57 protein-coding genes and 1 pseudogene (2 of these 58 running past the window's edge) are annotated in these 54930 nt (G+C 69.3%); 27 read left to right on the top strand and 31 right to left on the bottom strand.

The genetic code is table 11. The annotated features are described in order from the left end of the window. A protein-coding gene (locus tag ACZ432_RS10680; protein ID WP_426964438.1) for a sodium:calcium antiporter crosses the window boundary here: on the top strand, positions 1-169 show its 3' portion. It extends 866 nt beyond the left edge of the window; the window shows 169 of its 1035 coding nt (coding positions 867-1035); its start codon lies beyond the left edge, outside the window; it ends in the stop codon at positions 167-169. 33 nt (positions 170-202) lie between these two features. Here the strand turns inward: ACZ432_RS10680 and ACZ432_RS10675 are convergent, their stop codons facing one another. Further along, entirely contained in the window at positions 203-1174 is a 972-nt protein-coding gene (locus tag ACZ432_RS10675) for a phosphoadenosine phosphosulfate reductase family protein (RefSeq protein WP_426964439.1), read from the bottom strand. A gap of 120 nt (positions 1175-1294) precedes the next feature. Between ACZ432_RS10675 and ACZ432_RS10670 the strand changes: the two genes are divergently transcribed. Together ACZ432_RS10670 and ACZ432_RS10665 are read left to right on the top strand one after the other, a co-directional pair. After that, complete coding sequence (locus tag ACZ432_RS10670; protein ID WP_426964440.1) at positions 1295-2641, top strand: alkaline phosphatase family protein; 1347 nt, start codon at positions 1295-1297, stop codon at positions 2639-2641. Positions 2642-2683: 42 nt separating this feature from the next. Beyond that, positions 2684-4516, top strand: coding sequence for a glycosyltransferase family 39 protein (locus ACZ432_RS10665; RefSeq protein ID WP_426964441.1), 1833 nt, complete (start codon positions 2684-2686; stop codon positions 4514-4516). Positions 4517-5285: 769 nt separating this feature from the next. Here ACZ432_RS10665 and artA read toward each other — a convergent pair. The 8 genes and pseudogenes from artA to ACZ432_RS10625 all read right to left on the bottom strand — a co-directional run bounded on the left by artA (position 5286) and on the right by ACZ432_RS10625 (position 11806). After that, on the bottom strand, positions 5286-6254 hold the full coding sequence (gene artA, locus ACZ432_RS10660; protein WP_426964442.1) for an archaeosortase A: 969 nt from the start codon (positions 6252-6254) through the stop codon (positions 5286-5288). A gap of 210 nt (positions 6255-6464) precedes the next feature. Continuing rightward, the gene (locus ACZ432_RS10655) at positions 6465-6677 is read right to left on the bottom strand and encodes a type II toxin-antitoxin system HicA family toxin (RefSeq protein WP_426964443.1); all 213 of its coding nucleotides are present in this window, start codon (positions 6675-6677) and stop codon (positions 6465-6467) included. Next, a complete protein-coding gene (locus tag ACZ432_RS10650) occupies positions 6674-6973 on the bottom strand; it encodes a type II toxin-antitoxin system HicB family antitoxin (protein WP_426964444.1) in 300 nt (99 codons plus the stop codon). Before ACZ432_RS10650 ends, ACZ432_RS10655 begins: the two co-directional genes overlap by 4 nt. A 183-nt stretch (positions 6974-7156) precedes the next feature. Further along, positions 7157-7435: pseudogene (locus tag ACZ432_RS10645) on the bottom strand (type II toxin-antitoxin system RelE family toxin); the annotation flags it as partial. Between the two features lie 11 nt (positions 7436-7446). Continuing rightward, on the bottom strand, positions 7447-7743 hold the full coding sequence (locus ACZ432_RS10640; protein WP_426964445.1) for a ribbon-helix-helix domain-containing protein: 297 nt from the start codon (positions 7741-7743) through the stop codon (positions 7447-7449). A gap of 145 nt (positions 7744-7888) precedes the next feature. Further along, positions 7889-8350 (bottom strand): hypothetical protein, encoded by a 462-nt coding sequence (locus ACZ432_RS10635; RefSeq protein WP_426964446.1) that lies wholly within the window; start codon positions 8348-8350, stop codon positions 7889-7891. After that, a complete protein-coding gene (locus ACZ432_RS10630) occupies positions 8350-8955 on the bottom strand; it encodes a DUF7342 family protein (protein WP_426964447.1) in 606 nt (201 codons plus the stop codon). Before ACZ432_RS10630 ends, ACZ432_RS10635 begins: the two co-directional genes overlap by 1 nt. 166 nt (positions 8956-9121) lie before the next feature. Beyond that, the gene (locus ACZ432_RS10625; RefSeq protein WP_464378853.1) at positions 9122-11806 is read right to left on the bottom strand and encodes a DUF7827 domain-containing protein; all 2685 of its coding nucleotides are present in this window, start codon (positions 11804-11806) and stop codon (positions 9122-9124) included. Positions 11807-12545: 739 nt separating this feature from the next. Here ACZ432_RS10625 and ACZ432_RS10620 point away from each other — a divergent pair. After that, complete coding sequence (locus ACZ432_RS10620; RefSeq protein WP_058366417.1) at positions 12546-12776, top strand: hypothetical protein; 231 nt, start codon at positions 12546-12548, stop codon at positions 12774-12776. Positions 12777-12809: 33 nt separating this feature from the next. Here the strand turns inward: ACZ432_RS10620 and ACZ432_RS10615 are convergent, their stop codons facing one another. The 4 genes from ACZ432_RS10615 to ACZ432_RS10600 form a co-directional block, all read right to left on the bottom strand. Continuing rightward, entirely contained in the window at positions 12810-13073 is a 264-nt protein-coding gene (locus ACZ432_RS10615) for a type II toxin-antitoxin system RelE family toxin (protein ID WP_426964535.1), read from the bottom strand. Beyond that, a complete protein-coding gene (locus ACZ432_RS10610; protein ID WP_058366418.1) occupies positions 13070-13351 on the bottom strand; it encodes a ribbon-helix-helix domain-containing protein in 282 nt (93 codons plus the stop codon). The genes ACZ432_RS10615 and ACZ432_RS10610 overlap by 4 nt, the downstream gene beginning before the upstream one ends. A gap of 213 nt (positions 13352-13564) precedes the next feature. Continuing rightward, entirely contained in the window at positions 13565-13999 is a 435-nt protein-coding gene (locus ACZ432_RS10605) for a type II toxin-antitoxin system VapC family toxin (protein ID WP_426964449.1), read from the bottom strand. Continuing rightward, positions 13996-14271 (bottom strand): hypothetical protein, encoded by a 276-nt coding sequence (locus tag ACZ432_RS10600; protein ID WP_426964450.1) that lies wholly within the window; start codon positions 14269-14271, stop codon positions 13996-13998. Before ACZ432_RS10600 ends, ACZ432_RS10605 begins: the two co-directional genes overlap by 4 nt. A gap of 211 nt (positions 14272-14482) precedes the next feature. On the opposite strand from ACZ432_RS10600, the gene ACZ432_RS10595 reads away from it, so the two are divergent. Together ACZ432_RS10595 and ACZ432_RS10590 are read left to right on the top strand one after the other, a co-directional pair. Next, positions 14483-15478: a UbiA family prenyltransferase gene (locus ACZ432_RS10595; protein ID WP_426964451.1), complete on the top strand. Its 996-nt coding sequence runs from the start codon at positions 14483-14485 to the stop codon at positions 15476-15478. Between the two features lie 167 nt (positions 15479-15645). Continuing rightward, positions 15646-17427: a histidine kinase N-terminal 7TM domain-containing protein gene (locus tag ACZ432_RS10590; RefSeq protein WP_426964452.1), complete on the top strand. Its 1782-nt coding sequence runs from the start codon at positions 15646-15648 to the stop codon at positions 17425-17427. A 303-nt stretch (positions 17428-17730) separates the two neighbouring features. On the opposite strand, the gene ACZ432_RS10585 is transcribed toward ACZ432_RS10590, so the two are convergent. Then, a complete protein-coding gene (locus tag ACZ432_RS10585; RefSeq protein WP_426964453.1) occupies positions 17731-18495 on the bottom strand; it encodes a VOC family protein in 765 nt (254 codons plus the stop codon). A 112-nt stretch (positions 18496-18607) separates the two neighbouring features. On the opposite strand from ACZ432_RS10585, the gene ACZ432_RS10580 reads away from it, so the two are divergent. The 3 genes from ACZ432_RS10580 (at position 18608) to gatB (ending at position 22813) form a co-directional block, all read left to right on the top strand. Then, on the top strand, positions 18608-19195 hold the full coding sequence (locus ACZ432_RS10580) for a cupin domain-containing protein (RefSeq protein ID WP_426964454.1): 588 nt from the start codon (positions 18608-18610) through the stop codon (positions 19193-19195). A 243-nt stretch (positions 19196-19438) separates the two neighbouring features. Then, complete coding sequence (locus ACZ432_RS10575) at positions 19439-20956, top strand: MATE family efflux transporter (protein ID WP_426964455.1); 1518 nt, start codon at positions 19439-19441, stop codon at positions 20954-20956. 369 nt (positions 20957-21325) lie between these two features. Next, positions 21326-22813, top strand: coding sequence for an Asp-tRNA(Asn)/Glu-tRNA(Gln) amidotransferase subunit GatB (gene gatB, locus ACZ432_RS10570; protein WP_426964456.1), 1488 nt, complete (start codon positions 21326-21328; stop codon positions 22811-22813). A gap of 696 nt (positions 22814-23509) precedes the next feature. Here the strand turns inward: gatB and ACZ432_RS10565 are convergent. Further along, complete coding sequence (locus ACZ432_RS10565; protein WP_426964457.1) at positions 23510-24961, bottom strand: M20/M25/M40 family metallo-hydrolase; 1452 nt, start codon at positions 24959-24961, stop codon at positions 23510-23512. Between the two features lie 169 nt (positions 24962-25130). Between ACZ432_RS10565 and ACZ432_RS10560 the strand changes: the two genes are divergently transcribed. Continuing rightward, positions 25131-26546: an MATE family efflux transporter gene (locus tag ACZ432_RS10560; protein WP_426964536.1), complete on the top strand. Its 1416-nt coding sequence runs from the start codon at positions 25131-25133 to the stop codon at positions 26544-26546. Between the two features lie 33 nt (positions 26547-26579). On the opposite strand, the gene rad50 is transcribed toward ACZ432_RS10560, so the two are convergent. From rad50 to ACZ432_RS10540, 4 genes are all read right to left on the bottom strand, one after another. Further along, on the bottom strand, positions 26580-29264 hold the full coding sequence (rad50, locus tag ACZ432_RS10555; RefSeq protein ID WP_426964458.1) for a DNA double-strand break repair ATPase Rad50: 2685 nt from the start codon (positions 29262-29264) through the stop codon (positions 26580-26582). Continuing rightward, positions 29261-30670, bottom strand: a complete 1410-nt coding sequence (gene mre11, locus ACZ432_RS10550) for a DNA double-strand break repair protein Mre11 (RefSeq protein WP_426964459.1) — start codon at positions 30668-30670, stop codon at positions 29261-29263. The genes rad50 and mre11 overlap by 4 nt, the downstream gene beginning before the upstream one ends. Then, on the bottom strand, positions 30667-31044 hold the full coding sequence (locus tag ACZ432_RS10545; protein WP_426964460.1) for a hypothetical protein: 378 nt from the start codon (positions 31042-31044) through the stop codon (positions 30667-30669). The genes mre11 and ACZ432_RS10545 overlap by 4 nt, the downstream gene beginning before the upstream one ends. 114 nt (positions 31045-31158) lie before the next feature. After that, the gene (locus tag ACZ432_RS10540; protein ID WP_426964461.1) at positions 31159-31446 is read right to left on the bottom strand and encodes a MarR family transcriptional regulator; all 288 of its coding nucleotides are present in this window, start codon (positions 31444-31446) and stop codon (positions 31159-31161) included. 204 nt (positions 31447-31650) lie between these two features. Between ACZ432_RS10540 and pan1 the strand changes: the two genes are divergently transcribed. After that, positions 31651-32868 (top strand): proteasome-activating nucleotidase Pan1, encoded by a 1218-nt coding sequence (gene pan1, locus ACZ432_RS10535; protein WP_426964462.1) that lies wholly within the window; start codon positions 31651-31653, stop codon positions 32866-32868. Positions 32869-32997: 129 nt separating this feature from the next. Here the strand turns inward: pan1 and ACZ432_RS10530 are convergent, their stop codons facing one another. Together ACZ432_RS10530 and ACZ432_RS10525 are read right to left on the bottom strand one after the other, a co-directional pair. After that, complete coding sequence (locus ACZ432_RS10530; protein WP_426964463.1) at positions 32998-33495, bottom strand: TIGR04206 family protein; 498 nt, start codon at positions 33493-33495, stop codon at positions 32998-33000. Further along, positions 33496-34605, bottom strand: a complete 1110-nt coding sequence (locus ACZ432_RS10525) for an OBG GTPase family GTP-binding protein (protein ID WP_426964464.1) — start codon at positions 34603-34605, stop codon at positions 33496-33498. It abuts the gene before it with no gap. A gap of 169 nt (positions 34606-34774) precedes the next feature. Here ACZ432_RS10525 and ACZ432_RS10520 point away from each other — a divergent pair, with 169 nt between their 5' ends. Further along, complete coding sequence (locus ACZ432_RS10520; RefSeq protein WP_426964465.1) at positions 34775-34975, top strand: VNG_1110C family protein; 201 nt, start codon at positions 34775-34777, stop codon at positions 34973-34975. 117 nt (positions 34976-35092) lie between these two features. Here ACZ432_RS10520 and ACZ432_RS10515 read toward each other — a convergent pair whose 3' ends face one another. Continuing rightward, complete coding sequence (locus tag ACZ432_RS10515; protein WP_426964466.1) at positions 35093-35548, bottom strand: hypothetical protein; 456 nt, start codon at positions 35546-35548, stop codon at positions 35093-35095. Between the two features lie 170 nt (positions 35549-35718). Between ACZ432_RS10515 and coxB the strand changes: the two genes are divergently transcribed. From coxB to ACZ432_RS10480, 7 genes are all read left to right on the top strand, one after another. Continuing rightward, entirely contained in the window at positions 35719-36471 is a 753-nt protein-coding gene (gene coxB / locus ACZ432_RS10510) for a cytochrome c oxidase subunit II (RefSeq protein WP_426964467.1), read from the top strand. Then, positions 36471-38930: a cbb3-type cytochrome c oxidase subunit I gene (locus tag ACZ432_RS10505; RefSeq protein ID WP_426964468.1), complete on the top strand. Its 2460-nt coding sequence runs from the start codon at positions 36471-36473 to the stop codon at positions 38928-38930. Before coxB ends, ACZ432_RS10505 begins: the two co-directional genes overlap by 1 nt. A gap of 117 nt (positions 38931-39047) precedes the next feature. Next, positions 39048-39539 carry a hypothetical protein gene (locus tag ACZ432_RS10500; protein ID WP_426964469.1) on the top strand — a complete coding sequence of 164 codons (492 nt, stop codon included), beginning with the start codon at positions 39048-39050 and terminating at the stop codon, positions 39537-39539. Positions 39540-39547: 8 nt separating this feature from the next. Beyond that, positions 39548-39691, top strand: a complete 144-nt coding sequence (locus ACZ432_RS10495; RefSeq protein ID WP_426964470.1) for a hypothetical protein — start codon at positions 39548-39550, stop codon at positions 39689-39691. Positions 39692-39730: 39 nt separating this feature from the next. Next, the gene (locus ACZ432_RS10490; protein WP_426964471.1) at positions 39731-40003 is read left to right on the top strand and encodes a cytochrome C oxidase subunit IV family protein; all 273 of its coding nucleotides are present in this window, start codon (positions 39731-39733) and stop codon (positions 40001-40003) included. 127 nt (positions 40004-40130) lie between these two features. Then, on the top strand, positions 40131-40541 hold the full coding sequence (locus ACZ432_RS10485) for a universal stress protein (protein WP_426964472.1): 411 nt from the start codon (positions 40131-40133) through the stop codon (positions 40539-40541). Positions 40542-40599: 58 nt separating this feature from the next. Then, positions 40600-41355, top strand: coding sequence for a GNAT family N-acetyltransferase (locus tag ACZ432_RS10480; RefSeq protein WP_426964473.1), 756 nt, complete (start codon positions 40600-40602; stop codon positions 41353-41355). 36 nt (positions 41356-41391) lie between these two features. Here ACZ432_RS10480 and ACZ432_RS10475 read toward each other — a convergent pair whose 3' ends face one another. Then, positions 41392-42453 carry a DUF3179 domain-containing protein gene (locus tag ACZ432_RS10475; RefSeq protein ID WP_426964474.1) on the bottom strand — a complete coding sequence of 354 codons (1062 nt, stop codon included), beginning with the start codon at positions 42451-42453 and terminating at the stop codon, positions 41392-41394. Then, positions 42450-43301, bottom strand: coding sequence for an alanyl-tRNA editing protein (locus ACZ432_RS10470; protein ID WP_426964475.1), 852 nt, complete (start codon positions 43299-43301; stop codon positions 42450-42452). Before ACZ432_RS10470 ends, ACZ432_RS10475 begins: the two co-directional genes overlap by 4 nt. A gap of 203 nt (positions 43302-43504) precedes the next feature. Here ACZ432_RS10470 and ACZ432_RS10465 point away from each other — a divergent pair, with 203 nt between their 5' ends. Both ACZ432_RS10465 and dph5 read left to right on the top strand, forming a co-directional pair. Further along, complete coding sequence (locus ACZ432_RS10465; protein WP_426964476.1) at positions 43505-44197, top strand: HD domain-containing protein; 693 nt, start codon at positions 43505-43507, stop codon at positions 44195-44197. A 76-nt stretch (positions 44198-44273) separates the two neighbouring features. Continuing rightward, entirely contained in the window at positions 44274-45065 is a 792-nt protein-coding gene (dph5, locus tag ACZ432_RS10460; protein WP_426964477.1) for a diphthine synthase, read from the top strand. Between the two features lie 73 nt (positions 45066-45138). On the opposite strand, the gene ACZ432_RS10455 is transcribed toward dph5, so the two are convergent. From ACZ432_RS10455 to ACZ432_RS10445, 3 genes are read right to left on the bottom strand one after another with little or no spacing between them, the layout of a single operon-like run. Further along, on the bottom strand, positions 45139-45390 hold the full coding sequence (locus ACZ432_RS10455) for a KEOPS complex subunit Pcc1 (protein WP_426964478.1): 252 nt from the start codon (positions 45388-45390) through the stop codon (positions 45139-45141). A gap of 11 nt (positions 45391-45401) precedes the next feature. Next, on the bottom strand, positions 45402-45536 hold the full coding sequence (locus ACZ432_RS10450) for a DNA-directed RNA polymerase subunit P (protein WP_058366444.1): 135 nt from the start codon (positions 45534-45536) through the stop codon (positions 45402-45404). Beyond that, positions 45536-45802 carry an eL43 family ribosomal protein gene (locus tag ACZ432_RS10445; RefSeq protein WP_058366445.1) on the bottom strand — a complete coding sequence of 89 codons (267 nt, stop codon included), beginning with the start codon at positions 45800-45802 and terminating at the stop codon, positions 45536-45538. Before ACZ432_RS10445 ends, ACZ432_RS10450 begins: the two co-directional genes overlap by 1 nt. Before the next feature lie 137 nt (positions 45803-45939). Here ACZ432_RS10445 and ACZ432_RS10440 point away from each other — a divergent pair, with 137 nt between their 5' ends. Continuing rightward, positions 45940-46680 carry a DUF2103 domain-containing protein gene (locus tag ACZ432_RS10440; RefSeq protein WP_426964479.1) on the top strand — a complete coding sequence of 247 codons (741 nt, stop codon included), beginning with the start codon at positions 45940-45942 and terminating at the stop codon, positions 46678-46680. 24 nt (positions 46681-46704) lie between these two features. Here ACZ432_RS10440 and ACZ432_RS10435 read toward each other — a convergent pair whose 3' ends face one another. After that, positions 46705-47208, bottom strand: coding sequence for a DUF4442 domain-containing protein (locus ACZ432_RS10435; protein ID WP_426964480.1), 504 nt, complete (start codon positions 47206-47208; stop codon positions 46705-46707). Positions 47209-47312: 104 nt separating this feature from the next. On the opposite strand from ACZ432_RS10435, the gene ACZ432_RS10430 reads away from it, so the two are divergent. Together ACZ432_RS10430 and ncsA are read left to right on the top strand one after the other, a co-directional pair. Further along, positions 47313-48026: an alpha/beta fold hydrolase gene (locus tag ACZ432_RS10430; RefSeq protein WP_426964481.1), complete on the top strand. Its 714-nt coding sequence runs from the start codon at positions 47313-47315 to the stop codon at positions 48024-48026. Positions 48027-48104: 78 nt separating this feature from the next. Continuing rightward, on the top strand, positions 48105-49106 hold the full coding sequence (gene ncsA / locus ACZ432_RS10425) for a tRNA 2-thiolation protein NcsA (protein WP_426964482.1): 1002 nt from the start codon (positions 48105-48107) through the stop codon (positions 49104-49106). 93 nt (positions 49107-49199) lie between these two features. Here ncsA and ftsZ read toward each other — a convergent pair whose 3' ends face one another. The 3 genes from ftsZ to ACZ432_RS10410 form a co-directional block, all read right to left on the bottom strand. Then, a complete protein-coding gene (gene ftsZ / locus ACZ432_RS10420; protein ID WP_426964483.1) occupies positions 49200-50408 on the bottom strand; it encodes a cell division protein FtsZ in 1209 nt (402 codons plus the stop codon). Between the two features lie 2 nt (positions 50409-50410). After that, a complete protein-coding gene (locus ACZ432_RS10415; protein ID WP_058366451.1) occupies positions 50411-50593 on the bottom strand; it encodes a ribbon-helix-helix domain-containing protein in 183 nt (60 codons plus the stop codon). 217 nt (positions 50594-50810) lie between these two features. Beyond that, positions 50811-51485: a ribbon-helix-helix protein, CopG family gene (locus tag ACZ432_RS10410; RefSeq protein WP_426964484.1), complete on the bottom strand. Its 675-nt coding sequence runs from the start codon at positions 51483-51485 to the stop codon at positions 50811-50813. Between the two features lie 184 nt (positions 51486-51669). Between ACZ432_RS10410 and ACZ432_RS10405 the strand changes: the two genes are divergently transcribed. The 3 genes from ACZ432_RS10405 to ACZ432_RS10395 form a co-directional block, all read left to right on the top strand. Next, positions 51670-52458, top strand: a complete 789-nt coding sequence (locus ACZ432_RS10405; RefSeq protein WP_426964485.1) for a PAS domain S-box protein — start codon at positions 51670-51672, stop codon at positions 52456-52458. 108 nt (positions 52459-52566) lie between these two features. Beyond that, a complete protein-coding gene (locus ACZ432_RS10400) occupies positions 52567-53181 on the top strand; it encodes a translation initiation factor IF-2 subunit beta (RefSeq protein WP_426964486.1) in 615 nt (204 codons plus the stop codon). Between the two features lie 1026 nt (positions 53182-54207). Then, positions 54208-54930 carry the 5' portion of a M24 family metallopeptidase gene (locus ACZ432_RS10395; protein ID WP_426964534.1) on the top strand. Its footprint extends 453 nt past the window's final position, so 723 of the gene's 1176 nt are visible here — the first part of the coding sequence; it begins with the start codon at positions 54208-54210; its stop codon lies beyond the right edge, outside the window.

Below are 54930 nucleotides of genomic sequence, written 5' to 3'. Positions count from 1 at the left end.
GATGCTGGCCGTGCTGACGCTGGCGACGGTGCTTCTGTTCACCGTGTTGCGGACCGACCTGTCGCTGTCGGGCGGCGAGTCGTGGGCGCTGATCGGCGCCTACGGACTGTTCGTCGCGTGGGTGGTCGCGGAGACCGTCGGCGCGACGAACACGATACCGGGGGTCTAGAAGAACGCGGGACCGCGGTCGGCTCGCCGAGCGTTACATGTAGCCGAGGTCGCGCAGGCGCTCCATCAGGTCCTCCTTGTCCTGGGCGCGGCCGGCGCGCTCGGTCGTGTTCTCGAGGTCCTGAAGCCACGCGGGCTCCTCCTCGGTCTTCTCGGTGGAGACCTCGCTGCCGAGCGAGCGGAACCCGGCGAAGTACTTCGGCGAGATGGGCACGTCTTCCTGGTCGACGCCCTCGGGGAGGTCCGCGGCGGACTCGGGGACGTAGCCGTCCTCGGGGAACGCCTCGACGGTGTCCGGGACGACGTAGTTCCAGAAGACGTCCCACACGTCCGCCTCCGCGAACTGCAGGATGGGCTGGATGCGGTCGTGGGGCGGGAACAGGTCGGGGTCGTGCCGCGGCGAGAAGAACGTCTCGTCGGCGCGGGCCTCCTGTTCGTCCCAGCGGACGCCGGAGATGACGCCGTCGATGTCGTACTCCTCAAGGGCGTCGTTGAGCGCCACCGTCTTCAGGAGGTGGTTGCCGACGTAGGTGTCGAGCAGGAACGGGAAGGTGTCCTCCTCGTACTCGAGGATGTTCCGGACGTGGTGCTGGTTGTGCTCGGAGAGGGCGTCGACGGGGATGTCGTCGCCCGGTTCGAGGCCGTGCTCGTCCACGTACGCGCCCACGTCGTCGTTGCGGGCGTACACGAGGTCGATGTCCCACTCGTCGGCCCAGCGCTCGACGAAGTCGGTGATGTCGTCGAAGTGCTGGAAGTGGTCGATGAACACGGCGGTCGGCTTCTCGTAGCCGAACTCCTCGGCCACCTGGTTGATGAAGTAGAGCGTGAGCGTCGAGTCCTTCCCGCCGGTCCACATGACGGCGGGGTTCTCGTACTGCTCGAGCCCCTCGCGGGTCACCTCGATCGCCTTCTCGATCTTGTGCTGGAGTGACGGGTAGTCCGCGGGGGTCTCCCCCTCGCCGTCGGTGTAGTCGACGTCGACGTACGCCGGGAAGTCGTCGCTCATGTGGCTCCGAGAAACCGCGCGACGTTGATAGCTTTTCTGTCTCGCGCCGAGCACGCCGGTATCCCGGAGCGGGGCCGCAACGGAAAGGGTTTCAAGCGCCGCGAGCGGACTCCGGCCCATATGGGACTGTTCGACCGGCTGCGCGGCGACGACGAGGGACGCGTGGTCTTCCTCGGCATCGACGGCGTACCGTACGAGCTCGTTCAGGAGCACCCGGACGTGTTCGAGAACCTGACCGCCATCGCCGAGGCGGGAACCGGCGACCGGCTGGAGAGCATCGTCCCCCCCGAGTCGAGCGCCTGCTGGCCCTCGCTGACGACGGGCGTGAACCCGGGCGCAACCGGCGTCTACGGCTTCCAGGACCGCGAGGTCGGCTCCGACGAGACGTACGTCCCGATGGGCAAGCACGTCCGCGCGACGCGCCTGTGGGACCGGGTCACCGACGCCGGCCGCGACGCGACGGTCATGAACGTCCCCGTCACGTTCCCGCCCTCCTCGCGGGTCCAGCGGATGGTCTCCGGCTTCCTCTCGCCGTCGCTGGACGCGGCCGCGAGCGACGACGACCTGAAGGAGACGCTCTCCGGGTTCGACTACCGGATCGACGTGAACGCGAAGCTCGGCCACGAGGCGGACAAGACCGAGTTCGTCGAGAACGCACACGCCACGCTCGACGCGCGCCACGAGGCGTTCACCCACTACCTCGAGGCGGACGACTGGGACCTGTTCTTCGGCGTCTACATGAGCACCGACCGCGTCAACCACTTCCTGTTCGGTGACTACGTCGACGACGGCCCCCACGCCGACGACTTCCTCGCCTTCTACGACACGCTCGACGACTACATCGGCGAGATTCGTGACTCGCTCGACGAGGACACCGAACTCGTGGTCGCCTCGGACCACGGCTTCACCGAGCTCCACCACGAGGTGAACTGCAACGAGTGGCTCGCCGAGGAGGGGTGGCTCTCCTACGAGGACGACGATCACGACTCGCTCGCGGACGTACACGAGGAGTCGCGCGCCTACTCGCTGATCCCGGGTCGGTTCTACGTCAACCTGGAAGGCCGCGAGGCGAACGGCTCCGTCCCCGAGTCGGAGTACGAGGCGGTCCGCGACGAGCTGATCGCCGACCTGGAGGAGCTGACCGGCCCGGACGGCCGGCAGGTCTGCAAGCGCATCGTGAAGGGCGAGGAAGTGTTCGACGGCGCGGGCGACGACATCGCGCCCGACGTGGTCGTCGTCCCCGCGGACGGCTTCGACCTCAAGTCCGCCTTCTCGGAGAAGGAGGCCGTCTTCACGACCGGACCGCGCAACGGGATGCACAAGTTCGAGAACGCCGTCCTCTACTCGACCGCGGATCTGGACGCCGACGGCGCGAACCTCTACGACCTGACGCCGACGATCCTCGACCTGCTGGACGTCGACGCAGAGGGCGCGACCTTCGACGGCGAGAGCCTGCTCGCGGACTGACGACTGGACGGCTTTTTCAGTCGGGACCCCGACGCCGGATCCATGACGCGTTTCTCGCCCGGCGATTACCTCCACCGGGCCAGACGGCAGGTCCTGACCGACCTCCGCGAGGACGCCTACCTCCCCTACGTCCTGCTGCTCGCGGCCGGACTCTGCACCTTCTGGATCTGGCACCGCGTCCCGAACTTCGCCACGCGCGACGAGAAGAGCCGCATCCTCGACGTGCTGGTGGCGTACGGTCGGGTCATCGACGAGCCCAGCCTCGCCTCGCTGCGGGAGGGCGTCGCCTGGAGCCGCGTCCCCTTCGGCGCGACGTTCCACCTGTACGCGCTCGTGCTGCTGCCCGTGGTGCTCGCGGCCGCGCTGCTCGGCGAGTGGGAGGCGTTCGCCGCGCTCGGGTTCCCGGCGTGGGAGTTCGGCTTCTACGGCGCGTGGCAGACGCTGCCCGAATGGGTCTGGACCGCCTCCATCCTGTTGGTCCGGCTGACCAACGTCGCGTTCGCGCTCGGGTGCGTCTACCTCACCTACCGGATCGGCGCGGCCGCGTACGACCGCACGACCGGCGACCTCGCCGCCCTCCTCCTGACGCTCACGTTCGGCTTCCTCACCATCGCCCACGAGGGCGGCGAGGACATGCCGGCGCTGTTCTTCGTCCTGCTGGCGCTGTACCTCGGGCTGCGCTACGTGCAGACGGACGACGGCGGACTGTTCGTGCTCGCGGGCGCGGCCGGCGGGGTCGCCATCGCCTTCAAGCTCACCGCGGCGCCGGTCGTGCTCGTCGTCGGCGCCGCGTACGTCCTCCGGGCGCGGCGGGTCCGCGAGGAGGCCCGCCAGGGCGCCGCGGGCGACACCGACGGACCGACCGCCGGCCCGCGTGCGGCGCTGTGGCGGCCGAAGCTGTTCCTCGGAGCCGCGTTCGCGGGCTTTCTCGGCATCGTCCTCGGGTTTCCGACGGCGCTGGTCGGCGAGGTCGGTGAGGTCGTCACCCGGATCTTCGGCGGCTCGACCGCGCGGGCGACCCACACGACCGGCCCCGACGCCCCGATCTGGTGGTGGTTCCTCCGCGGCTACTTCAGCGGGCTCTCGCTCCCGCTGTTCGCCGCGGGGCTCGTGGGGACCCTCGCGAGCGTCGCCTCGCTCCGACGCCGCGACGCCGGCGTCGACGGCACCGCGCTGGTGTTGACCGCCCTGTTCGCGTACCTGCTGCTGTTCTCGGCGTGGCACGACTTCCGGGTCCACCACCTGCTGCCGACGTTCCCCCTGATCGCGCTCGTGGTCGGCGAGCGACTGCTCGCGCTCAGGGAGTCCCGGCCCGCGGTCGTCCGACCCCTCATCGCGGCGCTGCTGATCACGAGCGGCGCGTACGCCGCGGTCGGCGTCGGCGGCTACGCGGACATGCCCCGCGACAACGCGGAGGCGTGGCTGGAGGCGGAGGCCGGTCCGAACGACGCGATCGAGGTGTACCGCGTCGACTTCCAGGACACCGCGGTCCCGTACGACGCCCGCGTCAACCACGTCGCGCAGCCGGGCGACGCGGAGATGGTCCACTGCCCCGAGTACGTGCAGGTGGGCTACCGCGACCTGCTGTACCTGAAGGAGGACTCCTACTACCGAACCGGCCCGATCCAGCGGTGGTTCATCGAGGACCTGGTCCACGAGGAGACGAACTACGAGATCGTCGCCGAGTTCGGCCCCCGACCGCCGGAGTTCGTCCCCCAGCGCGCGACGCCCGGCTCCGTGACGGACCTTCTCCCCTACGGCGTCGTCCCGCAGACGGACCAGTACGCCGACGAGCAGGAGCTCCGCCCGAACCAGTACACCCTGATCCTGGAACGGACCGGCGAGTGCGAGGCGGACCGCGACCCGCCGTTCTGACCGGCGCTGATGAGCGGTCCGGGCGACGCTGCGGACGTTTCTGTCGACGCTCTGTACGGCGTTTCTGGAACTGCTGTCGATCCTGCTGATCGAGACGGTACCACCCGGAAAGACCCAGCCGGCTCTCCGTACGACGCGTTTTTTGTTTCTGTCGCAGATCCTGCTGCTCCTGACAGCAACACCCAGAAAGCCCCAGCCTGCTCGACCGGCCGCGGCACGCTCTGCGCTCCTCGCTCTCCGCACCGCCCGCTGCGGTGCTTGAGGCGCCGGGGCCGGATCGAGCCGGCTGCCCCTTTCAGTCCCACCCACCGCGACCGCACCGCAGCCTCACGCCTCCCCAACCTCGGCCGCGGGCCGGGCGCGGAACCGTAGCGCGCCCGGCCCGCGACCTCCACCGAAAATCGGAGATTTTCGAGCAGCCGGCGTGCAGTAGCGCGCCGGCGACCTCGCGCGCGTTGCTCGCGCGCGCCGACCGCACGGCCGGCCGAGCGTTTTTCGCGGATGGGGCAGAACTCCCGCCGTGAGTGCAGCCTGATCGTCCCGGCCGCGGCGCATCGCCCCGCCGGTTGTCCCGTGCCCAGCGCGCGTGGGGTTGCCAGCGCGCTACCGCACGCTGGCTGCTCGGAAATCTCCGATTTCCGGTGGAACCCGCCCGCGGTCGGAGCAGCGCGGAAGCCGCGAGCGCGGTCGAGGGCGTTCAGCGTGTGCACGATGAGCGCAGCAGTACGCTCGACCGGTGAGGAAAAAGCGACGTACAGCGCCGTCTTCTCTACGACCGCCGGTTGGTCGGCTCGCGGGGCAGGTCCAGCGACTCGGTCAGGTCGTGCTCCTCGCCGGTGAGGATGTAGAGCACGTCCTCCAGGACGACCACGAGCTCGGGCAGCTCTCGGGCGACGAGGTAGGTGATCCCGACCAGCGCGACGACCGCGAGCAGCTGGCTGATGATCCGGTCGGAGACGAAGAAGGACACCCGGTAGGGGTCCGAGGCGCCGAACATCGCCAACACGAGCTCGGGGTACCAGTGCATGTACTGGTTGCCCGCGACGACCGTGATGAACGTCGTGCGGAGGATGTTCAGCACGTAGATGATCGGCAGCGACACCGCGAGCGCGCGGAGCTTGCGGTTCAGGGGCGCGCTCACCGCGCCCACGAGCCCGCCGAAGATGGCCATGCTCCCGATGCCGGTACACGCCAGCACGACGGAGATGCGGACGACGTGCCCGTCCGGAAGCACCCACCTGAAGGCGGCGTCGTACCCCTCGGTGCTGGTCACGCGCTCGGGGTCGTAGCCGAGCAGGTCGATCAGGAAGCCGGTCTGGTCGGCGACGATCTCGATGAGCACCTGCCGCGGCGCGGGCAGCGTCGCGCCCGCGACCGTGACCGCGGGGATCGTCTCGAACGGCAGGTAGATGAACAGCATCAGCCCGACCGCGCGGGTGAGCACGAACAGCGAGCTGCGGCCGCGGTACAGCAACAGGCCCGCGTACGCACACGCGGGCGCGCCGACGAGCGCGAGGATGCTCTCGACGTAGCTCTGGTGCTCGAACGCGAAGTAGGGGACCATGTACAGCCAGAAGAGGCCGAACAGTCCCCACGCCGCGGCCGCCAGATCGCGGCCGCGGTCGCTCCCGCGATAGTCCAAAAGCGCCGCGATCCCGAACAGGACCGCGACGATCCACGCGAACGTGAACGTGTCCGGAACCGCGGTGAAGACCGCCTCCGTGACGCCGCTCTGCATCACGCGAATCGAGGGCCGGCGCGCGTAAAGCCCTTATCGTTGCGTGCGTCGGAGGCGCTCAGTAGCGAAGGGGCCACGGGCTCGGGCCACCCGCTACCAACGCCTCCGTTTCAGTGCGGGACTTCAATAGTGGGTCGTGTGCCGGTCCAACGACCGGTTCCGAGGAGACGGAGCGCTCGAACGGAGCGGTTCGGCGGCGAAAGACTGCGATCAGCTATTTCGATCGATCCACACACAGAACGCATCGAAGTCGAGTGCCCCACACTGGTCCGCAATGTTCCGAAGTGTCCCGGTTCGGATCTCGCCGGTCTCGGGGTGTCCGTACCGGAGCTTGCAGTGGCTCCCCGTTCGGTCCACCGGACGGTATCCGTTGTCGATGAGGACGGCAGCGACCTCTTGTCCCGTGAACTGCCGCCGAGTCATTCCTCGTCCGCGTCGAACCACGGAACGTCCGGAACGCCGGCCTCGTCGGGGACCGACTCGGGGTCGAGACCCCACTCCCGGAGGTCCTCGTCAGTGACCGGCTCGCCGGCCGCACCGGTGTGGAGCGCGACCGCCTCGTCGATCATCTCCAGGGCGTGCTCGCGGGTCTCGCCCTGCGTCGTCACGCCCGTCTCCCGGTCGGTGACGATCCACGCCTCGCCGTCCGCGGAGCGTTCCAGCGTGATGTGGGACGGGGGGGACGGTTTCTCGCCGTCATCGCCCGTGTCGGTGCTCATGGCTCTCGATAGTTCGTTCCCGGGCAAAAGGGTTCGGGCGCGACCGCGGGCGCGCGCCGCGCTGAGGTACGTAGCGCTGAAAATTGGCTGCAAGCGTTCGCCTTCGCAGGGGATCAGCGTATCGCCTTCGCAGGGGATCAGCGTATCTAAACACTCCCGGATCGGCCACCATCGCGCTCGGTGTCAGTCGTCCGCGGTGTAGGCGCCGCTCCGATGTTCGATCCGATGCACTTCCAGAACACCGCCCTCGCGGTTCAGCGTACAGGCGAGCCGGTACTGCCCCACGCGCAGTTTCGAGAACGGACCGCCCGTCAGTGGCTCCAAGAACTCCGAAGGCTCGCGCCACGGTGACGACACGATCTCGTCGAGTTTGCTGACGAGTCGATCCTGTACGTGCGCGTCGAGGGTCGCGAACTGGTCGGCAGCGCGGGGCGAGAACGATCAGGTCCAGTCACCATCACTCGCCCTCCAGGCTACTCGTCGTCCTCGTTTCGGTCCATCAGTTCGACGACCTCCTCACGAGTGACGAGTTCCGCGCCGGAGCGCAGCTCGTGCTCACTGGTCGCGATGGACTTCCATCCCTCCCGGGAGAACTCGGGGTGTTTCACCGCGTCCCGGGCGACGTATCGGAGGAACTCGCTGCGCGAGTTGAACCCCTCCTCGCGCCACGTCGCGTCGATGTCCTCGAGGAACGCCTCGCTCAGCCGGAGGTTGATCTGTACCATCTCGGGCCCGCTGCCGTCGCCACCGCCTGATTCGGCGTTCGACATATGCTCATGCTTTACGTGCGTGTATGCATAAGCGTTCGTCCGCGGTGGCTTCCGGGCGATGGGGACCGCGAAATCCGGCACGAACCGGTGTCGCGCGCAGGTGACGGCTCAGTAGTACCGCGTGCGCTTCGTTCCGATTCTCGGTTCAGGGCGGGTTCTCTGCCGTATTCAGCTCCGCGAGCGACCCCGTTTCGTACGCTCGACGCCAGAGCTGCAGGACTGCACGGGCGACGAGTACCGGTTCCTCGACGGTGATACACGAGGCGACAGCAGTCTCCGAGTCCGCGTCCGGTGGCTCGTGGAAATGCTTCTCGGGAGAATGCGGGTTCGGGTGACGGTCGAACCGCCAGTTGATCGCTTCGTCGACGTAGTGAAACCGATACGCGCCGCCCGCGTACCACGTCACGTCCAGTCGTGCGGTGTCGGCACCGTCGAAGCCGTCTACGAACCGCACCTGCAGTTCGCGAGGCGAAATCGGGTCGTCGAAGGAAACGTCGTCGACGAGTGGGTCCCGAGCGAAACACCGGTCACGAATCAGCTCCATCGCGCCGTAATCGGGGCCGCCGACGGCCGCCGAGAGCTCCGTCGGATCGATTCCGGACGCCATCAGGCCGTCGCGCCGCGGTCGCGGTCGTCAGCGAGCGCACCGCGTGAGTCGCGGTCCTCGTCCGCGTGCGATCCGCGGTCGGTCGGCCTGTCGTCGGGGTCGAAGTCGTACAGCGCCAGCGCGGCTTGTGCGACCGCGAGGTCGCGCTCGAGCGCGCGCCAGTCGCTCACCGCGGTCCATCCGGCCTCGTCGTCGCCCGACAGCCGGAGCGCGAGGTCGTCCGGGCCGGCGGCGTCGTGCCGGTCGGCGTACGCCGCGAGGCGGTCGCGAACGTCGCGGATGCCCGCGGTCAGCTCCTCTCGCGAGAGTCGCTCGTGGAGGTCGCGGACGCGCTCCATCGCGAGGCTCTCCCGTGATCGGACGTACTTCGTCCCGCGACCGGTCGGGACCGCGGTCGCGACGCCGGTGTCGGCCAGCGTCTCGAGGTGCGTCCGAGCGGTCGGCTCGCTCACGCGGGCGCGGTCCGCGAACGCACTCGCGTACGCGGGCTCGGTCGTCGAGCGAAGGACCTCGTGCACGCGCTCGAAGGGCGTCGTCTCCGCGCACCACTCCTCGACGACCGCCTCGTTCACGGACCCGGACCACGGCTCCTCGTGCTCGACCATATCCGTGATCCAAGCTCCAGGAAGAAATATCTACTCCCGAAAACGCATAGTTGTCCCAACCAGGTCCAGATCGCGAGCGTCGCCGCTACGCGGTCGGTGAGCGCGGTGCGAAAAATGGGCTGCAAATCGGGACCGACCCTCGCGGGTCAGTGGTTAGGCGTCCGTGTTAGGGACGGCGGCGAGTCGCGAGCAGCGCGGCGGCGACGAGCGCGACGAGCGCGACGACGGCGCCGAAGCCGGGCGTGTCGTCGGACGTCGTGGTCGTCTCCTCAGGCTCCTCGGTCGTCTCCTCGGTGGTTTCCTCGGTGGTCTCCTCGGTGGTTTCCTCGGTGGTCTCCTCCGTGGTTTCCTCCGTGGTTTCCTCTTCCGTAGTGTCCTCGGAGACGGACTCAACGACGACACCGTCGACGGTCACACGCGGCACGGCGCCGCTAATGCGAGCCTCGAAGGTGTCCTCGGCAGCCTGTTCACTGAAGTCCATCGTGGTGCTCCACGTACGGTCCTCAGCAACAGTCACAGTCTGCGTCTTGACGAAGCGCGGCTCAGTATCCTCCGTCGCGCTTGCGCGGACGGTGATCTCGGAGCCAGGCGCGACGGTCGTCGTGCCCGTGATCTGCTGGTCGGAGGCAGCCTCGACCTCGACGGGGTCGCTATCGAAGCTACCCTCGCGGTCGTTCAGCGTGAAGGTTCCAGTAACGGCTTCCTGGTCCTCTTCGTCCGGAGCCGTGTCGCGGTCGTCCAGACCGAGCAGGGCGGAGTCGTTCACCGTGAAGGTGGCGTCGAAGGACGCACCGTCACGCATGTTGAGATCGCTCGAACTGATGCCCTGGTCCGTGGTACTGCTTCCACGGTCCCACTGGGCATTATTCGTGTTCAGAACCAGGTAGTAGCTGTCGTTCTCACTGTCGGCGATAACCGAGATGGCGTTCTCCGACTGCGAGAGGTTCAGCGTGATCGGCTGGCGGTTCTGACGCGGGTTGTTCTGCTCGATTGCGAGCTCGAAGTTGTCGTTGTCAACCGCAGCGAGGAAGTCCTCAGTGACAACACCGCTCTCTTCAGCGCCAAGGGCGCCGGCAAGACCGGTCGCGTCGATCTGGTGAACCACGAGGTCCTCCTTCGCAACGTCGGAGGTCTCTGTGAGGTCACCCTCTTCGACGGCCGTCGTGATGTCCTCAAGCTCCTCGTAGTCACCCGCGGTGCCCTTCGGGGCAGTCCAGATAGTCATGCCGTCCGTGGACCGCTCGGACAACGTGACCAGCATGACATCGTCCGAATTGTCGATGACATCGGAGTAGTCGTTGTTACTTCCTGCAAGCACGTAGGTGTCGTAGTCACCAGCACTGATGAGACCGGAGATCTCGACATCGCCGTGCTCGTTCTGGGAAGTTACCTCGTCGTCATCGTGAACAGCAGTGAGCAGATCGTCACCAGTGCCATCGCCCGCCTTGTACGTGTTGAAGCGGAGCGTCACTTCACCGTCGTCGTTGCCGTCCTCGACGGTGGCGTTGTACTGGTAGCCGTCCTCCTCAAGGTTGCCAAGGACAACCTGTGCCGTGTCGGAAGCACCAGTAACTTCGATAGTGTACTCAACGTAGTCACCGCGTTCCTCAGTCACCGTGTTCTGCGCGAAGGATGTCTCGCCTTCCGAGACTTCCTCAACAGTGATGGAGTTCGAATCTTCCGCAGTCGTGTCGATCACGGTATATTCGAGGTCGTAGTCCGCAGCCTCGATACCGGAGAAGTTCGTCGTGTACGTACTGCCACCCGAGACGCCCTCGATCGTGACACGGTCGTTCTCAGTGTCGTTGGACACCGTCAGACCCGTGTCGTCGAAGATCATCTCGAGTTCCTCAGCGGAGAGGTCACCGTCGGCCTCAGTCACGTTGACGGTGAACTCGCCACGGTTGGACTCCAGATCAAGGTCGACCTCGGAGCCGCTGCCCTCGTTGTCGACCGTGTCCGAGCCGAAGTCAGCAGTCAGATCCTGCACGACGATGTCGAAGTCGTCGCTCGCCTCCGCAGCGTCAGGATCACGGACCTGGAAGACTGCCTCGTTACGGTTCGCGGAGTTGAAAACCACGACACCGTTGCCGTCACTCGTTCGCTGGACGCGGGTCGAGTAGCTGTCCGTCCCCGTACGCTCACGGAGCTGGATCTGACGGTTCTCAGTGACGTTGTAGACCGCGAACGACTGGCCCTGCCAGACGATCTCGTCACCGATTTCCGTGTAGTCGTAGGCAGCGTCAACGCCGTACTGGTTGGCGATGTCCTCGTCGGACTCGCTACCGTCCAGAGTCTGGCCGATTGCGAGTTCGAGCGTCGCACTATCGTCGGCACCGCTTGCCAGACCAGTTGCAGCACTGGATTCACCAGTATTCAGAGCGACATCAACATCGTACGTACCGTCGCTCTGATGGTTGGTGATCATGTCACCAGCACTGTTAGCGTCACCAGGGTCGGCGTTGTCGTTGAGCGTCACCTCGATGTTCGATGCACTCGACCCGTTGAGATCGTACTCATCGGTGAGAGTGATCAGAATGGCATTGTCCTGAGCATCAACGTCGAAATCGGTGATCTCTGAACCGTCAACGAATACAGAGACATCGTTGGAAGAGATCGACGTATCGACGTTTGGCTCAGCACTTCCAGCGGAGTAATCGACGTAAATGTCAGAGACATTCCCGTCGGTTAGTACCTGGGAACTGTTGTTAATGCCGAACGTAACATTGTGCTGTGCGTCTGCGCCTGCATCGTTGGGTGTAGCAACGATGCTGCTGGAAGAGTCTTCGATCTGCCATGCTGCAGCACCGCCCGCGAAAGAGAGCGGGACTGCGAACACGGACAGAACCATAATCGCAGCCAGGAACACTGCGCGTCCCTTCGTGCGATAGTTTGTGTTTTCGCTTGTCATGTTTAGTTAGTTGTTGCATCCGGCGACAGGACCTTTCTCCCAACCTTGACCGAACGCCCGCCATCGGCACCAACATCGTCGTCGCGTTCCGGCCGGACTCGGTCAGGGATACTCGCTGCTGCCACCATGGGTAGGGGTACGGACGGAACAAACGCACCTCGTTATAAATACTTTGTGTTGAATGACCTATCGTGTGACGCCTTCACACGCCCGAATCCGGGGGGTAGAGCCGTTTCGGCGGGATTTCCCATAAGTACTTTGTGGCCCGTCCGACGCGTGGCCGACTGAAGACGGCGCGAATCAGGCAGCTCGGGGGTGAGAATCGCGGCCGCGGGCTGGGACGCGGGCGTCGCGGCGCCGGACGCGGTCGCGGGGATGTGCGGCAGCCTCCCGGACATCGGCGTCGCGGACCTCGCGTGTTTGCGGACAGGGATTCAGCTCGCGCGATCCCGGACGGCGTCAGCGGCGTCCGCTACTGCGGAGCGGACTGCGGAGGGGCCGACACACGTCTAGACGCTCGCGCACGCGAGCGACGCGTCCGCGAAGAGTCATCGGCATGACTCCGCGAGTTCGAGGAACGGACGCGACGCATCGCTCCGAGACGGTCGCCGAACGGCTTCCCTTCCCACGGAGCGACCCGACCGATACGTCGACCGATTCGGCGTGAAACGGGACGACGATGAACGCCGAGGAACGTGACGAGCTGGTCGCGGACAACGCCCGCGAACGTCGAGCGTTCGTCATCTCCTGGGCCGCGTCCGTCCGGACCCACGACGACGCGGAGTGGTCACGCCAGGGGAACGTCCTCATCGACTCGCAGCTGCAGTCCGCCCGCGAGACGGAGCTCTCTCCCGAGGAGTACGCCGCCCGCGAGCGCTCGACTCGAGGCTCGCGGTCGGGCGAGGAGTGACGACCGCGGTCGCGACCGCCGAAAGCGGACTCCTCAGGGCGGGAGATAGCGGTCGTACACGTTCCGGCGATGCCCCACCGCTTCGACAATGAGACGATCGTTCGACCGGTCCCAGGTGATGATCGCCCGGTAGTCCCCGGCCCGGAGTTTGTAGTAGGGGTAGCCCGCGAGTGGTTCGAGACGGTGGTCGGTCCACTCGGTCGCCTCGTCGACCTTGTTCATCACGCGGTCGGCGACCTGTTGGTCGTGTTTTTCGAGGTGCTCGACCGCCTGCTCCGTGTACTCGACCCGCGTCAGTCCTCGTCCGCGAGCCCGAGTCGCTCCCGCACCTCGTCCGCGTCGTGCGTCGCGCCGCGTTCGACCTGCTCGCGGCTCCGCTCCAAGTCGTCGAGCGTCTCCTCCGAGAGCCGCGTCGACGGCTCCACCCAACTGCGAAGGGCGTCGCGGATCGCCTCCGACTTCGAGGAATACCCGCGCCGCTCCCACTCCTCATCGATCCGAGCCAGAAGCCCCTCCGGCACTCGGACGTTGATCTTCTCCATTCGGTTGTCCCCCGCGTCCGTGTCGGTGCTCATGGGCTGTGATACAACGGTGATACACAAAAGAATTCCTCTCAACGGTCCAACCACGGTCACGGTCGTGTCAAGGGAACGTTCGTACGCACTCGGGGATCCAGTCCGCCCGCGAGACGGCGCTTTCTCCGAGGAGTACGCCGCCCACGAGCGCGCGACGCGAGTTCCGGTTTCCGTCGAGGACTGACGACCGCGACAGCCGACTCCGATGAGACGCTATCCCTCAGCGGTCGGTTCGACCCGGTCGACGATCCCGTCGAAGTCGTCGTCGAAGCTCACGACCGCGTCCGCGTCGCCGCGCTCGCAGTGCGCGATCAGGTTCGCGTCGGTGAAACTCAGGTCGTGATCCCGATAGCGCTCGAACGCCTCGACAGTCCGGTCGAAGGCCGGCGGATCCGAGATCAGGAGCTCGACGACATCGGGAAACCGCCCCGCACCGCGGATCCGGTCCCCGACCGTCTTCGCCGCATCGAACGACCCCGTCCGCGACCGCGTCAGCGTGACCGTCTCGTCGTACACGTACTCGGTCGCGTACACGCGCCCGTACGCGCCATCAAGCAGTTCGTCCATCATCGCGACCGCGGCGTCGTGTCGGGCGGCGTCACGGTCGTGATGCGCGTAGAACACGCCCGTGTCGACGAGGACGCTCACCCGTACAGCTCCTCGTCGATGTCCGACTCCCGCGTCCGCTTCCCCGAGGCGATCTGGCCGTCGTGAAACGCCTCGCGCTCCGCCGCGGACGCGTCCGGCTCGGACTCGCGGAACGAGTCGATCAGCTCCGCCCGCGAATCGTACGCCTCCCCGACGATACGCGCGAGCAACTCCTGTTGCGTGACACGAACGCCGGCCTCCAGACGGATTTCCGCCTGCAGCTCCTCCAACCGGGACTTCGTCGACTCGTCCATCTTGACGGACGTGCTCATAACGGTAGAACGTTCTACTGAGTCATAAATCCTCCAACCGGCCCTGTGACCCGTCGGACCATCGAGCATGGTCACACGGAGTCGACGGACGCGACCGTGCCCTCCTCGGACCGGACCGCCAGACCGGACCACCTCCCTCGGCGTTTATTCCGAACCGGGCACAGCATGATCGTAGCGTCCGAGCGTCGAAACCGCTCGGTCGCATACGACCATGGCTACGCAACCGAACCCGCCGTCGCCCGACAGCGACGGTCCGACAGCCGCGCATCGTCCGTCGATCACCACGCTCGCCGCAGCGAGGGCGCGCCGCCTCGCGGCCGCGTTCCTCGAGGGCCCCGTCTTCGTCGCGCTCGTCGCCGTCGTGGAGACGCTGGTCGCCACCGCGCTGCTGGGCGTCCCGCTCTCGCCCGCGCCCGCGGTGGTGGGCCTCGTCGCCTTCGCGGTGTACGCCACCGACCACGTTGCCGACGCCGAGGCCGACGCCGCCTCCACGCCCGCGCGGGCCGCCGCCGCCCGCAGACACGCCGACCTGTTCACGGCCGCGGCCGCGCTCGCGTACGGGCTCGCCGTCGCCGTCGCGCTGTTCGGCGGCCCGCTCGCGCTCGCGATCACCCTCCTGCCCGGCGTCTGCTGGGTCTGTTACGCCTCCGACTGGCTGCCGACGGTCGGAGACGCGCTCCCGGGCGTCGCCGAGCGCGTCCCCCGGCTGAAGGACGTGCTCCTCGTCAACTCGCTCGTCGTCGCGCTCGCGTGGGCGACCGCGCTCACCCTCCTCCCGCTGGCGTTCGCCGCGCCCGCGGTCGAGGGATCCCCGACTTTCGCCGGTCTCGGCACCGCGGTCGCGCCCGTCGCGGCGGTCGTCTTCGCCTACTTCCTCCTGCGCTCGTTCGTCGACGTGGAGGTGCCCAACGTCCGCGACGTGCGCGCCGACCGCGAGGCGGGCGTCGCCACCCTGCCGACCGCGCTGGGCGTCCGCCGCACGCGCCGAACGCTGTACCTCGTCGACGGGACCGTCGTCGCGCTGATCGCGGCCGCCGGAGCCGCGGACCTGCTCGCCCCGGTCCACGTCGCCGCGCTGCTCGCGGGCGTGACCGTCTCGCTCGCGACCACCGGGCTCGTCGGCCGCGTCAGGGAACGCCGCCTCCTCGGAGTCGCCCCCGAGTGCAGCTACCTCGTGGCCGCGGCCGCGCTCCTCCTGCTCGGCTGAGCGGCGGCGGCAGGAGCGGCGACGGCAGCGGTGGCGGTCGACCGCCGGGGAAGGAACGGCCGCCCCCTGACTTCGATCCGCGGCCGCGAAAGAACACGCCGCTCGTCTGGTACGTTTTTCTCGGTGACAAGAGAATTAAACCCCTTCGCGACGAGGGGACGGATGTCGTGTTTCCGATCGCACCGCTCCGGGCCGTCGTGACGGTCGCCGTGATCGTCGGCGTGGCCGCTGCCATCGTCGCGTGGCGCGAGCGGCCGGAGCCCGGAGCGGCCCCGCTGGCCGTGCTGCTTTCGGGGCAGGCGTGGTGGGCCGTGTTCCTGGTCTTCGAGCTCCAGGCGGAGACGCTCGCCGCGAAGGCCTTCTGGTACGACGTGCAGTGGGTCGGCGTCGTCGCCATCCCGGTGGCGTGGCTGGTGTTCGCGCTGGAGTACACCGGTCGCGACCGCCTCGTCACGCGGAAGACCGTGGCCGCGCTCTGTGTCGTCCCGGCGGTCACCGTGCTGCTCGCCGCGAGCGGCGACCCCTACGGCCTCCTCCTCCGTGACCGGTGGATCGAGTCGACCGCGTTCGGCGACTTCGTCGGCACCGCACCCGGCGTCTGGTACTACGTCACGGCCGGGTACACCTACCTGCTGGGACTGTTCGGCACGATCCCCCTGCTGCAGCTCGTCCGCGACGAAGCGCGGGCGTTCAAGGCGCAAAGCGCCGCGCTCATCGTCGGCACGCTGGCGCCGTGGACGACGAACGCCCTCCACCTGGTGGGCGCCGCCCCGGACGCGCTGGCGGGGTTCGACCCGACGCCGCTCAGCTTCGCGGTCACGGGCGTCGCGTACCTCGGCGCGCTCACGCGCTTCCGGCTGCTCCGGACGAGCCCCTCCGCGATGCCGCGCGCGCGTCGCTACGTCTTCGACCAGGTCCACGAGGCGGCCGTGGTGATCGACAACCACGGCTACGTCGTCGACTACAACCGGGACGCGGAAACGGCGCTGGGGCTCGACCCGACCGACGCGCTCGGCCGCCCCGCGGCCGCGGTGGTCCCGGCCTACGACCGCTTACCGGAGGCGGACGACGACACCGAGCGACTCACCATCGAGGGGACCGACGGCTGGCGCCCCTACGACGTGACCGTGACGCCGCTTTCCGACTCGCGGAACCGGCAGGTGGGACGCGTCGTCACCTATCACGACGTGGGCGCCTACCTCCGGCAGCAGCAGCGGCTCGACGTGTTGGACCGCGTGCTCAGACACAACATCCGGACGGAGACGAACCTCATCCACGGCTACGCGAGCGTGGTCGGGGAAGACCCAGAACACGCCGAATCCGCCGGGGTGATCCAGGAGAGCGCGAGCCGGATCCTCCAGCTCAGCGAGCGGACGCGGTCGATCGCGTCGATGTTCTCCGAGGAGGCCGACCCCCTCGATCCGACGCCGGTCGGGCCGCTGCTCGCGAACGCGACCGATCGGACCCGGGACCGGTACCCCGACGCGACGGTCGAACTCGGCCCGACCCCGGAGGGCGTCCACGTCGCCGCCTCGCTCGACGTGGTCGTCGAGCAACTGCTGACAAACGCGATCAGCCACAACGACGAGCCGAACCCGACCGCGTGGGTGACGACCGCGGTCGTCGACGGCTGGGTCCACGTTGCGGTCGCGGACGACGGTCCGGGGATCGACGCGGAGGAGTGGGCCGTCATCGACCGGGGGCGCGAGTCGCCCCTCGAACACGGGAGCGGTCTCGGCCTCTGGCTGGTGAAGTGGGGCACCGACCTGGCGGGCGGCCGCATGGAGATGGCGGACCGCCCGGGCGGCGACGGCGCGGTCGTCACCGTCGAGGTCCCGACGCTTCCCGGGCCGACGGACGACGAGGACGGCGGAGACGGTCAAGACAGCGAGGACGGCGACAGCGACGAGACTGCGGAGGCCGGCACCCCCGACCAGTCGGACGGCTGATCCCCGTCCGTCGGCGTGCGGCGCATGCCGAGCGTGCACGCGAACCGCCGAGCCCCTTTCAGCGGCCGCGACCGGGGCTGGGGAGGTACGAGGACGCGGTGCGGTCGAGCCGGCTAGGTCGTTCCGGGTGGTGCCGTCCAGCGTAGCAGGATCTGCCACGGACCCGGTTCTGTCTGCGGGAGAGCCAGCGGGTGCGTTCTGGACGGCACTCTCCCGAGCAACGGACACGACAGCAGACAGAAAGCCGATCCGGGAACTCGTCCGACCGAACCCCGTGGCCCGTCCTGACGCCCGATATCGCGCTCAGTCGCGCGTCAGGATCTCGATCTCGTGGCCGTCCTGGTCCTTCGTGAACGCGTAGTTGTGGTCACAGGACTCGGGGTCGCGGTAGTCCGCCGCCTCGCGGGTCATCAGGTCGTCCCACGCCTCCTCGAGGTCGTCGACGCGGACGCAGAGGTGGCCCCACGCGTCGCCCATCGTGTACTCGCGGCCGTCGTAGTTGTAGGTGAGCTCCACCGTCATCGCCTCCTCGGGCGCGTCCGGGGGCGCCATGAAGTAGTTCGAGAAGGTGTCCGCCTCCCAGCGACCGGCGTGCTCGTACTCGAACTTGCGGGTCCAGAAACCGAGCGCCTCGTCGGCGTCCTCGACGCGGATCATCGTGTGGTCGAGGCTCCACTTCACGCCGTGGTCGCGCTTGACGATCTCGATCTCGTGACCGTCGGGGTCCTTCACGAACGCGTAGCGGTTGTCGCACGACTCGGGGTCGCGGTAGTCGTCGACGCCGTTGGCCATCAGCTCGTCGTAGGCGTCCTGTAGGCCGTCCTCGGGGACGCGGACGGCGATGTGGCCCCACGCGTCGCCCAGCTCGTAGGAGTGGTCGCCGTGGTTGTAGGTGAGTTCCAGCAGCGCGCCGTCCTCGTGGACGTCCTCGGGGCCGAGGTAGACGTTGGTGAACGTGTCCGCCTCCCAGCGGCCCTTCTCCTCGTAGCCGAAGTTGGTCTGGTACCACTCGAGGCTCTCCTCTAAGTCCTCCACGCGGATCATCACGTGGTCGAGAATGCCGCTCATACGGGCCACGATTCGGCGCTCGGGTCGAAAAGCGTACCGGACCCGGAAGCGGCCGCGGGCGTAACGATGAAGACGCGGCCGCGTCACCGGCACACGAGACACGCCCCCGGGAATGACGACCTATCCACTCATCGAGGCCCCGCGGAGCGGCAAGCGGGTCCGGTATCTCGAAACGCCCGACGCCACCGGCGAGGACGCCGCCACGTTCGAGATGTGGCTGGCCCCGCCCCCCGAGTCGCACGGCCCGATGCGGCACGTCCACCCGGAGCAGGACGAGACGCTCGAGGTCCGGACCGGCCGCCTCGGCGTCTGGCACGACGGCGAGACGCGACGGCTCTCCCCCGGCGAGCGGGCGACGATCCCGGCCGGAGACCCCCACCGGTTCTGGAACGCGGGCGAGGGCGAACTCCACATGGTCGGGTCGGTCGCGCCGGCGCTGGCCACGGAGCCGTTCATGTACGTCACCTACGGGCTCGCGGCCGACCATCCGGCGACGCCTTCGGGGATGCCGCTCAACCCGCTCCGACTCGCGCCGGTCCTCGAAACGTACGACGACCTGCTCTACCTCGCACGCGCTCCCGTCCCGATCCAGAAACGCGCGATCCGGGCGACCGCACGGATCGGCCGCCTCGCCGGCTACCCGACCGATTACCCCGAGTACATCCCGCCGTCCCGCCGTGACGACCTTCTGACGGAGTGACTCGGAAGCGGCGGCGGACGGTGGCGGACGGCGGCGGGAGGCGGCGGGCGGTGGCGGACCGTGGCGAGCGGTGGCGAACGGTGGCGGACGGCGACGGGCGGCGACGGGCGGCGGCGGACCGTGGCGGACTGCGGCCGCGGCCGACTCCCCGAAACACGCGCGACCGTGTGCGAACGACACGCGAACGTTGCGGAGAGGGCTGCCGCCTGACGAAGGGCCTTTAGGTCGGCGGTGAGACGGGGCATGTCCGCCGTGTCCTCCGTCCCCAACCCCTTCAGGCTCGCCATCCTCTACATCGGGTTCGCGCTGGCCCGGGCCGGGCTCATCGAGCGCGAGCGCGTGGTCCGGACCACGGACCTCGCGTGGCCCCGGATCGTCACCGGCGTCGCCCGCATGTCGAAGAACGCCGTGGACGTGGCGATGGTCGGCTCCGCGGTCGGCGTCTCCGCGGTCGCTGGCGTCGGCTTCGCCGGCCCCTTCTGGGGGCTCGCGTTCGCCATCGGCGGCGGCGTCGCCGGCGGCACCATCGCGCTCGTCTCCCAGCGCTACGGCGCCGAGGCGCACGAGGAACTCGGGCTCGCCGTGCGCTCCTCGACGCTGCTCGTCGTCGTCGTCAGCCTCCCCGTCACCGCCGCCTTCTGGCTGATCCCCGGAGAGCTCATCGGCCTCATCTCCAGCAACGAGCGGGCCATCGCGCTCGGCGCCGACTACCTCAAGATCGTCGGGCTCGGCGTCCCCTTCGCGGGGCTGAACCTCGTCGGGAGCCGCGTGCTCGTCGGCGCGGACGACGCCTACACCGCGATGCAGGTCCGGGCCGGCGGCGCCGTCGTCAACGTCGTCCTCAACGCCGTCTTCATCTTCGGACTCGGCTGGGGCGTCGAGGGCGCGGCGCTCGGCACCGTCCTCTCGAACGTGGTCGCGGTCGCCGCGTTCGCGGTCGGGCTCACTCGCGGCGCCCTTCCCGGGATGGGCGCGTTCCCCGTCACGATCGACCCCTTCGGGAACTACCTCGACCCCGGAACGCTGCGGGACCTCGTGGAGATCGGCGCGCCGGTCGGCGCGCGCAACCTGGTGTGGACGGTCGCGGAGTTCCCGATGCTCGCCATCCTCGACGTGTTCGGCGAGAACACCGTCGCCGCGTTCGTCATCGCCCGCCGCATCTGGGGGATCATGAACACCCCCGGCTGGGGCTTCGGGCTCGCCTCCTCCAGCCTCGTCGGGCAGGAACTCGGCACGAACGACGAGGCGTCCGCGGAGGCGTACGCGCGCGACATCATCCGCTTCTCCGTGGCGACCTACCTCGTCTCCGCGGCGCTCATCGCCGTCGCCGCGGCGGACATCGTCGTCCTGTTCGCCGATAGCCCCGACAGTCCGGCGATCCCCATCGCGACGAACCTCGTCTACGCCGCCTGCGTCGCCGTCATCCTGCAGGGCGTCTCCGGCGGCGCCGCGGGGCCGCTCGACGCCGCCGGCGACACGAAGATCCCCTTCCTGAGCCAACTGCTCGGGATGTTCGGCGGCTCGATCCCGCTGGCGTACCTGGGCGCGGCGGGGCTCTCCGTCCCCTCGGTGACCGTCCCGCTACTGGGCGTCGCCACGCCCGCGGTCGCGCTCGCGCCGCTCGGCTACTGGGGGCTCTACCTCGCGTTCCTCGCCGAGACCTCCATCCCCGCCGCGATCAACTACGCCCGCTTCCGGACCGGCAAGTGGAAGGCGATCAGTCAGAACTACCGTCCCGACGCCGCGGCCGCGGACGACTGAGAGAACTGTGTGGGATGGGTCGTCCATGTCGGCGGCCGCTTCGACAGCGTACAGAAAGCCCCGACCGACTCCCTCTACGTAGCTGACCGATCTCGGTCTGTCACAGACCCTGCTGCGCGGAACAGCACCACCCAGAAAGCCCCAGCCACCGCCCCGTGACCGCACAGCCCCGCAGCCTCACGCCTCCCCAGCCTCGGTCGCAGCGACACGCGAAGCGGTCGCCGCGGCGCGCGCCGACCGCACGGCACCGCACGGCATCTCCCAGTGCCGCAGGGTACCGCACCGCCCAGTACGGCACGGGAGTGCACCGTTCCGCGTCGGCTCGGCGTCCCGACACGTTTTACACACCGCACGCGCTACGGTCGCGCAATGAGTACGCAGACCGCCGAGGAGGAGCTCGCGGTCGTCATCGGGCTGGAGGTCCACGTCCAGCTCGAAACCGACACGAAGATCTTCTGTGGCTGTTCGACGGAGCCGAGCGAGGACGAGGCGCCGAACACGCGCACCTGCCCGGTCTGTCTGGGCCTGCCGGGCGCGCTCCCGGTGCTCAACGAGGGCGCCGTCGAGGCCGCGGTGAAGATCGGCAAGGCGCTGGAGGCCGACGTGCCCGAGACGACCACGTTCCACCGGAAGAACTACTACTACCCCGACCTGCCGAAGAACTTCCAGATCACGCAGTACGACGCCCCGATCTGCCAGGACGGGAGCCTCGAGGTCTCCGTCGAGGGCGACCGCCGCGAGATCGGCATCACGCGAGCCCACCTCGAGGAGGACCCCGGCAGCCTCCAGCACGCCGGCGGCTCCATCGACACCGCCGACTACACGCTCGTCGACTACAACCGCGCGGGGACGCCGCTCGTGGAGATCGTCACGGAGCCGGACTTCCGCTCGCCCGCGGAGACGCGCGCGTTCCTCGCCAAACTGGAGGAGGTACTGGAGTACCTCGGCGTCTTCGACGCCACCCGCGACGGGAGCCTCCGCGTCGACGCCAACATCTCGCTGGTCCCCGGCGAGGAGGTGGCCGCGGACGGCGCCATCGACGAGGCGGCCCTCGCGGAGGCGAACCGCACCGAGGTGAAGAACATCTCCAGCCACAAGGGCGCGGAGAAGGCGCTCGCCTACGAGGTCACGCGCCAGAAGAACGCGGTCCGGCGCGGCCGCGAGGTCGCACAGGAGACGCGCCACTGGGACGAGTCGCGCGGCATCACCGTCTCGATGCGCTCGAAGGAGGCCGAGAAGGACTACCGCTACTTCCGCGAGGCGGACCTGCCCGCGCTCGAGGTCTCGGACTGGAAGGAGTCGATCCCCATCCCCGAGCTCCCGGACGCCCGCCGCGAGCGCTTCGTGGAGGAGTACGGTCTCGACGCCGAGTCCGCCTCGAAGCTCACGTCCACGAAGGAGGTCGCGGACTTCTTCGAGGCGGTCGCCGAGGCGTTCGACCCCGACCTCGCGGCGACGTGGGTCGCCGACAACCTGCTCGGCGAGCTCAACTACCGCGACATGGCGATCACGGACGTCGACGACCGCCTCGACGAGTTCGAGCGCCTGATCGAACTCGTCGACGAGGGCGAGCTCACCACGAAGAACGCCGAGGAGGTCGTCCTCCGCGCGATGCTCGACGAGGGCGACGACCCCGACACCGTCGTCGAACGCGAGGGCCTCGGCAAGGCCGAGTCCGGCGAAGTCGCGGCCGCGGTCGAAGCGGCCATCGAGGAGCACCCCGAGGCAGTCACGGACTACCACGAGGGCGACGAGGGCGCGATCAACTTCCTCGTCGGGCAGGTGATGCAGAAGACCGGCGGCTCCGCGGACCCCGGCGAGGTCAACGGGCTGTTGCGCGAGGCGCTGGCGGAGTAAGCGAGTTTCGAGGACCCGGTCGTCGCTGAAGAGGCGGTTGCGAAATCGGTCGTCTGTGCCCGTTTCTGTCTCGGAGAGCGTTCTGCTGCGCTTGCTGCTAACGCCCAGAAAGCCCTCGGCCGCTCGCTATACGCTGGTTCTTGACTGATGAGGCGTTCTGCTACGCTTGCCACCACCGCCCAGAAAGCCCTCGACCGCTCGCTATACGCTGGTTCTTGACTGATGAGGCGTTCTGCTGCGTTTGCCGCTAACGCCCAGAAAGCCCTCGACCGCTCGCTATACGCTGGTTTTTGACTGATGAGGCGTTCTGCTGCGTTTGCCGCTAACGCCCAGAAAGCCCTCGGCCGCTCGCGGTCGCTGAGCAACATATCGGCGCTCTCCGCAACGCCCGCGCCGATAGAGGTTGCTCAGCGACTCCCCTTCGGCGCGACCGGCCTCGCCCTTTCAGTCCGCCAGGGCGTTTTCTGGTCAGTTGGTCGCCGCAGCCGGTTGCTCGGTGAGTCTCGCTAGCGGCTGTCGAGTCGAGCGTGGCCTCACACCTCCCCAGCCTCGGCCGCGGGCCGGCCGCGAACAGCAACGCACCGCAGGCGGCCGGCCCGTGCCCTCCCTCGCGCGGTCGCGGCGACGCGCTTCGCGGTCGCCGCGGCGCGCGCCGAGCGTGGGACAGCCGGGAGAGCGTGCTCAGAAGGCAGGTCCTCAGAAGCCGCCGTCCAGTTCCCGCACGACCGCGGCGCTCGTCCGGATCCCCTTCTCGAAGCGGTCGAGGCTCATGTGCTCGTTCGGCGAGTGGTTCCCCTGGTCGTGGTCGCCGTAGGGGACGACGAGGACGGGCACGTCCGCGAGCTCCTCGACCGTGCGGAACAGCGCGGCGGGCAGGCTGCCGCCGAGGACCGGAAGCTCGACCGGCGCCTCGCCGTAGACCCCCCCGAGGGCGGCCGCGACAGGCTCGGCGGCCGGGGTGTCCACCGGGGTCTTCATCGGCGGGAAGGTGGACTGCTTGGTCGCTTCGACCTCGGGGAACCGCTCCGCGAGGTGCGCCTCGATGGCGTCGAAGACGGCGTGGGGATCCTGCCCGGGGACGAGCCGGCAGTCCAGCTTGGCCGAGGCCGTGGCGGGGAGCACCGTCTTCATCCCCTCGCCCTGATAGCCGCCGGAGAGCCCGTTGACCGTCATCGTCGGCTCGGTCAGCAGACGCTCGTAGTAGGAGCCGTCGCCGTCGAACCGCTGCACGTCCAGGTCGGCCGCGATGGCGGCGGAGTCGTCCGGGATGGCCGCGACGAGTTCGCGGTCCGCCGCCGTCACGTCCGCGCCGTCGTGGAACCCCTCGACCGTGATCGCGTCGCCGTCCGGGCCGCGCATCGAGGAGAGGGCCTGCACGAGCCGGTTCGTCGCGGCCGGGACCGGCCCGCCGAAGTTCCCGGAGTGAAGGTCGGTGTTGGCGATCCGACAGTCGAGCTGGAACGCGAGCACGCCGCGGTTGCCGTAGATGAGCGTCGGCTTGCCCTCCCGCGAGCCGGCGGTTCCCGCCCCGTCCGCCTCCCCGGTCGGCCCGACAGCGTGCTGGGGGCCGTCGGCGACGTAGAGCAGGTCGGCGTCGGCGATCGCGGGCGCACCGCTCTCCAGGTACTCGACCAGTCCGGCGCTCCCGCTCTCCTCGCCACCCTCCACGAGCAGTTTGACGGCGACCTCGGGGAGCGCGTCCGCGGCCGCGAGCGCGTCGACCGCGAACGCGTGGGCGAGGAACTGGCCCTTGTTGTCGCCGACGCCGCGAGCGTATATCCGGCCGTCGCGGACGGTCGGCTCGAAGGCGGGGGAGTCCCACTCGTCCTCGTCGCCCGGCGGCTGCACGTCGTAGTGGCCGTAGAAGACGACCGTGGGAACGTCCGCGAGGTCGGTCTCCCCCTGTCGAACCGACTCGGGGACGCGCTCGGCGTACGCCAGCGGGTAGCGCTCGGTGTCGATCAGCTCCGTCTCGAAGCCGCAGTCGGCCAGGGTGGCGGCGACGAGGTCGGCGGCCTCCGCCATTCCCTCGCCGGTCGTCGAGACGCTCGGCTGGCGCAGCAGCTCGAACAGCGACTCGCGGTAGTCGTCGAGGCGGGCGTCGACGGCGTCCGAGACCGCCTTCTGAAGTCCGTCGTCGGTCGGCATGGTCGTTGGTTCGCGCGCCGGGGCTTGCCCGTTGCGGTCGCGGAACCCGGGCCGGCGACCGGAGACGGGCGGGCGCCGGCCAGCCCGGCCGCCTCCGCAAGAACTACCGGTTCCCGTGACGACCTGCGGCGTGAGAGTCCCCGTGGCGAACCAGGACGCGCGCGTCGACATGACGACCGGCCGCATCTCCCCGAAGCTCTTCCACCTAGCGTGGCCGCTCGTCCTCGGCAACCTGCTGCAGACGCTGTACAACCTCGCGGACATGTTCTGGGTCGGCCGCGTGAGCACGGAGGCCGTCGCGGCCGTCTCCCTGATGTTCCCGCTGTCGTGGATGTTCGTCTCCACCGCGATGGGGCTGACCGCCGCCACTATCGCGCTCGTCTCCCAGCACGTCGGCGCCGGCAACGACCGCCGGGCCGACGAGGTGGTCGCACAGACCTGCCTGCTCGCGGTCGTCGTCTCCGCCGCGCTGGCCGTCGCGGGGTTCGCGGCGCGCGAGCCGCTTTTGCGACTGATCGGCGCACAGGGGCGGGTGTTCGTCGAGTCGCTGGCGTACATCGAGGTCATCTTCCTCACCCTGCCGCTGACGTTCCTGTTCTTCGCGTTCCGGGCCGCGCTGCAGGGCGCGGGCGACACGAAGACCGCGATGTGGCTCGTCGCCGTCTCCGCCGGGCTCAACATCGTCATCGACCCCGTCTTCATCCTCGGATGGGGACCGGTCCCGCCGATGGGCACCCGCGGCGCCGCCCTCGCGACGCTGGTCTCGCGGCTGTTCGCGGCCGCCGTCGGCGTCTGGATCCTCCTGCGGGGCGACTGGGGGATCCAGCTCCACCCCGGCGACCTCCGTCCGAATCCCGATATCCTCCGGAAGCTCGTCGACGTGGGGTACCCGGCGACGCTGGACGGCTGGGCGCGCTCGTTCGCGGCGGTGGCGATGGCGGCGCTGGTCGCCCGGTTCGGCCCCGCAGCCACCGCGGCGTACGGCATCGGCGTCCGCCTGATGTCCGTCTCGTGGACCGTCTCCGGCGCGGTCGGACAGGCGACCGCGACCGGCGTCGGACAGAACCTCGGCGCGGACACGCCCGACCGCGCGAGCGAGGTCGCACGCGTCGCCACGCTCGCGACGATGGGCATCCTGCTCGCCGCGAGCCTCGCCGTCTGGCTCTTCCCCGCCGGCGCGATGCGCGTGTTCATCGACGACCCCGCGACCGTCGCCGAGGGCGTCGTCTTCCTCCGGATCGTGGCGCTCTCGTGGGCGTTCTTCGGCGGCCTGATGGTGATCCAGGGCGCGTTCCGCGGCGCCGGCGACACCAGGGTCGCGATGGCGCTCTCGCTGCTCTCCCGGTGGGCGTTCCGCGTCCCGCTGGCGGTCGCGCTCGCGTTCGGCACCGTGACCGTCCCCGTCGTCGGCGTCACCTACACCGGGCTCGACTGGGGCGTCGAGGGGCTCTGGTGGGGGTACACCGCGGCCGCCGTCGCCTCCTTCGCGGTCGGCGTCGCGTGGTTCCTCCGCGGCACGTGGAAGGAAGGAGTTATCGACGGGGAAGGGGCGGCAGAGGGGTCGCCGGCCGCGACGGACGACTGAGACGGTCACCCGCTGGGCCCGGTCGTTCGCGCGTCAGTCGTCGTCCGCCGGGAGCACGGCGCTCGCGACGTCGGGGTCGGCGTGCGCCACGGTCGACCGGTTCGTCCGGGGGTCCTTCTCGACCGTCACGAGGTCGTCGGCCGCGCCCACGAGGTCCTCGTCGTGGCTCACGATGACGATCTGGCGGACGCCGAAGCCGCGCATCTCCTCGACCAGATCCACCAGCCGCGAGACGTGGCCCGAGTCGAGGAAGACGGTCGGCTCGTCGAGGATGAGCGGCGGGGTCGGCGCCGCGCCCTCGATCCCCTCCGCGAGCAGGCGGTAGATCGCACACCGCAGCGAGAGGTTGAACAGCGCGCGCTCGCCGCCCGAGAGCTGCTCGGGGTCGAGCGGCTGCCCGTCCTTCTGATAGACGGTCAGCTCGTACTCGCCGTCCAGCTCGATGTGCGAGTAGGCGTCGTTGTCGTACACCAACTCGAACGTCTCGTTGAGCATGCGCTCCAGTTCGCGGACGTTCCGCTGGCGAAGCTCCGCCCGGAGGTCGCCGTACATCGACTCGAGGGCCTCGGTCTCGCCGTGGAGCGACTCGAGGGAGTCGACCGTCTCCGCGAGCTCCGCGCGGTCCTCGCGGAGGTCCTCGAGGTCGCCGATCTCCCCCCTGACGCTCCCGATGGCGCTCTGGATCTCGTCGCGCCGGTCGGCGAGCCGGTCGAGCTCCGCGTCGACGCGCTCGATGTAGTCTTCGGCCTCCGTCTTCCGCTCTTTCGCGTCCTCGATGGCGTCCTCGTCGACCTCCTCGCGGAGCTCGTCGCGGCGCTCGCGCTTCTCGGCGAGCCGATCGCGGCGCTCGTCGTTGAGGTCGGCGATCGCGGACCGCCGCTCCCGCAGGCGCTCGATCCGGTCCTCGGCGTCCGCGACCGCGTCCAGCCGCTCCGCGACCGCGTCGACCGCCTCGCGGGCGTCCGCGAGGTCCGCGAGGTCCCCCTCCAGCGTCTCGACCGTCTCGGCCGCCTCCGCGGCCGCCTCGCGTTTCTCGTCGGCGACCTCGCGGAGGTCCGCCGCCTCCTCGCGCTTCTCGGCCGCCTCCTCGCGCTTCTCGGCCGCCTCCTCGCGGTGCTTCTCGGCCGCCTCGCGCTTCTCGGCGACGCGCTCCTCGAGCATCTCCCGTGCGTTCCCGATCTCGCCGAGTCGCTCCTCGGCGTCCACGAGGTCCTCGAGCGCGTCGATCCGGTCGTCGAGGGCGGCGACCCGCTCGCGGGCGTCGCTCAGGTCCGCCTCCAACTCGGCGACGCGCTCGCGGTCCTCCTCGACGCGGTGGGCGTGCGGCGAGTCCTCGACTGGCTGGCCGCACTCCGGGCACTTGCCGGCGTCCAGCAGCTCCTCGGCCTCCGCGACGCGCTCGCGGGCGTTGCTCAGCTCCGCCTCCAACTCGGCGACGCGCTCGCGGGCCTCGCCGCGCTCCTCGCGCAGCGCCTCGCGTTTCGCCGTCGCCTCGCCGCGGTCGACCTCGGCGTCCGCGAAGCGGTCCTGAAGCGTCTCCGCCTCCTCGGCGAGGTCGTCGAGTCGGTCCGCGCGGTCCTCGGCCTCCGATTCGGCCTCCGCGGCGCGTTCGGTCAGGCCGTCGGCCTCCCCGTCCAACTCCTCGGCGCGAGCCGCGAGGTCGTCCGCCTTGTCGGCGAGGTTGTCCGCCTGATTGCGGAACGCCTCGGCGTCGACGCGAACGTCCGACAGCTCCTCCTGTAACTCCTCCTCGCGAGTATCGAGCGCCGCGCGGCGGTCCGCGACCGCGTCCTCCGTCGCCGCGTCGAGGCCGGCGTCGCCGAGCCGGTCGTCGAGAGCCGCCTCGAGGTCCGCGATCCGCTCGCGAGCCTCGCGGATCTCGGATTTGTGTCCCTCGCGTTCGCTCTCGGCCTCGCGGATCTCCGCCTCCAGGTCGTCGATGGCCGTCTCGACCTCGCGCAGTTCCTCGCGATTCTCCGCTTGGGCGTCGAGCACCGCGGCGGCCTCCTCGCGCGTCTCGACCGCGGTCTCGCGCTGCTGCTCGTAGTTCTCGACTCGCTCCTCGAGCTCGGCGAGGTCGCTCTCCAGCTCGTTGAGCCGGCCGTGGAGGTCCTTCTCCTCCTTCTCGTCGATCCGTTCGTCGAGGTCTTCGAGGAGCGTCCGCTTGGCGGTCAACACGTCCTCGACGCCGAGGCGGGCGTCGCCCGCGCGCTCGCGGTACTCCTCCAGCGTCCCGAGCTGGAGCAGGTCGTCGATGGTGTCCTGGCGCTCGCTCGGCGTGGCGTTGATCAGCTTGTTCACCTCGCCCTGCCGGACGTACGCGCAGTTGACGAACGCCTCGGCGTCCATCCGCAGCAGTTCGGTGACGAAGCCGCGGACCGCGGTGGCGCCGTCGCGCGTCAGCCCGTCGGGCCCCTCCAGCGTGCAGTCGTGACCGACGCGGTCGCCGTAGTCCTTCAGGCGGCGCTCGATGCGGTAGTTTCCGCCGTCGTGAGTGAACGCGAGCGTCACCTCCGTCTCCTCCTCGCCGTTGGTGATCACGTCCTCCAGCGTGCCGTCGAGCGCCTTCGACCCGTACAGCGCGAAGAAGCACGCCTCGAGCAGCGAGGACTTGCCGCTGCCGTTGAGCCCGTGGATCACGGTGACGCCGTCGCCCAGGTCGAGGTCCGCGTCGCCGTAGGGCTTGAAGTTCCGCAGCACGATGCGGTCGAACCTCATAGGTAATCCTCCATGGAGACTTGTCCGTCGTCAGCGGGCGCGTCGGTCGGGTCGGCTTCCGGTTCGGCGTCCGCGGCCCCCTCGTCCGTCTCGGCGGCGTCCGCCGTGGTCGCGTTTTCCGTCCCCTCGGCGTCGGTGGTGGCCGTCTCGGTCTCCGCGGCGTCCTCGCCGTCTTCCGCCGGCTCTCCGGGGACGTCCTCCGGGTCGTCCTCGTCGCCGGTCCGTTCCTCGACCACGCCGCTTCCGGTCTCGAAGGCGCCGAGGTCCCCGTCCTCGAGGCGGTCCTCCAGCCGCGTTTTGACCTCCTCGCGGACGTTGCTGTCCGCGACCTTGCTCGCGCGGACCGTCTCGTCCACGTCGAGCGCGGCCGTCGACAGGCCCATCTCGCCGATACGCTCGCGGACGGCGTCCTCCGGGTCCGCGAAGCTCACGTCCACCTCCGTCTCGGTCTCCACCTCGCGGCGGTCGGTCACGCGGGCGATCAGCGCGCCCTCGTCGGTGGCGAACTCCTCGACCGCCGCGGGAGTGACCGGCTCCCCCTCGCCGGTGACCTCCACGATGGCGACCGCGTCCGCGAGGTCGTGCTGGCGGACCTGCTCGCGCACGCGCTCGATCCCCTCGCCCTCGCGGAGGTCCACGGAGACGAACGCGAACGGGCGCGTCTCCAGCGCTCGTCGTCTGATGTCGACCGCGGCGGCGTCGTCCCCGGACTCGCCGTCTTCGGCGTCCCCGTCGGCCGCGTCCTCCCCGAAGCGGACGAGGTTGTAGCCACGGCCCGCTTCCTCGCTCGCGCTCGCGCGCTCGGTCGAGCCGGGGTAGGTGACCCACGCGTTGCGCACCTGCGCGGTGTCCGCCTTGTGGTTGTCGCCGAGCAGCAGCGCGTCGAAGTCGACGGTGCTTGCCGTGAGGAGTTCCTCGGTGTCCCAGTCCGCGTGCGCGAACGGCTCGAAGAGACCGTGCGCGACCAGCGCGGCGGCGTCGGCGTCGTGTGGCTCGAACTCGTACTCGAGATCGTCGCGACGCGAGACGGGGACGTGGTCGAGCCCGTAGAAGGCGGTGTCGCCCACGACCGTCGGCGCGTCGTCGAGCCGCGTGGCAAGTCCCAGGCGCTCGAAGAGGTCGAGCCACTGCCCGCCGCGCGTCGACTCGTGGTTGCCGACGATGGCGAGGAAGGGGATGCCGGCGTCGTCCAGCTCCCGGAGGACCGACAGCGTCCCGAGGAGGTCCTGCAGCTCCGGCCGCCGGTCGTGGAACAGGTCGCCAGCGTGGACCACCGCGTCCACGTCGTCCGCGACCGCGTCCTCGACCACCTGCTCGAAGGCCTCGAGGAAGTCCTGCCGTCTGACCGGCGAGTGGTACTGCTGGTACCCGATGTGGGTGTCGCCGGTGTGGATCACCCGCGTCATTCGGCGTGAGGTTGTCCGGTTCCGCATTTAGGGGTTCCGCCGCCGGGGCGGAAGTGGTCGGGAGCGTCCTCGCGGTCCCCCTCGGACCGCGGCCGGTCGCTCGCCGTGCCCGCCGCGGCCGCCCGAAGCCCGCGATACGCGCGGAGCGCCTCGCGGCCGCGGTCCGCGAGTGCCGCCTCCTCGGCGTCCGCGGCCGCCGCCGTCGCCGCCTCCAGCCGGTCGAGCCCGACCGCGTCGAGGAACCCGGCGGCTCGGGAGAGGTCCGAGCGCGCATCCGTCGCCTCCTCGATCACGGCGGCGTAGGGGCTTCGAGCCGTGTCGGTCCTCCTCGCCAGCGCGGCCAGCGCGCGCTTGACGGCTTGCGTGGTTGCCACGGCCGCGGATGGCGCGGTATCGGTGAAAAGGGGTCGGGAGGGGTCGGGGGAGAAGGGACCGGAGAGAAGGGACCGGAGCGGCGTTCCGGGGGGATTCGAGATCGGGTCCGGGCCTCAGAGCGACAGGGTGTAGAGCCGCTTGCGCGCGTCAGCGAAGGAGAATCGGGAGTCGACGACCTCCTCGTCCTCCAGCCGGGAGAGCGCGTAGCGGACCGTCCGGGGCGGCAGCAGGGTCTCCTCCGCGAGTTCGCTCTGCGTCAGCGTCTCGTTGTAGTCGAGGACCTTCGCCACGAGCTTCGCGCTGGGGGGCAGGTCCCGGACCGGCTCCCACCGGTCGCCGTCGACCGCGTCCTCGTCTACCGCGTCGTCCTCGTCCGCGTGGATGGCCTCTGGTGCACTCATGTGTCTCCACGTGTGTGATGCTAATAGATAATATTTGCTATCCAATTTAATTACCAACAAGCATTACTCGGGCACGGGAGGCGCCGACGCGAACGGAGAGGAATGGCGGCTGTTCCACGCGAACGACCGCAGAGACGGCCCACAGCGGCGGCCGGACCGCCCCGACCCGAAGTCTCTTATTAGTGACCGGCCTAACAGGGGTAGATGAGTGACACTGTGGACGACGTCGATATGCCGTACGAGGACGAATCGGCGTCGCAACAGGAGAAGATCGAGACGCTGCAGGAGCGGCTCGAGGTTCTGGAGTCGCAGAACGAGGAGATGCGCGACAAGCTCCTCGACGCGAACGCCGAGAACAACAAGTACCAGCAGAAGCTCGAGCGGCTGACTCACGAGAACAAGAAGCTGAAGCAGTCCCCGCTGTTCGTCGCCACCGTCCAGGAGCTCAACGGCGAGGGCGTCGTGATCAAACAGCACGGCAACAACCAGGAGGCGCTCACCGAGGTCACCGACGAGATGCGCGAGGACCTCGCGCCCGACGACCGCGTGGCCGTCAACAACTCGCTGTCCGTCGTGAAGAAGCTCGAGAAGGAGACGGACGTGCGCGCCCGCGTCATGCAGGTCGAGCACTCGCCCGACGTGACCTACGCCGACATCGGCGGCATCGACGAGCAGATGAACGAGGTCCGCGAGACCGTCGAGATGCCGCTCGAACAGCCCGAGATGTTCGGAGAGGTTGGCATCACGCCGCCCTCCGGCGTCCTGCTGTACGGTCCGCCGGGCACCGGCAAGACGATGCTCGCGAAGGCCGTCGCCAACGAGACCAACGCGACGTTCATCAAGATGGCCGGCTCCGAGCTGGTCCACAAGTTCATCGGCGAGGGCGCCAAGCTCGTCCGCGACCTCTTCGAGGTCGCCCGCGAGAACGAGCCCGCGGTGATCTTCATCGACGAGATCGACGCCATCGCCTCGAAGCGGACGGACTCGAAGACCTCCGGCGACGCGGAGGTCCAGCGGACGATGATGCAGCTGCTCTCGGAGATGGACGGCTTCGACGAGCGCGGCGAGATCCGGATCATCGCCGCGACCAACCGCTTCGACATGCTCGACGAGGCGATCCTCCGGCCCGGTCGGTTCGACCGCCTCATCGAGGTCCCCAAGCCCGACGCCGAGGGGCGCAAGATCATCTTCGAGATCCACACCCGCGACATGAACGTCGCCGACGACGTGGACTTCGGCGCGCTCGCGGAGATGGCCGAGGACGCCTCCGGCGCGGACGTGAAGGCCGTCTGTACCGAGGCCGGGATGTTCGCCATCCGCGACGACCGCACCGAGGTCCGGATGGGCGACTTCCGCGAGGCCTACGAGAAGCTCTCGCAGGTCGAGGAGAGCGACGTGGGCGACTCGATCGCGTTCGCCTAATCGACCGACTCCGGCCCCTTCCTGTTGGTTTTTTCTTCCCGCGCTTCGCGCCGAGCGACGCATCCCGTGGCGTCTCGAGGTCTGAAGCGCCCTCCGCGCGGCGGACGGGTCGGCGTGCGAGCGTCCGAGTCAGCGCGCGACCGCCCGGCGAAGCGCGGGGCCGTAGAAGGCGGCCGCGACGCCGAGGGTCACCGCGGCGCCGAGCGGCGGCGCGGCGAGGGGGCTCCCGCCCCGTGCGCCGACGCCGACCGCGACCCACGCGCTCCCGACCGCGGCGAGCACGAGCAGGCCGCCGGTGACGCGCCGGTCCTCGCGGCCGAAGAGCGCGCCCGCGACCGCGCTCCCCGCGGCCAACAGGTGACACGCGAGCGCGACCGGCCAGACGGTGATCGACCGGGGCAGCGCCGCGACCGGCGGCCCGTCGAGGAAGTAGCTGGCGACGGTGTAGACGTGGATGGATCGGTCGGGCGCGAGCGGCGCGGTGTTCAGAAAGCCCCACGGCATGAGGAGCGTGTAGTCGCCGGCGCCCGCGCGGAGGGCGGTCACCGGGACGAAAAGCAGCGCGAGCGTCGCCGCGGCCGCGAGGCGACCGGAGGGCGGGGTCGGGTCAGAGGTGGCGTCGCCCATCTACTTCCGGGCGACGATCCGGAGCACGTCCTCGTCGGCCAGCACGTGCCCCTTGCCGACCTGCTGGTCGTCGTGTTTCGCGCTCGGACCGGAGACGCGGGCGAACTTGAACCGCTCGTCGAACTCGCCGCCGATCTTCTCGCAGGCGTCGCCGACGGTGGCGCCCTCGAAGAGGACGAGCGGCTCCTCGTAGTCGACGCCGCGGCCGGGCTTGTCCATGTAGATCCGGATCAGCCCGAGCTCCTCCCAGAGCCGCTCCTTCAGCCCGTCGAGGCCGCGCTCCTTCTCCGCGGAGATGAAGACCACGTCGTCGGGGTCGAGGTCGCGCTCGCGGAGTTCCTCCTTCACCGTCGGCAGGTACTCCTTGTCGATCAGGTCCGCCTTGTTGACCGCGACCATCGAGGGGAGGTACTCGCGGTTGTCCATCACGGCGTCGACGAGCTCGTCGATGGTGAGGTCGTGGGGGATCGTCACCTTGGCGTTGACGTAGCCGTACTCGCGGAGCACCTGCTTGACGGTGTCCTCCTCGAGGCTCACCTCGTCGCTCATCGTCACTCCGATGCCGTCCTTGTGTGTCTTCCGGATGTTGATGTTCGGCGGCTCCGTGTCGAGCCGGATGTTCGTGTTGTACAGCTCCTCGCTCAGCCGGTCGTACTGCTCGATCTCGAAGACGGAGAGGACGTACACCACGAGGTCCGCGGTCCGGACGACCGAGAGGACCTCCTTCCCGCCGCCGCGGCCGCCCGCCGCGCCCTCGATCAGGCCCGGCACGTCGAGGATCTGGATGTTCGCGCCGCGGTACATCAGCATGCCCGGGTTGACGTCGAGCGTCGTGAACTCGTAGGAGCCGACCTCGCTGTCGGCGTTGGTCAGCGCGTTGATCAGGGTCGACTTGCCGACGCTCGGGAAGCCGACGAGCGCGACGGTCGCGTCGCCGTGTTTCTCGACGGCGTAGCCGTGACCGCCGCCTGCGGAGGACTGGTTCTCCAGCTTCTCCTTCTTCTCCGCGAGCTTCGCCTTCAGCCGCCCGATGTGCGCCTCGGTGGACTTGTTGTAGGGCGTGTTGGCGATCTCCTCGCGGAGGTCCTCGATTTCGTCCTCCAGTCCCATCGCCGCATACTCGGCCGGTCGGCTCGTTAAACCTGTCCCTCCGCGGTCGACGTGGGGACGCGAACACGGTCGGACCCACGCCGGGACTGCACGCCGAGGACCGCGGAGATGGCCCGCGCGCTCGTTCCGACACGCCTATATGTCGGCCACACAACTGGTCGGACGACGAATGCCGGACCCCGCGCGGCTCCGCGACAGCACGCAGATCGTGGTGCCCCGCCACGCGCTCGACGGGGTCCGCGAGCGACTGGAGACCGAGTACACCGTCACCGTCTTCGAGACGGAGACGCACTGTCGGATCATCGGCAGCCCGATCGAGATCAAGGCCGTCAACGACTACCTGGCTCGGCAGGGCGTCGCGCTGGCGTAGCCGGTCGCGGACCGCCCGTCGGCCGCCCGCCGTCTCTCCTTCGAACGCGTGTCCCCGACCGCGGAGCCGCGGCTGACGTGTGCCGATGAGAAAAGGAACGGACCGCGACGCGCCGACTCAGCCGAGACTGCCGATGACGAGCTGCGCCGCGATGACGAACAGGAGCGCGAAGCCGAAGGCGATGGCCCCGACGGCCACCCCCTGCGCGTTGCCGAGCCCGCGGCCGCGTGCGCCGGCGTACCCGCCGAGGAAGACGAACGCGAAGAGCGAGATGCCGAGCACGGCGTAGACGACGGTCAACGCGGTCGCGGCCGCCCCCTCCGAGAGACCGAAGCCGCCGAACGCGGCGACCGCCCCGAGGCCGAACGTGAGCGCACCGGCGACGAAGACGACCGCCCAGACCGCGGGCGACTTGGCGAGTTCGTCGAACCGGCGCGCGAGCTGGTCGTACCGGTCGCCCTCCGACGCGGCCGCCTCGTGTTTCCGTCGGGTGCCGATCCGCGCGGCGGCGACGAACGTGGCGACGACGAGCAACCCCATCAGTACCGTACTCACGAGCGTAAGCGAGACCATATCTGTATCCGTTCCTCGTTGGTAGAGCGTCCGTGCGTGCGTACAAATAGCCTTCGTATGTCGGCGACGGTGGACCCCTCGGATGTGGCCGACGAGCGCGCGGGCGAACGCGCTACAAAAGAGCTAAGTGTGCCATCGCTAAGTCCACACGTAAGGCCCGACAGAAGAACATGATAGAGTCACTCATATTACAAGTGGCCGACGAGTGGCGAGCGCAGTCAGCGGTGTTCGACGAGATCTTCTTCGTCTTTCTCGCGCTCGGTACCCTCGTCGGGACGATCGTCGTCTCGTACACGCTCTACAACGCGTACAAGTACCGCGACGACGGAAGCGACCCCGGCGAGAAGTTCGATCCCCCGGTCCTCGGGGAGCTGCCGACGGGACAGGGCGGCCCGAAGGCGAAGAAGCTCTTCCTCTCGTTCGGTCTCAGCGCGATCGTCGTCATTAGCCTCGTGGTTTACGCCTACGGCCTGCTGCTCTACGTCGAGGAGGGACCCGCCACCGACGTGGAGGAGGACATCGAGATCACGGTCGAGGGCTACCAGTTCGGCTGGGAGTTCCAGTACCCCGACGAGGGCGTCACCACGCAGAACACGCTGCGCGTCCCCCAGGATAAGGTGGTCCAGTTACGTGTGACCTCGCGGGACGTGTGGCATAACTTCGGAGTCTCCGAATTACGCATCAAAAGCGACGCGATTCCGGGCGAGTACTCCGAGACGTGGTTCAGCGGACAGGCCCACCTCGAGGAGCCGCTCGAGCCCGGCGAGACGGAGACTTACACGGCGGAGTGCTTCGAGCTCTGCGGCTCGGGCCACTCCTACATGAAGGCCGACGTGATCATCATGCACGAAGAGGATTACCAGGATTGGTACGACGAACAGCTCGCCGACGCCGAGGGCGAGGAGACGGAGGGTGACGGCTGATGTCCGAGCTCCCGCCGACGACCTCGCTCCGCCGTTGGCTCGTCACGACGAACCACAAGGACGTCGGGATCATGTACACCATCACGGCGCTGTTCTTCCTCATCTTCGGCGGCGTGATGGCGCTGCTGATCCGGCTCCAGCTGTGGGAACCGGGCGCCCAGATCCTGTCCGGCCTCGCGTACAACGAGGCCGTGACGGCCCACGGACTGGTGATGGTGTTCTGGTTCCTCTCCCCGCTCGGGTTCGGGCTCGCGAACTACTTCGTCCCGCTGCAGATCGGGGCGGACGACCTGGCGTTCCCGCGGCTCAACGCCGTCTCCTACTGGCTGTACGTGCTGTCGGGCGTCATGTTCGCCATCTCGTTCTTCCAGGGCGGAACGCTCTCCGCCGGGTGGACGATGTACGCCCCGCTCAACGTCCCGATGTACACGCCGAGCATCGGGTCCACGGGCGCGATCCTCGCGCTCGCGATGTTCGTGGCGAGCACGACCGCGTCCACGGTGAACTTCCTGACGTCGATCCACCACTCCCGCGCCGAGGGGATGGGCCTGATGGACATGCCGATGTTCACGTGGTCCATGCTCGCGACCGTGTGGATGATGCTGTTCGCGTTCGCGGCCCTGCTCGCGGTCGCGGTCATCCTCCTGTCCGACCGCGTCTTCGGGAGCCTCTACTTCTCGGCGACTGAAGGCGGATCGCTACTCTGGGGACACCTCTTCTGGTTCTTCGGCCATCCGGAGGTGTACATCGTCTTCTTCCCCGCGCTCGGCGTGATGTTGGAGCTGTTCCAGACGTTCTCCGGCCGGCGGCTCGTCGGGCGGAAGTGGGCCATCATCGCCATCTGTCTGATCTCCGTCCAGTCGTTCCTCGTGTGGATGCACCACATGTTCCTGACGACGATCAACCTGGAGATCAAGACCCTGATGATGGCGACGACCATCGGGATATCCCTGCCGTTCGACCTGCTGGTGTTCGCGCTGATCTACACGCTGATCAAGGGACGGATCCAGTTCACGACGCCGTTCCTGTTCGCGCTCGGCGCGCTGCTGCTGTTCATCCTCGGGGGCATCACGGGCGTCTTCCTCGGCGCCATCGTCCTCGACTACGAGTTCCGCGGCACCTACTGGGTGGTCGCGCACTTCCACTACGTGATGTTCGGCGGCGCGACCGCGCTGTTCGGGGGCATCTACTACTGGTTCCCGAAGGTCACCGGGAAGATGTACGACGAGTTCCTGGGGAAGGTCCACTTCGTCGTGTTCTTCATCGGGTTCAACGCGGTGTACTTCTCGATGTTCCTCGGCTGGGAGACCCCCCGCCGCGTCTTCGAGTACGACCCCGCGTTCCAGACGTTCCACCAGATCGGGACGATCGGCGCGTTCGTCCTCGGCGGGTCGTTCTTCATCATGTTCTACAACCTGGCCAACTCCTACCTCTACGGCGAGGAGGCCGGGGCCAATCCGTGGGACTACACGCGGACGGCCGAGTGGGCGATCCCCTCGCCGCCGCCGCTCGAGAACTGGGACGGCCGCCCCTCGTACGCCTCCGGGAAGCTCGAGTTCGTGCAGGACGCGGTCGCTGACGGCGGGCACGCCGACGGTCACGGCGAGAGCCACCTCGACGAGTACCCGTACTGGGACAAGCACCCGAGCCACGCGAGTATCTGGCCGTTCGCGTTCTCGGTCGCGACCCTGATCTTCATGATCGGGCTCTCGGGCGTCCGCGACTCCGTCTCGCTGTCGCTGGGCGACACGCTCGCGACGACTGCGCTGTCCATGTCGAACCCCGTCTACCCGGTGTTCGCCGCCGTCGGCCCGATCCTGATGGTGTGGACCGCGGTCCGCTGGGGCACGGAGGACTTCTACGCGCCGCCGACGGCGATCGCCGAGCGGTGGCCGTTCCACGGCATCGAGAAGGTGAAGCTGGGCATGTGGTTCTTCCTGGCCTCGGACGTCATCGTCTTCGGCGCGTTCATCTCGGCCGCCGTGTTCATCCGCGTGAACGCCGGCTGGATGAACTGGGGCCCGCTGACGGACCCGCTTCCCGGGCTCATCAACACGTTCGTGCTGTTGACCTCCTCGTTCACGGTCATCCTCGCGCTCGTGTTCGCCCGCCGGGAGAACGCGAAGGGGCTGCTGGCGAGCCTCGGTGCGACGATCCTGCTGTCGTTCACGTTCCTCGGGATCAAGGCGTGGGAGTGGCACCACGAGGTGTACGACAAGGGCGTCACGCTCACCCAGAACCCGCACGGCGACCCGATTCAGGCGTCGATCTACTACGTGACGACCGGACTGCACGGCTTCCACGTGATCATCGGCGTGCTCATCGCCGGCTACCTGTTCGTCCGGGCCGCGCGCGGGTACTACCAGGAGGACCAGCGCCCGCTGGAGTACTTCGGGCTCTACTGGCACTTCGTCGACATCGTCTGGATCTTCCTGTTCCCGCTGTTCTACCTCTTCTGAGGTAGCGACCGCGGGCGGTCCCTTTTGACGCGTCCCGCCCGCGTTCACACGCGCCGCCGTTCTCACGCAACAGGAGCGAACCGCACGACATACCTTTCCCCCCACGATACCCGGAGTATGGACGAGACTATGGTCGCGCGGCTCCGCGTCGCGGCCGTCGCGCTCGCGGGCGTCGTGGCGGTCACGCACCTGCTGCATCCGAGCTACGGCGGTCCCGCGCTCCTGGTGTACGCGAGCGCCGGCTACCTCGGCGACCCGCGTCCGGTCGCGTTCCTCGCCGGGGGGTTCGCCGTGGTGTTCGCGGCGTCGCTGATCGTCGCGGACGTCTATCGGCGCGGCGCGTACCTGCTCGCGGCCGGCGTCGCGGGGACGTTCCTCGTCGGGTTCGGGGTGTGGCACACCTTGCTGGACCACGGCGCGTTCTGGCCGGGACTGGAGCCGCGGGGACACCCGGACACCGGCGTCGTCGCCGTCCTCCTCGACCACCTGGTGAGCGACTGGCTGACCCTCACCTCGAAGGTGGCCGAGGCCGCGCTGATAGTCGTCTGCGTCGTCCTCTTTCGCGCGGAGGCACCGCGAGGCGACGGACCTAACTCCGGGAGCCCCTGAGTCCGTCCATGGTCGTGGACGCACTGACGAACGGGCGACTCCTGATCGGCGTGGGGATCGCCGTCGGCGCGGTGATCTTCTGGTCCAGCGGGTTCGTCGTCGCGCACTACCTCTGGAACCGCTGGCGGGGCAGCGAGGAGACGGATGAATAAATCTATAAGGACGGCACCGAAGGTTGAGGTGTACGAATAATGGCGTCCGACTCCATCAAACTCTACAGCCTCGTCTACGCGGGACTGGTGGGCCTCGCCGTCCTGAACTACGTGCTCTTCGAGGGCGGACTCGACCTCGCGTACGACATCTCCTTCGTCGGAACGATGGTCATCGCCGTGCTCAAGACGGCGCTGGTCGTCGCGTTCTTCATGCACCTCAAGTGGGAGAATCGCTCGCTGACGTACCTGATGGTGCTGGCGCTCGTGCTGACGCTGCTGTTGATGTCGGCCGCCACCTACTCCATCACGTAGTTCCCCGTCGCAGCACCTTCGTTCGACGGTTCAGTTCTCGACGCCGCGAGCGGCGCGATCGGTTCCCCTCCGACGAGGGGCGTCTCACGGGGGAAAGACCATTACGGACCCCGCACAACCCCGGTCCATGTACCACGTGCTGTTGGGAGTTGACGACGACGGAGAGATGGCCGACCGAGTGGCGGGGACCGTCGCCGACCTGCCGGGGGGCGCCGACGAGGTGACCGTCTCGGTGTTTCACGCGTTCACCGACAATCCCGCGGGCGCCTCCGCGGCGCAGGTCGCAGGGGTCCGTCGGGCGCAGGAGCGGCTCGAGGAGGCGGGGATCGAGACGACGGTCCTCGAGGCGAGCGGCGATCCCGCGGAGGAGCTCCTGGAGGCCGCCGCGGACCACGACGCGGACATGATCGTCATCGGCGGACGGCGTCGGTCGCCGGCGGGCAAGGCGCTGTTCGGGAGCGTCGCGCAGACGGTGATCCTCAACGCGGACCGACCGGTGCTGGTCGGTGGCCGCCCCACGCCGACGGACGAGGCGTAGCGACGAGCCGTCCATCCGGCCGCAGACACTTTTGTAGCTGGACGTGGTGACACCCCACATGGAGATTCGTGCGGCGACCGGGGACGACGTGGACGCGATCAGGGCGGTAGCGCGCGCCTCCCTCGACGCGTCGTACGGGCACGCGATCACCGAGACGGTGCTGGAGGCGGCCGTCGACCGCTGGTACGGCCGGGACGCGCTCGGCGCGGACGTCGCCGACGACCGGGTCGTGTTCCCGGTCGCGGTCGCGGACGGCGAGGTCGTCGGGTTCGCCGAGAGCTACGTCGTCGACCGTCGGGATCGCGTCGGCGAGATCGACTGGCTCCACGTCCACCCCGATCACCGCGGCGAGGGGATCGGGACGATGCTGTTAGAGCACGTCGAGGCGGCGCTCCGCGAGCGGGGCGTCGACCGCGTCGAGGGCGCGGTGCTGTCGGCCAACGAGGCAGGCACCGCCTTCTACGAGCGGGAAGGGTACGAGCGCGTCGACGAACGGCTCGTCGACATCGGCCACGACAGCTTTCCCGAGCACCGCTATCGGAAGACGCTCTCGGAGGGGGTCGCCGTCGCGGACGCCGAGACCGTGACGACCGACGACGGGACGGAGCTCCACGTCGCACTGACGGAGAGCTCCCGCGGCTCCGAGGGCCCCTTCTACGTCGTCTACGCCGACCCGGACCACGAGGAGCGGTACGGCTTCCGGTGCGGGGCCTGCGGGAGCCTCGACGTGGCCGTGGACACGATGGAACGGGTCGTCTGCAACGAGTGCGGCAACCGGCGCAAGCCGGCGCGGTGGGACGCGGCGTACCTGTAGTCGGTCCGTGAAGCGGACGAGGCTCCCGGCCGATCCTCAGGGCTCGTAGAAGGCGTCCGCGCCGTGGTCGTCCTGCCACGCGAACGCGAACAGCCGCCGCGAGGGGACCCGTTCGAGCGGCTCCGCGGCCGCACCGCCGGACTCGCCGGTGTGTGCCGCGGGCGCGTCGACGGGCCGGCCGGTCGCGCCGTCGTACAGCGCGCCGGTGCCGTCGGGGCGGTCCGCGCGGAATCCCGCGGGGGTCGCGCGCCACTCGTAGCCGGGGTCCGCGAAGGCGTGGATCCCCTCGTCCGCGAAGACGACGACCGACGCGCCGCCGACCGTCGCGGTCACGACGCCGCCGGCCGCCTCGACGCGCGGGAGGGGGAACCCGAGCGCGTCGCCGCCCCGCTCGACGCCGAGGACGACCGCCTTCGGGTCGAGGTCCGTCCGGTCCCACGAGCGGCCGCCCGTGCCCCGGTGTGCCCCGAGTCCGAACCCCTCAGCCTCGAAGTAGCGCTCGTAGGGCGCCTCGTCGTAGTCGACGGGCTCGGGGTCGTCCCCGTCCCCGGCCGCTTCGCTCTCGCCGCCCGGCGGGGCGAGCACGTCCCCGTCGGGATGTGCCTCCCGGAAGCGGGCCATCGTCGTCACGCCCGCGGGGAGCACCCGCAGCGACGCGCCCGCGAGCACTCCCGAGAGCGCGCGTCCGAGCGACTGCTTCCACTCCGTCCCGGTCTCGCGGTCGTACATCACGAGGTCGTCGTCCGCGAGCTTGCCCGAGACGCCGAACGTGAGCGTCTCGGGGAGGCCGTCCTCGTCGTCGAGGTCGGCGTCTTCCGCGTCGACCGTCTCCGCCCGCCGGTCGTAGACCACCGCGGAGCCGCAGAGCGGACACCACGTCACCGCGACCGGGATGCCGCCCAGTTCGTCGTTGACGATCTCGTGGTAGTGGAGGTAGCGGACGGGGTACGCCCGGGCCCGCCCCTCGACCGTGACCGCGACCACGTCGTCGTCCGGGTCCCCCTCGTAGGCCGCGGCCGGCACGCCCTCCGGGTCGTCGACGCTGGGGATCGCGTCGCGCGGGACGACCCGTCGCACGTCGAACCGGGCGTCGCTCACGACGCTCCGTCCCCCGCGTTCGCGGGATCCGTGTCGTCCCCGGCGTCGACGTGCTCCGCGAGCGCGAACCGGACGCGCTCCTCGTCGCTGCCCTTCGTCTCGCGGCCCGTGACGACCACCTCGCCGATCTTCTCGGTGTTGTCGACGTGCGTGCCCGCACACGCGGTGCGGTCGTAGGGGTCGGCGTCGGGGTCGGGCTCGCCGTCCGCGCCGAGCCCCGCGACCTCCACGATCCGGAGTTCGGTGATGGAGTCCGGCAGCAGGTCGATCCGCGTGCGCTCGGTGTCGAGCGTCGCCTCCGCCTCCTCGCGGTCCATCGTGTAGTGGGTGACGGGGCGGGCGTCCGCGATCAGCTCGTTCAGGCGCTCCTCGATCAGCGCGAGGTCCTCGTCGGTGAAGCGGTCGTGCCCGGCGTCGAGGTGCGCGTGGTCGCCGTACAGCTGATTGCCCGTCGTGGGCGCGTCGAACGCCTCGAGCAGCAGCGCCGACAGCAGGTGCTGTGCGGTGTGGTAGCGCATGTGGGCGTACCGCCGGTTCCACGTCACCTCGCAATCGACCGTCGTTCCGGGTTCGGGCAGGTCCGCCCTCGCCTCGCCGCCGACGGGCGCGTCGTTGGCGACCGCGCCGTTCTCCGGACGGAGCGTGTGGTAGACGTCGTCCGACTTCTGCACGTCGACGACGCGCCAGCGGTCACCGTTCGCCTCGACGACGCCGGTGTCGTGCGGCTGGCCGCCGCCCTCGGGGTAAAAGTACGTGCGGTCGAGCACGAGCCGGTCGTCGAGGCTCCGCTCGACGGTCGCGGAGAACTCCCGGACGTAGCTGTCCGCGAGGTAGGCCTGGTCGGTCATACGCGGACGGAGTCGACCGAGCTACTTACGGGTTGTTGAGTCGGAAACGGGCGGATCCGGCGGTGAAGCACGTGCCGCTTCGACCGCGAGGCGCCCGGAACGCGTCCGCCGAAAAGTGGGTACACTGTCGTAACGTCTAAAAGCGTTACGTACCTCCGTTCGTACAATGAACTACACGGATCGTCACGGGGGGAGGTGCCGGCGTGGGCGTCGAGATTAAGGAGTCCTCGGTGAGCGAGGACGCGTTCGAGGACATGAAGGAGTTCGTCCACGACTACCTCGCCGCCAGCGTCGAGGGCGAGGACGACGGGGGTCGGATGCGGTGGTACCCCTGGCACTCCGCGGAGTACCGGTTCAACCACATCCTCAACGTGATGGAGATCGCCACCGAGATCGCGGAGGCGGAGGGCGCCGACGTGGACGTGGTGCGCGTCGCCGCACTGTTCCACGACGTGGCCAAGTTGGAGGCCGAACAGGACGTTCACGCCGAGGCCGGGGCGCGCGTCGCCCGGGAGTACCTCCGGACGCGCGGGGACTACCCCGAGTCGTTCGTCGAGGAGGTGTGCCAGGCGGTCGAGGACCACTCCTACCAGGGCGACCTCGACGCGGTCGCGCTGGAGGCGCGGTGTCTGATCGAGGCGGACATCCTCGACAAGATCGGCGCCAACGGCAGCGCGCTGATGCTGCTCCGGATGGGCTACGAGTCCCGCTCGCACATGGACGCCGCGAAGATGGTCGACCGCGTGCTCGAACGCGGCCGCGACCACGTCGACCGCATCGAGTCCGACACGGCCGAGAGCATCGCCCACCAGCGGCTCAAGCGCGCCAGGTGGTTCCGCGAGTGGCTGGTCGACGAGGTCGCCGCGATGGACCGGTCCGGCGTCACCGACGAGTAGGACGGCCGCCGATCGGCCCGGCGCCGCCGAGCCGCCGTTCCGGGTCCTATAAGGCCGTCCCCGGCCGAGCGGCGGTATGCTCACCTTCATCGGCCTCGGCCTCTACGACGAGCGGTCGATCACCGTCGAGGGGCAGGAGGCGCTGCGCGCGGCCGACCACGCCTACGCCGAGTTCTACACCAGCCGGCTGGTCGGCGCCGACGTCGCGGACCTGGAGGCGTATCACGGCGTCGACATCGAGGTGCGTGACCGGCCCGGCGTCGAACAGGACCCCGACGACATGCTGGCGAGGGCGGCCGCCTCGGACGTGGCGTTTCTGACCGCGGGCGACACGATGATCTCGACGACTCACGCGGACCTCCGGCTCCGCGCCGAGGAGCGGGGCATCGAGACCCGCGTTATCCACGGCGTCACCGCCCAGTCGGCCGCCTCCAGCCTGACCGGGCTCCAGAACTACCGCTTCGGAAAGGCGGTGACGCTCCCGTTCCCGTACGCCCACGGCGGCGACCGCGTCCCGGAGAGCGTGATCGAGACGATCGAGGCCAACCGCGATCGCGGCCTCCACACGGTCGTCTATCTGGACATAAAGGTCGGCATGGGGCCGCGCGGCCCGGACCCGGACCACGAGGAGTACATGACCGCCGACTACGCGGCCGAGCTGTTCGCCGAGGAGTGGGGCGACGAACTCGCCGTGGTCGTCGCGCGCGCCGGGAGCCCGGACGCCGTCGTCGCCGCGGACCGCCTCTCCGCGCTCGCGGCGCGCGACTTCGGCGACCCGCTGCACCTGCTGGTGATCCCCGGCGACCTCCACCACGTCGAGGCGGACGCGCTGGCGGGGCTCGCCGGCGCTCCCGACGACCTGCTGTGACCTGCGGCGCCGCGTATCGAGGCACGCGACGGGACGTAGCGGAGAAGCGAGGGGAGGGCGACGGACGGCGTCGTTATCGGTCGCTCACGTCCTCGGCGACCGCCACGAGCCGGGTCCAGCTGTTGATCCCGGCGCGGAGGGCGACGAGGTCGTGCGCCCGCACGCGGACCGCCACCGTGTCCCCGTCGCGGTCGACGCTCGCGGTCGAGCGGGCGTCGTCGATCTCGCCGACCTCCGGGCCGAGCGCGTCGGCCACGAGGCGAGCGCGACGCTCGTCGGGGTAGGAAAAGCGCAAGAAAGCGTCGTGCTCGAACGCCGGCGACACGGGTGGACCCGTCAGTTGACGTCGACTTCTTTGACGTCGCCGCCGCGCTCCTTCAGGAGGACGCGGTGGCCACAGTACGGACAGCGGACGCCGCCGTACTCGTCGAGCGTCACGTCGCGCTTACAGCGGGAGCACTTGTAGCTCATTATTCCTCGTCGGCCAGCGCGGCGCGGATGGAGCGCCGGACGGTGCGGCCGCCGGGCGTCTCGGGGCGGTAGGCGCCGCCGGTGAACTTCTCGCCCGTCTCCTCGTTGACCCAGATGCCGGTCCCCACGCGGGTGACGTCGTCGCCGTCGACCGTCGCGGACTCCATCTCCGCTTCGATGTCCTGCACGCGCTTGCGGGCGACGCGCCCGTAGCGTGCGCCGAATCGGCCCGCGCTGCCGGTGGATCGAGCCTCGTTCTCAGCCATAGTGGAGAAGAGTACCGCCAGCGTGGGTAAAAAGGCTACGAGTCCGGGCGCCCCGCGGGAGGGCCTCACAGTCCCGGAGCGGAGGAACGACCACCGGGACAACGGCCTTTTAGCTTCGAGCGACCACACCTCGAACAATGAACTGTCGGCGGTGTGGCACCCCCCTCGACAAGCCCGGGGACTACTGTCTCACCTGCAACACCGCCAACAGCGACGCCGTGGTGGTCCGCTTCGACCCCGACCGCGCGGAGATCGCGATGCTCGACGACGACGAGGTCGTCGGCCGGACGACCGTCACCACGATCCCCGAGCGCGACCGCCGGGACGGGGACGAGCGCGAGACGGTTCAACGGCGGAACTTCGCGGGCCGGGTCGCCGACGAGATCCGGCGCAAGCGCCCCGAGGCGGTGTATGCCGCCGGCGAGCGCGGACCGCTCCGCGAGGCGCGCGCCCAGCTCCACCACGAGTTCTACCGCATCCCCGACGAGGCCGACCCCGTCGCGTGGGTGCGCGACCGCCGCGGCGACCGCGCGCTCGAAGTCGTCGAGACGCCGCCGAAGGAGAAGATCGGCGGCACGCACTCGACGCTGATCGGCGGCCGACCGGGACGGCGCGCCATCTCCACGGTCGCGGGACACCCGCACGTCAAGAAGATCGTCCCGGGGCCGATCGACGCGGGCGGGACCGGGTCGCGGACGGGGCTGCGCGCGAAGGCCACCCGCGCGGACCGGAACGGCAACGTGCGGCTCCTGTTGCGGGACGGCTCCAGCGTGCAGGAGAACCGGATCGTCACGACCGCGATGGACCGCGACACCGGCGAGCGCGTGCGCGAGGACCTCAACGAGGCGCTACGCGAGGCGGAACTGCAGGACGGCTGATCCGACCGGCCGCCCCCGACTTCTCTACTCGTCCTGCCGCACGTACAGCGTCTTCTCGCACTCCGCGTGGACGACGCCCTCGGCGTCGACGATCGCCACCTCGTAGACGCGGTCGAACGACTCGCCGGGGGACAGCGCCTCGCGGATGCGGTCGAGCTCGGCCCCCTCGATCTCGAACTCCGCGTACAGCGTCTCGCGGCCGGGCTTTCTGAACCTGATGTCGGCCGCCTTGTCCCACACCGTGTAGCGGTCGGTGTCGAGGTTCCGCCGCAGCAGGCTCATGTAGACGGGGTCGACCGCGCCGTAGAGACTGCCGCCGAAGATCGCGCCGACGACGTTCCGCGTCCGCCAGTTGAACGGGATCCGGACGCGGACGTAGCGCCAGTCGCCGCCGATGTGGTCGATCCGCGCGCCCGTCCCGCGGTAGGCCGGGAACAGGTTGTAGCCGTGCCGCCAGAGCCGCGTCCGGAGCGTCTCCGCGGGCGGGTCGTCACGCAATGGGGCGCGCTCCGGCCCGTCGTCGCTCATACCCGCACACGCGACCGAAGGCGCATACCCCTGTCGGAACCGGCGACGGCGTTGGTGCGGTCGCGGCGCCCTCCTTTTACGTCGGCGCGCGCCGGACGACCCGTATGGAGACGGAGACGCTCGGCGACCCCGCCGACCCGGACCTCGCGTGCGTGCTCGGCTGGGGGAACCGCCTCGACCACGAGAACGTCCGCTGGCTGCTGGAGACGCTCGCGGCCGACAGCCGCGTCACCGCGGTACAGATCCCGATCACGGTCACCGACTTCGAGGCGGGGTACCTCGACCCGGTCCGCGAGGTCGTCGACGGCCTCGACGACGACTACCGCTTCGTCGGCCACTCGACCGGCGGGCTGATCGGCGCGTACCTCCGCGGGGAGGCGGCGCCCGCGACGCGGACGTACCTCAGCCCGTGGTGGGGAATGGTTCCGGAGACGGCCGGCCCCATCTTCGACCTCGTCACGCGGCTCCCGATTTCTCGACGGGTCGTCCCCGTCGGCACCGCCGACCGCGACGCGCTCGGCGCGCTCGCGACCGACCGCCAGATCAGGGAGGGGCCCGACCGAGCGGCGCCGACGTTCCTCCGGGAGGCGGCGCGGGCGCAGGCCGGCCTCGCGGCCGTCGACCCCGACCCCGACGCGGTCGCCTTCTGTACCCTGACGGACCGGATCGTCGACCCGCGTCGCGTGGGGGACCGCGTCGAGGCCGAGCGCACGGTGCTGTACGACGGCGGCCACGAGCTGTTCTCCTCCCCGTCGCGCGACGAGCACGCGTCGACGCTCCGGGCGGTCGTCCGCGAGGGGCCGGCGGGACTGCCGTAGCGCCCCGGGACGGCCCCGCGGGTGAATCTCGCTCCGACCCCGAAACCCGTATCCCGACCGGTCCGCTACGGGTCGGTAATGGACTGCGACAAGTGCGGCGCGGACGCGGTCACCTTCGCGGCCTACTCCGGCGCCCACCTCTGTGAGGACCACTTCTGTCGCTCGGTCGAGAAGCGCGTGCGCCGGCGGGTCCGGGAGGACGGCCTCCTCGACCCCGAGGCGACGCCCGACGACCCCGACCGCTGGGTGATCGGTCTCTCGGGCGGGAAGGACAGCGTCGTGCTCGCGTCGATCCTCGACGACACGTTCGGCAAGGACCCCCGCGTGGAGATGCTCGCGCTCACCATCCACGAGGGGATCGAGGGGTACCGCGACGAGAGCGTCGACGCCTGCGTCGAGCTGGCCGACGACCTCGACATGCGCCACGAGGTGGTGTCGTACGCCGACGAGATCGGCGTCGAGATGGACGACGTGGTCGAGAAGGACCCCGAGAACATGGCCGCCTGCGCCTACTGCGGCGTCTTCCGGCGCGACCTGCTGGAGACCTACGCCGACGAGTTCGGCGCCGACAAGCTCCTCACCGGACACAACCTCGACGACGAGGCCCAGACCGCGCTGATGAACTTCCTCGAGGGCGACGTTCGCCAGATCGCCAAGCACTTCGACGCCTCGCTCGGCCCCTTCGACGAGCGCGGCGGAGCGACCGATGCCGCGGACGACGACGCGGACGACGACGCGCCCTTCATCCCGCGCGCGAAGCCGCTCCGCGACGTGCCCGAGAAGGAGGTCGCGCTCTACTGCCACCTCCGGGACATCCCCGCGCACATGGCCGAGTGCCCGCACGCGGACGAGGCGTACCGCGGCGAGATCCAGCGACTCCTCTACGACTTGGAGGAGAACCACCCCGGTACCCGCCACTCGATCATGGCCGGCTACGAGGAGCTGGCAGCGCTGGCGGCCGACCGCTACCGCGACGACGGAGAAGGGCCGGAGCTCCGCGAGTGCGCGGAGTGCGGCTCCGTGACCAGCCGCGAGGTCTGCCGGAAGTGCCGACTCGTCGCGGCCATCGAAGCGGTCTGAGAGTCGGAGCGGGGCGTCGGAGTCGCGGCGGCGCGGTCGCTCGTCGGTGCGGGGTCGAAAAAACGTGACGCGGTTCGCGGCGAACGGCCGGCGTCAGCGGATGACGTCGAGGCCGTTGTTCTTCTCGACCGGGTCCTCGCCGCCGTCGGACTCCCAGGCCGCGGCGTCGCTGCCGCCGGAGACGTCCGCGGACGGGGTACGGGAGACGTCCGCCGCGCCGTCGTGGACCTCGCCGTCGCCCTCGATGCTGGCGCGGGACTTGTCGGCCTGTTTCTGCGTGGACGGGCCGAGCACCTGCGCGCTCTGGACGCCCGTCATGATCGCCATGACGCGCACTTTCCCCTTGTACTCCTCCTGGATCCGGGCGCCCCAGATCACGTTGGCGCTCGCCTCGAGGCGCTCCGTGATGCTGTCGGCGATACCCTCCGCCTCCTTCAGCGTCAGGTCGGGGCCGCCCGTGATGTGGACGAGCCCGCCGGACGCGCCGCGGTAGTCCACGTCCAGAAGCGGGTGGTTCATCGCGTCGTTGACCACTTCCTGGGTCTTGTTCTTGTCCTGGGTCTCGCCGACCAACATCACCGCGACGCCGCCCTGGTTCATGATCGTGGACATGTCCGCGTAGTCCAGGTTGATCAGGGACGGCTGGGTAATCGTCTCCGAGATCCCCTTCACCGTCTCCGCGATGATCTGGTCCATCACGGAGAACGCCTTACCGATGGGAAGGTTCGGGACGTAATCGAGGAGGCGGTTGTTGTCGAGCACGATGATCGAGTCGGCCTCGTTGCGGAGCTCCTCGAGCCCCTCCTCGGCCTTGACCGTGCGGGCGCGCTCGACGTTGAACGGCGTCGAGACCATCCCGACGACGATGGCGCCCTGCTCCTTGGCGATCTTCGAGACGACGGGCGCGGCGCCGGTGCCGGTCCCGCCGCCCATGCCGGCCGTGACGAACACGAGGTCGGCGTCGCCGAGCACTTCCTTGATGGTCCCCTGGGCCATCTCGGTGGCGCGCTCGCCCATCTTCGGGTCGCCGCCGGCCCCGAGGCCGGAGGTGAGCGACTTGCCGACGAGGATCTTCGTGTCGGCCTCGATCATCTTGAGGTGCTGCTTGTCGGTGTTGATCGCGACCGTGTCGGCCCCGTCGACACCGATGTTGTACAGGCGGTTGATCGTGTTGTTGCCCGCGCCGCCGGCGCCGACGATGACGATTCGGGGGTCCCCGAAGTCGTCGTCGTCCATGTCGGCGTCCATCTCGCGCTGCTCGGCCTCGGCGTTGTCGAGTGCGTCCTGAACGATGTCCTGCATCGTTACACCTTGGCCCAGCCGCGCTTGCCGCGGCGCTGGCTCTCGTGGTCCCCGTCCTGCTCGTTGAGCATCTCACGGACGGCGGAGCGAATCGCCTCGCTCCGATTCGGGAACTCCCCCGTCTCGACCATCTGTTCGACCTCCTCGATCTGCTGTTTCGGTATGCGTAGTGTCACACGCTCCATGCTTACATTCCCCCGGTAAGACGGCGGGCGACGAGCGCCCGCGTCTTACGAAACGGAACCGCCGGACGGAACGGACTCCCGTTCCGCGGCGGCCGTCTGTAAGACGACCGTCTTACGCACATAGACGCACCGAGGCATAGAACTTAAAGGTAACGGCGATTGTAAGACACGCTAGCGAAAACGGCGTATACGTCGGCCACGACCCCGCTATCCGCGTTTACCTCGTGTCGAGTACGTCCGCAGCGGGGGTCCGGCGGCCGCAGCCGGGACAGAAGCCCCAGTCCGTCCGCACCTCGTCGCCGCACTCGCAGAACATGCGGTGGGCGGTCTTCTCGCCGCAGTTGGCGCAGTACACGTCGCCCGCCTCCAGCGTTTCGCCGCAGCCGCCGCAGGTCCGCTCCCCGTTCTCGCCCGGCGCGGTCGCGGAGTCGGCGGACCGGTCGGCGGCGTCCGACGCGGAGGGCTCCTCGTCCGCCGGCTCCTCCCGCTCCGCGGCCGGCCCACGACCGGACGCCCGCCGTCCGCTCGCCGACCGCTCGGTCGTCTCGTCCGCCGCCGTCGCGCCGTCGACGGTGACGTTGACGTTGATGTCGCGGTCGCGAGGCGCGGGGCCGTACCCGCGGGCCGCCGCGTCGCCGAGGCGTTCGTCGAGCGCGGCGTCGAGCCGGTCGGCGATGATGGCGTCGACGCGCTCCGCGATGGCGCCCTCGAGGCCGTCCGCGGCGACCTCGCGGTCGGCGTCCGCCGCCTCGGCCGCGTCCGACGCGTCCGACGACGCCGCCTCGTCGAGGTGACTGCGCAGCGCCTCGCGCATCACCTCGCTTTTGGAGGCGTCTAGCGCCTCCAGCCGCTCCACGAGGTCGTCGTCCGCGCGGAACGTGATCTTACTCATCTCGACACAGCATCCTCGCCCCCACTACATCAATCTTCCTGCGCGTCCGACGCGCGTGTGACACGCCGCCTTCCCGGACCGTCGGACCGTCGCCGCCGACCACCGACCGATCCCACGCGGGCCGCCGTCGCGGCGAGAAACCGGCCGTAAGCTCTTTGCCGTCAGAATTGCGAAGCTATCCGCAATGAGCATCGATCCCGAACGCGACGAGGCTCTGGAGAGTGGCCTCGACGCACTCCCTGCAGGGGAATTCCTCCGGGCGAGTCCCGACCCGGCAGTGACGGTCGGGCTCGACGGCACAGTCCACGCGGCCAACCCCGCGCTCGAACGCATCCTCGGGTACGCCCCGACCGCGGTCGTCGGCGAGTCGGTCGAGATGCTGATACCGAACCGCTTCTCCGCGGCCGCCCGCGAGCTTGCAGCCGAGTACGTCGAGACAGGCGAGTCACCCGTCGGCACGGCGAACCTCGAACTGCTCGCCCGACACGCGGAGGGCCACGAGGTGCCCGTCTCCGTGACGCTCGTCGAGCACGGCCACGCGGGGGAGCCGGTCGTGACCGCAGTCGCCCGCGAGATCAGCGACGCCATCGAGACGCGCGAGGAGCTGACCCGGGAGCGCGACCGCCTCGCCGCCGCGCTGACCGCGATGGCGAGCGAGCGGGACGTGCACGAGGTCTCGGTTCCGGACGTGGCGGCGTCCGCGTGGGCGACCGTCGAGACCGGATCGGAGTCGCTCGACATCGACGTGGGCGCCGTCGTGGAGACGGACGCGACCCGACTGAAGGCGCTGCTGACGGCGCTGTTCGCCGCGACCGCGCCCGAGGAGAACACCGTCCGCGTGGTCGGCGACGCGGACGCGGTGCGCGTCGAGGGAGCCGCGGTCGCCACGGACCTGGGCGCCGCGCCGGCGCTCGCGGCCGACCTCGGCGTCGCGTTGGACGTCGAACCGACCGCCGTCACCGTCTCCTTCTGAGCGCGCCGGTCCGGGAGGTCGCCGCGCCTCCGGGTCGCCCGCCGGCCGGCTTCCGGGCGCTCGGGGGTGACCCGGAAGCGCTTTCCGTCGCGCTCGCCTCGTCCGGTCATGGAGTACGAAGCGAGCCTCGACCGCGCCATCGACTCGCTCCCGGACCTCGGCGGGTCCGACGAGCGACTGCAGGTGCCGGACCCGCAGGCACAGAAGGACGGCGCGTTCACCCGACTCACCAACCTCTCGGCCATCGCGGACGCGCTCGGGCGCGACCCCGAGCACCTCCACTCGAACCTCCAGCGCGAGCTGGGGACGGCCGGCCAGTACGAGAACGGCGTCGCGCGCTACAACGGCACGTTCCGCCCGAGCGACTTCGAAGCGGCCATCGACGCCTACGTCGCCAGCTACGTCACCTGTTCCGAGTGCGGCCTCCCCGACACGCGACTCGTCACCGAGGACCGCACGCAGATGCTTCGCTGTGAGGCCTGCGGGGCGTTCCGCCCGGTCGCGAAGCGCTCGTCGAACACGACGAAGACGACCACCCAGGAGGAGGCCATCGAGGAGGGCAACACCTACGAACTGGAGATCGTCGGCACCGGCCGCAAGGGCGACGGCGTCGCCGAGCGCGGCCAGTACACGATCTTCGTCCCCGGCGCCTCCGAGGGCGACACCGTGAAGGCGTACATCGAGAACGTCTCCGGTACGCTCGCCTTCTCTCGCCAGGTCTAACTGCCGATATTCCGTTTTGACCGATAGCGATACTGGGTATAGCGGGCTGATCTAGAAGTGTCTGTTTTCTGTCTCATAAGGCGTGCTGATGCGCTCATTGTCGACACCCAGAAAGCCCTCGACCGCTCGGTCTACGCTTTTTCTGGATCAGTCAAGCGTTCTGCTGTGCTCACCGCCAACACTCAGAAAGCCCTCGACCGCTCGCGGGCGCTCAGCGACATATCGGCGCCTCTCCACACCGCCCGGCGCCGATAGGGGTCGTCTGAGCGCCCGCGACCGGCCTCGCCCTTTCAGTCCGCCAGGGCGTCATTTGTAGGGTCGGTCGTCGCGCCCGGTCGATCGGTGGTTCTCGATACCGGCTGTCGAGGCACGCGTGGCCTCACACCTCCCCAGCCTCAGCCGCCCGCGGCCTTCGCGTTGCTCCGGCCGCGGGCGGGCTTCCCTCGCGCGCGTTGCTCGCGCGCGCCAAGCGCGGGACAGCCGGCGAGCCGACGTGTCGAAGAACGAGCGATCAGGCTGCACTCACGGCGGGAGTTCTGCCTAATACGCGAAAAACGTTCGTCCCGCGGTGGCGCGGTCGGCGCGCGCCGCGGCGACCGCAACGCGTGTCGCCGCGACCGTGCGAGGGAGGCGGCGGCGCGGCCGCCTACGGTGCGGTGCGGTTTCGCGGCCGCGCCGCCGCCGAGGCTGGGGAGGTGCGAGGCTGCGGGGCGATGGCGGTGCAGAGCGGTCGCGGTGGGTGGGACTGAAAGGGGCAGTCGGCTCGATCCGGCCCCGACGACGTAAGCACCGCAGCGGGCGTTGCGGAGAGCGAGGAGCGCAGCGAGGCGCGGCCGGTCGAGCCGGCTGGGGCTTTCTGGGTGGTGCTGTCCAGATCAGCAGGATCGGCAACAGTCACAAAAACACCGCCCAGTGACAGAAAACAGACAAAAAACCATCTCTATACCCAGTATCGCGTTTTTCGTCAAAGGGGCGTTCGCGGCCGGTTCCCCACGTTTTTACTCCGCGGTCGCGGATCCGGGCGGTATGGCAACACGGCTTCCGGAGACGGAGTTCGACGCCCGACTCGCGGAGATCCGCGGCAAGCTCGCGGACACGGATGCGGACGCGGGCGTCTGGTTCGGCGCGACCAGCATCGAGTACCTCACCGGCTTCCACCACATCCAGACCGAGCGCCCGGTCGTGCTCGCGGTGACCGACGACCGCGTGGCGGTGACGGTCCCCCGGTTGGAGGTCGAGCGCGTCGAGCCGAACCCCCGGATCGACGCGGTGCATCACTACTTCGACTATCCGGGCGGGAAGCCCATCGAGACCGCGGTGGAGATGCTCCGGGGGCTCGACGTCGCGGCGGTCGCGGCCGACGGCGACGGCGCGCCGGGCGTGATGGGCTACGAGGGGCCGGCGCTGTCGGAGTTCCTCGACGTGGAGACGCAGTCGTGGGTCGACCGCATGCGCTGGGAGAAGACCGACGCGGAGGTCGACCTCGTCCGCGAGTCGGCCAAGTGGGCGAACCTCGGCCACCGCTACCTCGCGGACTACACCGAGGTCGGCGCCCACCCCGCGACCGTCTCACAGCGCGCGTCGACGGACGCCTCGCGCGCGATGCTGGACGCGCTCGGGGACACCTACAGCGTCCGCGTCCGGGGGAGCGGCCCGGTCCACGCCGGCTACATCTCCGGCGCCGAGACCGCGCTCCCGCACGGCCACACGCCCAACGAGCGCCTCGCGGAGGGCGACGTGCTGATCACG

Source organism: Haloparvum alkalitolerans (assembly GCF_055381565.1).
Note: the sequence above shows the minus strand (reverse complement) of the source record. Positions and strands in the feature narration are given on the sequence as shown.

Bases quoted from the DNA above. Each gene is read 5' to 3' on its own strand.
- ACZ432_RS10675 (WP_426964439.1), bottom strand. From the start codon at position 1,174: ATGAGCGACGACTTCCCGGCGTACGTCGACGTCGACTACACCGACGGC.
- ACZ432_RS10670 (WP_426964440.1), top strand. From the start codon at position 1,295: ATGGGACTGTTCGACCGGCTGCGCGGCGACGACGAGGGACGCGTGGTC.
- ACZ432_RS10665 (WP_426964441.1), top strand. From the start codon at position 2,684: ATGACGCGTTTCTCGCCCGGCGATTACCTCCACCGGGCCAGACGGCAG.
- artA (WP_426964442.1), bottom strand. From the start codon at position 6,254: ATGCAGAGCGGCGTCACGGAGGCGGTCTTCACCGCGGTTCCGGACACG.
- ACZ432_RS10655 (WP_426964443.1), bottom strand. From the start codon at position 6,677: ATGACTCGGCGGCAGTTCACGGGACAAGAGGTCGCTGCCGTCCTCATC.
- ACZ432_RS10650 (WP_426964444.1), bottom strand. From the start codon at position 6,973: ATGAGCACCGACACGGGCGATGACGGCGAGAAACCGTCCCCCCCGTCC.
- ACZ432_RS10640 (WP_426964445.1), bottom strand. From the start codon at position 7,743: ATGTCGAACGCCGAATCAGGCGGTGGCGACGGCAGCGGGCCCGAGATG.
- ACZ432_RS10635 (WP_426964446.1), bottom strand. From the start codon at position 8,350: ATGGCGTCCGGAATCGATCCGACGGAGCTCTCGGCGGCCGTCGGCGGC.
- ACZ432_RS10630 (WP_426964447.1), bottom strand. From the start codon at position 8,955: ATGGTCGAGCACGAGGAGCCGTGGTCCGGGTCCGTGAACGAGGCGGTC.
- ACZ432_RS10625 (WP_464378853.1), bottom strand. From the start codon at position 11,806: ATGGTTCTGTCCGTGTTCGCAGTCCCGCTCTCTTTCGCGGGCGGTGCT.
- ACZ432_RS10620 (WP_058366417.1), top strand. From the start codon at position 12,546: ATGAACGCCGAGGAACGTGACGAGCTGGTCGCGGACAACGCCCGCGAA.
- ACZ432_RS10610 (WP_058366418.1), bottom strand. From the start codon at position 13,351: ATGAGCACCGACACGGACGCGGGGGACAACCGAATGGAGAAGATCAAC.
- ACZ432_RS10600 (WP_426964450.1), bottom strand. From the start codon at position 14,271: ATGAGCACGTCCGTCAAGATGGACGAGTCGACGAAGTCCCGGTTGGAG.
- ACZ432_RS10595 (WP_426964451.1), top strand. From the start codon at position 14,483: ATGGCTACGCAACCGAACCCGCCGTCGCCCGACAGCGACGGTCCGACA.
- ACZ432_RS10585 (WP_426964453.1), bottom strand. From the start codon at position 18,495: ATGAGCGGCATTCTCGACCACGTGATGATCCGCGTGGAGGACTTAGAG.
- ACZ432_RS10580 (WP_426964454.1), top strand. From the start codon at position 18,608: ATGACGACCTATCCACTCATCGAGGCCCCGCGGAGCGGCAAGCGGGTC.
- ACZ432_RS10575 (WP_426964455.1), top strand. From the start codon at position 19,439: ATGTCCGCCGTGTCCTCCGTCCCCAACCCCTTCAGGCTCGCCATCCTC.
- gatB (WP_426964456.1), top strand. From the start codon at position 21,326: ATGAGTACGCAGACCGCCGAGGAGGAGCTCGCGGTCGTCATCGGGCTG.
- ACZ432_RS10565 (WP_426964457.1), bottom strand. From the start codon at position 24,961: ATGCCGACCGACGACGGACTTCAGAAGGCGGTCTCGGACGCCGTCGAC.
- ACZ432_RS10560 (WP_426964536.1), top strand. From the start codon at position 25,131: ATGACGACCGGCCGCATCTCCCCGAAGCTCTTCCACCTAGCGTGGCCG.
- rad50 (WP_426964458.1), bottom strand. From the start codon at position 29,264: ATGAGGTTCGACCGCATCGTGCTGCGGAACTTCAAGCCCTACGGCGAC.
- mre11 (WP_426964459.1), bottom strand. From the start codon at position 30,670: ATGACGCGGGTGATCCACACCGGCGACACCCACATCGGGTACCAGCAG.
- ACZ432_RS10540 (WP_426964461.1), bottom strand. From the start codon at position 31,446: ATGAGTGCACCAGAGGCCATCCACGCGGACGAGGACGACGCGGTAGAC.
- pan1 (WP_426964462.1), top strand. From the start codon at position 31,651: ATGAGTGACACTGTGGACGACGTCGATATGCCGTACGAGGACGAATCG.
- ACZ432_RS10530 (WP_426964463.1), bottom strand. From the start codon at position 33,495: ATGGGCGACGCCACCTCTGACCCGACCCCGCCCTCCGGTCGCCTCGCG.
- ACZ432_RS10525 (WP_426964464.1), bottom strand. From the start codon at position 34,605: ATGGGACTGGAGGACGAAATCGAGGACCTCCGCGAGGAGATCGCCAAC.
- ACZ432_RS10520 (WP_426964465.1), top strand. From the start codon at position 34,775: ATGCCGGACCCCGCGCGGCTCCGCGACAGCACGCAGATCGTGGTGCCC.
- ACZ432_RS10515 (WP_426964466.1), bottom strand. From the start codon at position 35,548: ATGGTCTCGCTTACGCTCGTGAGTACGGTACTGATGGGGTTGCTCGTC.
- coxB (WP_426964467.1), top strand. From the start codon at position 35,719: ATGATAGAGTCACTCATATTACAAGTGGCCGACGAGTGGCGAGCGCAG.
- ACZ432_RS10505 (WP_426964468.1), top strand. From the start codon at position 36,471: ATGTCCGAGCTCCCGCCGACGACCTCGCTCCGCCGTTGGCTCGTCACG.
- ACZ432_RS10500 (WP_426964469.1), top strand. From the start codon at position 39,048: ATGGACGAGACTATGGTCGCGCGGCTCCGCGTCGCGGCCGTCGCGCTC.
- ACZ432_RS10495 (WP_426964470.1), top strand. From the start codon at position 39,548: ATGGTCGTGGACGCACTGACGAACGGGCGACTCCTGATCGGCGTGGGG.
- ACZ432_RS10490 (WP_426964471.1), top strand. From the start codon at position 39,731: ATGGCGTCCGACTCCATCAAACTCTACAGCCTCGTCTACGCGGGACTG.
- ACZ432_RS10485 (WP_426964472.1), top strand. From the start codon at position 40,131: ATGTACCACGTGCTGTTGGGAGTTGACGACGACGGAGAGATGGCCGAC.
- ACZ432_RS10480 (WP_426964473.1), top strand. From the start codon at position 40,600: ATGGAGATTCGTGCGGCGACCGGGGACGACGTGGACGCGATCAGGGCG.
- ACZ432_RS10470 (WP_426964475.1), bottom strand. From the start codon at position 43,301: ATGACCGACCAGGCCTACCTCGCGGACAGCTACGTCCGGGAGTTCTCC.
- dph5 (WP_426964477.1), top strand. From the start codon at position 44,274: ATGCTCACCTTCATCGGCCTCGGCCTCTACGACGAGCGGTCGATCACC.
- ACZ432_RS10450 (WP_058366444.1), bottom strand. From the start codon at position 45,536: ATGAGCTACAAGTGCTCCCGCTGTAAGCGCGACGTGACGCTCGACGAG.
- ACZ432_RS10445 (WP_058366445.1), bottom strand. From the start codon at position 45,802: ATGGCTGAGAACGAGGCTCGATCCACCGGCAGCGCGGGCCGATTCGGC.
- ACZ432_RS10440 (WP_426964479.1), top strand. From the start codon at position 45,940: ATGAACTGTCGGCGGTGTGGCACCCCCCTCGACAAGCCCGGGGACTAC.
- ACZ432_RS10435 (WP_426964480.1), bottom strand. From the start codon at position 47,208: ATGAGCGACGACGGGCCGGAGCGCGCCCCATTGCGTGACGACCCGCCC.
- ACZ432_RS10430 (WP_426964481.1), top strand. From the start codon at position 47,313: ATGGAGACGGAGACGCTCGGCGACCCCGCCGACCCGGACCTCGCGTGC.
- ncsA (WP_426964482.1), top strand. From the start codon at position 48,105: ATGGACTGCGACAAGTGCGGCGCGGACGCGGTCACCTTCGCGGCCTAC.
- ftsZ (WP_426964483.1), bottom strand. From the start codon at position 50,408: ATGCAGGACATCGTTCAGGACGCACTCGACAACGCCGAGGCCGAGCAG.
- ACZ432_RS10415 (WP_058366451.1), bottom strand. From the start codon at position 50,593: ATGGAGCGTGTGACACTACGCATACCGAAACAGCAGATCGAGGAGGTC.
- ACZ432_RS10410 (WP_426964484.1), bottom strand. From the start codon at position 51,485: ATGAGTAAGATCACGTTCCGCGCGGACGACGACCTCGTGGAGCGGCTG.
- ACZ432_RS10405 (WP_426964485.1), top strand. From the start codon at position 51,670: ATGAGCATCGATCCCGAACGCGACGAGGCTCTGGAGAGTGGCCTCGAC.
- ACZ432_RS10400 (WP_426964486.1), top strand. From the start codon at position 52,567: ATGGAGTACGAAGCGAGCCTCGACCGCGCCATCGACTCGCTCCCGGAC.